The sequence below is a fragment of the Actinomadura verrucosospora genome (genome assembly GCF_039540335.1).
Classification (GTDB): domain Bacteria; phylum Actinomycetota; class Actinomycetes; order Streptosporangiales; family Streptosporangiaceae; genus Spirillospora; species Spirillospora verrucosospora.
The window spans coordinates 170,949-226,700 of the sequence record NZ_BAABEV010000004.1 but is presented as its reverse complement, the minus strand read 5'-3'; the positions used below and the strand labels follow the sequence as shown (position 1 = coordinate 226,700).

General features: G+C 72.5%; 55 protein-coding genes and 2 tRNA genes (2 of these 57 running past the window's edge). 24 read left to right on the top strand and 33 right to left on the bottom strand.

Annotation, left to right across the window (positions count from 1 at the left end; genetic code table 11):
* From ABD944_RS06830 to ABD944_RS06815, 4 genes are all read left to right on the top strand, one after another.
* Nucleotides 1-535, top strand: partial view of a peptide chain release factor 3 gene (locus tag ABD944_RS06830; protein WP_345173426.1) — the final stretch only. It extends 1,073 nt beyond the left edge of the window; the window shows 535 of its 1,608 coding nt (coding positions 1,074-1,608); its start codon lies off the left edge, out of view; the stop codon is at nt 533-535.
* Nucleotides 536-745: 210 nt separating this feature from the next.
* Nucleotides 746-1,405, top strand: coding sequence for a COG4315 family predicted lipoprotein (locus ABD944_RS06825; protein WP_345173425.1), 660 nt, complete (start codon nt 746-748; stop codon nt 1,403-1,405).
* On the top strand, nt 1,395-1,895 hold the full coding sequence (locus tag ABD944_RS06820) for a COG4315 family predicted lipoprotein (RefSeq protein ID WP_345173423.1): 501 nt from the start codon (nt 1,395-1,397) through the stop codon (nt 1,893-1,895). The genes ABD944_RS06825 and ABD944_RS06820 overlap by 11 nt, the downstream gene beginning before the upstream one ends.
* Nucleotides 1,892-2,371: a hypothetical protein gene (locus ABD944_RS06815; RefSeq protein ID WP_345173421.1), complete on the top strand. Its 480-nt coding sequence runs from the start codon at nt 1,892-1,894 to the stop codon at nt 2,369-2,371. Before ABD944_RS06820 ends, ABD944_RS06815 begins: the two co-directional genes overlap by 4 nt.
* A gap of 24 nt (nt 2,372-2,395) precedes the next feature.
* On the opposite strand, the gene ABD944_RS06810 is transcribed toward ABD944_RS06815, so the two are convergent.
* From ABD944_RS06810 to ABD944_RS06785, 6 genes are all read right to left on the bottom strand, one after another.
* Nucleotides 2,396-3,415, bottom strand: a complete 1,020-nt coding sequence (locus tag ABD944_RS06810) for an aminotransferase class V-fold PLP-dependent enzyme (protein ID WP_345173420.1) — start codon at nt 3,413-3,415, stop codon at nt 2,396-2,398.
* Between the two features lie 126 nt (nt 3,416-3,541).
* Complete coding sequence (locus tag ABD944_RS06805) at nt 3,542-4,537, bottom strand: hypothetical protein (RefSeq protein WP_345173418.1); 996 nt, start codon at nt 4,535-4,537, stop codon at nt 3,542-3,544.
* A gap of 339 nt (nt 4,538-4,876) precedes the next feature.
* Entirely contained in the window at nt 4,877-5,626 is a 750-nt protein-coding gene (locus ABD944_RS06800) for an amino acid ABC transporter ATP-binding protein (protein WP_345173417.1), read from the bottom strand.
* On the bottom strand, nt 5,623-6,531 hold the full coding sequence (locus ABD944_RS06795) for an amino acid ABC transporter permease (RefSeq protein ID WP_345173415.1): 909 nt from the start codon (nt 6,529-6,531) through the stop codon (nt 5,623-5,625). The genes ABD944_RS06800 and ABD944_RS06795 overlap by 4 nt, the downstream gene beginning before the upstream one ends.
* Complete coding sequence (locus ABD944_RS06790; protein WP_345173414.1) at nt 6,492-7,364, bottom strand: ABC transporter substrate-binding protein; 873 nt, start codon at nt 7,362-7,364, stop codon at nt 6,492-6,494. Before ABD944_RS06790 ends, ABD944_RS06795 begins: the two co-directional genes overlap by 40 nt.
* Nucleotides 7,365-7,398: 34 nt before the next feature.
* Entirely contained in the window at nt 7,399-8,229 is an 831-nt protein-coding gene (locus tag ABD944_RS06785; protein WP_345173412.1) for an SAM hydrolase/SAM-dependent halogenase family protein, read from the bottom strand.
* 424 nt (nt 8,230-8,653) lie between these two features.
* Here ABD944_RS06785 and ABD944_RS06780 point away from each other — a divergent pair, with 424 nt between their 5' ends.
* The gene (locus ABD944_RS06780; protein ID WP_345173411.1) at nt 8,654-8,800 is read left to right on the top strand and encodes a hypothetical protein; all 147 of its coding nucleotides are present in this window, start codon (nt 8,654-8,656) and stop codon (nt 8,798-8,800) included.
* A gap of 94 nt (nt 8,801-8,894) precedes the next feature.
* On the opposite strand, the gene ABD944_RS06775 is transcribed toward ABD944_RS06780, so the two are convergent.
* Nucleotides 8,895-9,314, bottom strand: coding sequence for a hypothetical protein (locus tag ABD944_RS06775; RefSeq protein WP_345173409.1), 420 nt, complete (start codon nt 9,312-9,314; stop codon nt 8,895-8,897).
* Nucleotides 9,315-9,425: 111 nt separating this feature from the next.
* On the opposite strand from ABD944_RS06775, the gene ABD944_RS06770 reads away from it, so the two are divergent.
* Complete coding sequence (locus ABD944_RS06770; protein ID WP_345173408.1) at nt 9,426-10,583, top strand: hypothetical protein; 1,158 nt, start codon at nt 9,426-9,428, stop codon at nt 10,581-10,583.
* 203 nt (nt 10,584-10,786) lie between these two features.
* On the top strand, nt 10,787-11,536 hold the full coding sequence (folP, locus tag ABD944_RS06765; RefSeq protein ID WP_378188471.1) for a dihydropteroate synthase: 750 nt from the start codon (nt 10,787-10,789) through the stop codon (nt 11,534-11,536).
* Here folP and ABD944_RS06760 read toward each other — a convergent pair.
* Entirely contained in the window at nt 11,533-12,189 is a 657-nt protein-coding gene (locus tag ABD944_RS06760) for a dihydrofolate reductase family protein (protein ID WP_345173406.1), read from the bottom strand. The genes folP and ABD944_RS06760 overlap by 4 nt on opposite strands.
* Before the next feature lie 87 nt (nt 12,190-12,276).
* Here ABD944_RS06760 and ABD944_RS06755 point away from each other — a divergent pair, with 87 nt between their 5' ends.
* Nucleotides 12,277-13,014, top strand: a complete 738-nt coding sequence (locus ABD944_RS06755; protein ID WP_345173405.1) for a glycosyltransferase family 2 protein — start codon at nt 12,277-12,279, stop codon at nt 13,012-13,014.
* A gap of 58 nt (nt 13,015-13,072) precedes the next feature.
* Here the strand turns inward: ABD944_RS06755 and ABD944_RS06750 are convergent, their stop codons facing one another.
* The 5 genes from ABD944_RS06750 to nagA form a co-directional block, all read right to left on the bottom strand.
* A complete protein-coding gene (locus ABD944_RS06750; protein ID WP_345173403.1) occupies nt 13,073-13,459 on the bottom strand; it encodes a VOC family protein in 387 nt (128 codons plus the stop codon).
* A 206-nt stretch (nt 13,460-13,665) separates the two neighbouring features.
* A tRNA-Ala gene (locus ABD944_RS06745) sits at nt 13,666-13,739 on the bottom strand.
* 47 nt (nt 13,740-13,786) lie between these two features.
* Entirely contained in the window at nt 13,787-14,356 is a 570-nt protein-coding gene (sepX, locus tag ABD944_RS06740) for a divisome protein SepX/GlpR (RefSeq protein WP_345173402.1), read from the bottom strand.
* A 215-nt stretch (nt 14,357-14,571) separates the two neighbouring features.
* A complete protein-coding gene (locus tag ABD944_RS06735; RefSeq protein WP_345173614.1) occupies nt 14,572-15,192 on the bottom strand; it encodes a GNAT family N-acetyltransferase in 621 nt (206 codons plus the stop codon).
* Nucleotides 15,193-15,283: 91 nt separating this feature from the next.
* A complete protein-coding gene (nagA, locus tag ABD944_RS06730) occupies nt 15,284-16,414 on the bottom strand; it encodes an N-acetylglucosamine-6-phosphate deacetylase (RefSeq protein WP_345173400.1) in 1,131 nt (376 codons plus the stop codon).
* A 94-nt stretch (nt 16,415-16,508) separates the two neighbouring features.
* Here nagA and ABD944_RS06725 point away from each other — a divergent pair, with 94 nt between their 5' ends.
* Nucleotides 16,509-17,342 carry a DeoR/GlpR family DNA-binding transcription regulator gene (locus ABD944_RS06725; protein WP_345173399.1) on the top strand — a complete coding sequence of 278 codons (834 nt, stop codon included), beginning with the start codon at nt 16,509-16,511 and terminating at the stop codon, nt 17,340-17,342.
* Between the two features lie 33 nt (nt 17,343-17,375).
* Here ABD944_RS06725 and ABD944_RS06720 read toward each other — a convergent pair whose 3' ends face one another.
* The 4 genes from ABD944_RS06720 to galU are packed head-to-tail and all read right to left on the bottom strand — an operon-like array spanning nt 17,376 to nt 20,495.
* The gene (locus ABD944_RS06720; RefSeq protein WP_345173612.1) at nt 17,376-17,849 is read right to left on the bottom strand and encodes a MogA/MoaB family molybdenum cofactor biosynthesis protein; all 474 of its coding nucleotides are present in this window, start codon (nt 17,847-17,849) and stop codon (nt 17,376-17,378) included.
* 8 nt (nt 17,850-17,857) lie between these two features.
* The gene (gene moaC / locus ABD944_RS06715; protein ID WP_345173610.1) at nt 17,858-18,328 is read right to left on the bottom strand and encodes a cyclic pyranopterin monophosphate synthase MoaC; all 471 of its coding nucleotides are present in this window, start codon (nt 18,326-18,328) and stop codon (nt 17,858-17,860) included.
* Between the two features lie 5 nt (nt 18,329-18,333).
* Nucleotides 18,334-19,542, bottom strand: a complete 1,209-nt coding sequence (gene glp, locus ABD944_RS06710) for a molybdotransferase-like divisome protein Glp (protein WP_345173608.1) — start codon at nt 19,540-19,542, stop codon at nt 18,334-18,336.
* Between the two features lie 26 nt (nt 19,543-19,568).
* Nucleotides 19,569-20,495, bottom strand: coding sequence for a UTP--glucose-1-phosphate uridylyltransferase GalU (gene galU, locus ABD944_RS06705; RefSeq protein WP_345173397.1), 927 nt, complete (start codon nt 20,493-20,495; stop codon nt 19,569-19,571).
* A gap of 34 nt (nt 20,496-20,529) precedes the next feature.
* Between galU and ABD944_RS06700 the strand changes: the two genes are divergently transcribed.
* The 8 genes from ABD944_RS06700 (at nt 20,530) to ABD944_RS06665 (ending at nt 28,938) form a co-directional block, all read left to right on the top strand.
* Nucleotides 20,530-21,111, top strand: coding sequence for a 5-formyltetrahydrofolate cyclo-ligase (locus tag ABD944_RS06700; RefSeq protein WP_345173396.1), 582 nt, complete (start codon nt 20,530-20,532; stop codon nt 21,109-21,111).
* A gap of 92 nt (nt 21,112-21,203) precedes the next feature.
* Entirely contained in the window at nt 21,204-22,193 is a 990-nt protein-coding gene (locus tag ABD944_RS06695; protein WP_345173394.1) for an NAD(P)-dependent oxidoreductase, read from the top strand.
* 103 nt (nt 22,194-22,296) lie between these two features.
* Entirely contained in the window at nt 22,297-23,781 is a 1,485-nt protein-coding gene (locus tag ABD944_RS06690) for a potassium/proton antiporter (RefSeq protein ID WP_345173392.1), read from the top strand.
* 166 nt (nt 23,782-23,947) lie between these two features.
* Complete coding sequence (locus tag ABD944_RS06685; protein WP_345173390.1) at nt 23,948-24,310, top strand: FmdB family zinc ribbon protein; 363 nt, start codon at nt 23,948-23,950, stop codon at nt 24,308-24,310.
* A 404-nt stretch (nt 24,311-24,714) separates the two neighbouring features.
* Nucleotides 24,715-26,841 (top strand): MMPL family transporter, encoded by a 2,127-nt coding sequence (locus ABD944_RS06680; RefSeq protein ID WP_345173389.1) that lies wholly within the window; start codon nt 24,715-24,717, stop codon nt 26,839-26,841.
* Between the two features lie 121 nt (nt 26,842-26,962).
* Nucleotides 26,963-27,790 carry an S-methyl-5'-thioadenosine phosphorylase gene (locus tag ABD944_RS06675; RefSeq protein WP_345173388.1) on the top strand — a complete coding sequence of 276 codons (828 nt, stop codon included), beginning with the start codon at nt 26,963-26,965 and terminating at the stop codon, nt 27,788-27,790.
* Nucleotides 27,787-28,401 carry an SAF domain-containing protein gene (locus ABD944_RS06670; protein ID WP_345173386.1) on the top strand — a complete coding sequence of 205 codons (615 nt, stop codon included), beginning with the start codon at nt 27,787-27,789 and terminating at the stop codon, nt 28,399-28,401. The genes ABD944_RS06675 and ABD944_RS06670 overlap by 4 nt, the downstream gene beginning before the upstream one ends.
* A gap of 117 nt (nt 28,402-28,518) precedes the next feature.
* On the top strand, nt 28,519-28,938 hold the full coding sequence (locus tag ABD944_RS06665) for an MscL family protein (RefSeq protein ID WP_345173384.1): 420 nt from the start codon (nt 28,519-28,521) through the stop codon (nt 28,936-28,938).
* 16 nt (nt 28,939-28,954) lie between these two features.
* Here ABD944_RS06665 and ABD944_RS06660 read toward each other — a convergent pair whose 3' ends face one another.
* A complete protein-coding gene (locus ABD944_RS06660; protein WP_345173383.1) occupies nt 28,955-29,992 on the bottom strand; it encodes a D-alanyl-D-alanine carboxypeptidase family protein in 1,038 nt (345 codons plus the stop codon).
* Nucleotides 29,993-30,074: 82 nt separating this feature from the next.
* Nucleotides 30,075-30,515: a hypothetical protein gene (locus tag ABD944_RS06655; RefSeq protein ID WP_345173381.1), complete on the bottom strand. Its 441-nt coding sequence runs from the start codon at nt 30,513-30,515 to the stop codon at nt 30,075-30,077.
* A gap of 127 nt (nt 30,516-30,642) precedes the next feature.
* Here ABD944_RS06655 and ABD944_RS06650 point away from each other — a divergent pair.
* Nucleotides 30,643-30,715 (top strand) — tRNA-Arg (locus ABD944_RS06650).
* A 376-nt stretch (nt 30,716-31,091) separates the two neighbouring features.
* Here the strand turns inward: ABD944_RS06650 and ABD944_RS06645 are convergent.
* The 3 genes from ABD944_RS06645 to ABD944_RS06635 all read right to left on the bottom strand — a co-directional run bounded on the left by ABD944_RS06645 (nt 31,092) and on the right by ABD944_RS06635 (nt 34,091).
* Complete coding sequence (locus tag ABD944_RS06645) at nt 31,092-31,517, bottom strand: hypothetical protein (RefSeq protein WP_345173380.1); 426 nt, start codon at nt 31,515-31,517, stop codon at nt 31,092-31,094.
* A gap of 280 nt (nt 31,518-31,797) precedes the next feature.
* Nucleotides 31,798-33,066, bottom strand: coding sequence for a hypothetical protein (locus tag ABD944_RS06640; RefSeq protein WP_345173378.1), 1,269 nt, complete (start codon nt 33,064-33,066; stop codon nt 31,798-31,800).
* A gap of 359 nt (nt 33,067-33,425) precedes the next feature.
* Nucleotides 33,426-34,091 carry a TetR/AcrR family transcriptional regulator gene (locus tag ABD944_RS06635; RefSeq protein ID WP_378188585.1) on the bottom strand — a complete coding sequence of 222 codons (666 nt, stop codon included), beginning with the start codon at nt 34,089-34,091 and terminating at the stop codon, nt 33,426-33,428.
* Between the two features lie 188 nt (nt 34,092-34,279).
* Here ABD944_RS06635 and ABD944_RS06630 point away from each other — a divergent pair, with 188 nt between their 5' ends.
* Both ABD944_RS06630 and ABD944_RS06625 read left to right on the top strand, forming a co-directional pair.
* On the top strand, nt 34,280-35,521 hold the full coding sequence (locus ABD944_RS06630) for an oxygenase MpaB family protein (protein WP_345173375.1): 1,242 nt from the start codon (nt 34,280-34,282) through the stop codon (nt 35,519-35,521).
* A gap of 299 nt (nt 35,522-35,820) precedes the next feature.
* On the top strand, nt 35,821-36,339 hold the full coding sequence (locus ABD944_RS06625) for a GNAT family N-acetyltransferase (RefSeq protein WP_345173373.1): 519 nt from the start codon (nt 35,821-35,823) through the stop codon (nt 36,337-36,339).
* Nucleotides 36,340-36,410: 71 nt separating this feature from the next.
* On the opposite strand, the gene ABD944_RS06620 is transcribed toward ABD944_RS06625, so the two are convergent.
* Both ABD944_RS06620 and ABD944_RS06615 read right to left on the bottom strand, forming a co-directional pair.
* On the bottom strand, nt 36,411-37,856 hold the full coding sequence (locus tag ABD944_RS06620) for a M1 family metallopeptidase (RefSeq protein WP_345173372.1): 1,446 nt from the start codon (nt 37,854-37,856) through the stop codon (nt 36,411-36,413).
* A 259-nt stretch (nt 37,857-38,115) separates the two neighbouring features.
* Nucleotides 38,116-38,925 (bottom strand): SAM-dependent methyltransferase, encoded by an 810-nt coding sequence (locus tag ABD944_RS06615; protein WP_378188469.1) that lies wholly within the window; start codon nt 38,923-38,925, stop codon nt 38,116-38,118.
* A 41-nt stretch (nt 38,926-38,966) separates the two neighbouring features.
* On the opposite strand from ABD944_RS06615, the gene ABD944_RS06610 reads away from it, so the two are divergent.
* Complete coding sequence (locus ABD944_RS06610) at nt 38,967-39,347, top strand: YchJ family protein (RefSeq protein ID WP_425550302.1); 381 nt, start codon at nt 38,967-38,969, stop codon at nt 39,345-39,347.
* Between the two features lie 112 nt (nt 39,348-39,459).
* Nucleotides 39,460-40,113: a hypothetical protein gene (locus ABD944_RS06605; protein ID WP_345173367.1), complete on the top strand. Its 654-nt coding sequence runs from the start codon at nt 39,460-39,462 to the stop codon at nt 40,111-40,113.
* A gap of 255 nt (nt 40,114-40,368) precedes the next feature.
* On the opposite strand, the gene ABD944_RS06600 is transcribed toward ABD944_RS06605, so the two are convergent.
* Nucleotides 40,369-41,919: an MFS transporter gene (locus tag ABD944_RS06600; RefSeq protein WP_345173366.1), complete on the bottom strand. Its 1,551-nt coding sequence runs from the start codon at nt 41,917-41,919 to the stop codon at nt 40,369-40,371.
* Nucleotides 41,920-41,978: 59 nt separating this feature from the next.
* Here ABD944_RS06600 and ABD944_RS06595 point away from each other — a divergent pair, with 59 nt between their 5' ends.
* On the top strand, nt 41,979-43,148 hold the full coding sequence (locus ABD944_RS06595) for an ROK family protein (protein WP_345173363.1): 1,170 nt from the start codon (nt 41,979-41,981) through the stop codon (nt 43,146-43,148).
* Between the two features lie 399 nt (nt 43,149-43,547).
* Here ABD944_RS06595 and ABD944_RS06590 read toward each other — a convergent pair whose 3' ends face one another.
* Genes ABD944_RS06590 through ABD944_RS06580 form a run of 3 tightly spaced genes read right to left on the bottom strand, consistent with a single transcriptional unit; the run spans nt 43,548 to nt 45,972 of the window.
* Nucleotides 43,548-43,955, bottom strand: a complete 408-nt coding sequence (locus ABD944_RS06590) for a cupin domain-containing protein (protein ID WP_179844124.1) — start codon at nt 43,953-43,955, stop codon at nt 43,548-43,550.
* The gene (locus ABD944_RS06585) at nt 43,955-44,776 is read right to left on the bottom strand and encodes a phosphoenolpyruvate hydrolase family protein (RefSeq protein ID WP_345173361.1); all 822 of its coding nucleotides are present in this window, start codon (nt 44,774-44,776) and stop codon (nt 43,955-43,957) included. Before ABD944_RS06585 ends, ABD944_RS06590 begins: the two co-directional genes overlap by 1 nt.
* Nucleotides 44,773-45,972 carry a Tm-1-like ATP-binding domain-containing protein gene (locus ABD944_RS06580; protein WP_345173360.1) on the bottom strand — a complete coding sequence of 400 codons (1,200 nt, stop codon included), beginning with the start codon at nt 45,970-45,972 and terminating at the stop codon, nt 44,773-44,775. Before ABD944_RS06580 ends, ABD944_RS06585 begins: the two co-directional genes overlap by 4 nt.
* Before the next feature lie 101 nt (nt 45,973-46,073).
* Here ABD944_RS06580 and ABD944_RS06575 point away from each other — a divergent pair, with 101 nt between their 5' ends.
* The gene (locus ABD944_RS06575) at nt 46,074-46,793 is read left to right on the top strand and encodes a hypothetical protein (protein WP_345173358.1); all 720 of its coding nucleotides are present in this window, start codon (nt 46,074-46,076) and stop codon (nt 46,791-46,793) included.
* Nucleotides 46,794-46,796: 3 nt separating this feature from the next.
* Here ABD944_RS06575 and ABD944_RS06570 read toward each other — a convergent pair whose 3' ends face one another.
* The 5 genes from ABD944_RS06570 to ABD944_RS06550 form a co-directional block, all read right to left on the bottom strand.
* Nucleotides 46,797-47,489 (bottom strand): ABC transporter ATP-binding protein, encoded by a 693-nt coding sequence (locus ABD944_RS06570; protein ID WP_345173357.1) that lies wholly within the window; start codon nt 47,487-47,489, stop codon nt 46,797-46,799.
* Complete coding sequence (locus tag ABD944_RS06565) at nt 47,486-48,415, bottom strand: ABC transporter ATP-binding protein (protein WP_345173355.1); 930 nt, start codon at nt 48,413-48,415, stop codon at nt 47,486-47,488. Before ABD944_RS06565 ends, ABD944_RS06570 begins: the two co-directional genes overlap by 4 nt.
* Nucleotides 48,415-50,982 (bottom strand): CRISPR-associated protein Cas5, encoded by a 2,568-nt coding sequence (cas5, locus tag ABD944_RS06560; protein WP_345173354.1) that lies wholly within the window; start codon nt 50,980-50,982, stop codon nt 48,415-48,417. Before cas5 ends, ABD944_RS06565 begins: the two co-directional genes overlap by 1 nt.
* On the bottom strand, nt 50,979-54,323 hold the full coding sequence (locus ABD944_RS06555) for an ABC transporter permease (protein ID WP_345173352.1): 3,345 nt from the start codon (nt 54,321-54,323) through the stop codon (nt 50,979-50,981). The genes cas5 and ABD944_RS06555 overlap by 4 nt, the downstream gene beginning before the upstream one ends.
* Before the next feature lie 150 nt (nt 54,324-54,473).
* On the bottom strand, nt 54,474-55,752 hold the end of the coding sequence (locus tag ABD944_RS06550; RefSeq protein WP_345173350.1) for an AfsR/SARP family transcriptional regulator. 1,934 nt of this gene lie beyond the right edge of the window; the window shows 1,279 of its 3,213 coding nt (coding positions 1,935-3,213); its start codon lies beyond the right edge, outside the window; its stop codon occupies nt 54,474-54,476.

Genomic DNA, 55,752 nt, shown 5'->3' with positions numbered 1-55,752 from the left:
GGACGCCGCCTACCCGGGAGACGTGATCGGTCTGCCCAACGCCTCCGGCCTGACCGTCGGCGACACCCTGTACACCAAGACCCCCGTGACGTTCCCGCCGATCCCGGCGTTCGCGCCCGAGCACTTCATGGTGGCGCGGGTCAAGGACAACAGCCGGGCCAAGCAGTTCCGCCGCGGCATCGACCAGCTCGACGGCGAGGGCGTCGTGCAGGTGCTGCGCAGCGACCTGCGCGGCGACCAGGCCCCCGTCCTGGCCGCGGTCGGCCCCCTCCAGTTCGAGGTGTTCACCGCGCGGATGGCCGACGAGTTCGGCGCCCCGGTCGAGCTGTCCCGCCTCGACTACACGACCGCCCGCATCACCGACAAGGAGTCCGCCGAGACGCTCGACGGGCGCCGCGGCGTCGAGGTGCTCACCCGCAGCCTCGACGGTTCGTACATCGCGGTCTTCGTCGACAAGTGGCGGGTGCGCGCGATCGAACGCGAACACCCCGACCTCACCCTCACCCCCATGCTCGCCGCGGGCGTCCCGGACTGACCCCCGGCGCCGCCTAACGCCCCGGCAGCCGAGTCCCAACTTCCCCGGCCCCGGGCTCCCCCGCCGCCATGGGCACGCCAACGGTCGTTCAGCAGCGGAAAAGACCAGTTCATGGCCGTGATGGGGCAGTTCGCCCCCCTTCCGGGGCGGGTATGCGGCGCGGAGGAAGGTACCGGCCGTCCGGTACCGCGCTCCGAGGGGAGGCCACGCATGTTCGATCACTATCCGGCCGGCGGCCGTTCATCCGATCCGGCCGTCGTCCGGCGCCGCCGCCGGGCACGGATCGCGCCGCTGGCCGTCGGCGCGGCCGCCGTGGTCGCGTCCGCCGTCGCCGGATGCGGCGGCGGGTCGAGCACCTCGTCCCAACCGACGACGTCGCCCCCGACCTCGCCACCGACGACGTCGCCCCCGTCCTCCCCGACGACCGCGCCCCCGACCTCGGCCACCCCCACCGGCGGCGCCGGCGGGGCGCCCGGCGGCACGATCAAGACGGCGACCGTGGGCCAGCTGGGGCAGATCGTGGTCGACGGCCAGTCCCGGACGGTGTACCTGTTCCAGAAGGACACGGGGACCACGTCGTCCTGCTCCGGATCATGCGCCGCGGTGTGGCCGCCCGTCACGACCAGCGGGAAGCCTCAGGCCGGTTCGGGAGCGGACGCGGCGAAGCTGGGCACCACCAAGCGGAGCGACGGCACGACCGAGGTCACCTACAGCGGGCACCCTCTTTACTACTACGCGCCCGACGGCACCGCGAGCGGCAGCGCCAAGGGACAGGGGCTCAACCAGTTCGGCGCCAAGTGGTACGTGCTGTCCCCGTCCGGTTCTGCGGTGACGAAGCAGCCGTCGGGCGGCGGCGGTGGTGGCTACTGAGACGGGCCGTCCCCGGACGGCCCTGTTCGGCGGCAGGCTCGTCGCCGCCTCCCTCGCGGCGTCGGCGCTCGCCGGGTGCGCGACCGCGACCAACTCGCAGAATCCCGGCCGGACGCAGATCAGCACGGCGGAGGCGCCGCACCTCGGGCAGATCCTGGTGAACGAGAAGGGACGAACGCTGTACCTGTTCGTCGCCGACCCGCCGAACCAGTCGACCTGCTCGGGAGCCTGCGCGAGCATCTGGCCTCCGGTGACCACCGAGGGCGCCCCGACCACGGCCGGAAGCGCCCAGCGGTCCCAGATCGCCACGATCAGCCGCTCCGACGGCCCCCCGCAGATCGTCTACGGGGGCCACCCGCTGTACTACTACCAGGCCGACACCGGACGCGGCGACACCCGCGGCGAGGCCCTCACCCAGTTCGGCGCCGAATGGTACGCCGTCTCACCCCAGGGCCAACAGGTCGAGAGCGGAACGAGCGCATCGCCATGAGCAATGTGCTGCGCTATCTGGGCGTCCTGCTGCTGTTCGGCATCGGCGCGGTCCATTTCTACGAGTACCTCGCGGACCACTACCGCGTCATCCCGATCATCGGCGTGCTGTTCCTGCTCAACTTCGTCGGCGCGGTGGTGCTGGCGCTCGCCCTGGCCGCCCCGCTGAGGTCCCTGCCCGGCCTGTCCTCCGTGCCGGTCGTCGGTCGCGCCCCCCACGCGCCCGTGGCGCTCGGAGCGATCGTCTTCTCGCTCGGAACCCTCATCGGTCTTCTGATCAGTGAGCAGAGCGCGCTGTTCGGGTTCCACGAATACGGCTACCGGACGACCGTCATGCTCGCGCTCGGCCTGGAGTCCGGCGGCGTCGTCGTCCTCTCCGCCTTCCTGGCACTCGAAGCGCGCCGGCTGCGTCCGCCCGCCGGAATGGGCAGAAGCCGAGCGTCCGTGCGCGACCAGAACGTCCCGCCCCGCCGATGAGACCGCGCTCGTGCGGGGCCTGGCTCAGGCCAGGGCAGCGATGGCGGCGTCGACGTCGGCCTCGGTCGTGTAGAGGTGGAAGGCCAGGCGCGCCGCGCCCTTGCGGACGGATGCCCGGATACCGGCCGCCGCGAGCCGTTCAGCCGCGCCCGGCCGGGCGACGCTGACGATCGCGCTGTCACCCGCCGGCATGCCGAGGCCGGCCCGGAACCGGTCGGCCATCCGCACGTCATGCTCGTGGATCTGCCCGATGCCGATCTCCAGGAGCAGCTCCAGCGTGGGGGCGGCCGCGACGTAGGAGAACCACGGAGCCGCGATGTCGAACCGGCGGGCGTCCTTCGCCAGCCGCAGCGGCGGGCCGTAGGAGGCGTCGCCGTCACCGGCGTACCAGTTGGCGGCGAGCGGCCGTATGCGGTCGCGCACGGCCGGGCTCACGTAGCAGAAGGCGGTGCCGCGCGGGCACATCAGCCACTTGTACGCCGAGACGGCGAGGACGTCGAAGGGCGTCGCGTCGACCGGGAGCCAGCCGACCGCCTGGGTGGCGTCGCCGACGACCAGCGCGCCGTGCGCCCGCGCCGCCGCGACGACCTCGTCGACGGCGGCGACCTCGCCCGTCGCGGACTGGACCAGGCTGAAGGCGACCGCGTCCGTGCGCTCGTCGATCGCGCCGGGCAGCTCGGCGGGCGGCACCGTCCGCACGTCGAGATCCTGCACGAGCCAGGGGAACAGGTTCGACGTCTGCTCGATGTCGGGGACGAGGACGCGCGAGCCCGGCGGAAGCGAGGCGGCGACCGGGGCCAGCACCTGCGAGGCGGAGGCGCCCACGGCCACGTCCTCGGCCGCGACGCCGACCAGGCGCGCGAACGCGCCGCGCGCGCGACCGGTGGACCGGTCCCACCTGTCCCAGCCGTTGGCCCCGCGGCGCCACTCGGCCAGCGCGCCCTGCAGCGCCTCGAACGCCGGCTCCGGCGGTATGCCGTAGCTCGCGGTGTTCAGCCAGCCCGGCTCCGGGTCCCACATTCGTACCGCTTCGTCCAGTTTCACGCTGGTGAGCCTAGAGCGTGCCGCGCGCGGACGAGTGTAGGGAGGGGCGGCCGCCCCTCCCCACTCGTGGTGACTGCTCCGGACAGGCCGCGGCACATGCCGCGGCCCGCCCGGCCGATGCGACCGTCAGGCGGGAGCGCCCTTCGGCGAGATGAAGCAGTGCTCGTCCTTCGACCACTGCACCTTCGGGATCGGGCGCCTGGCGGCGGCGAGCGCAGCGAGGAAGACCACGCCCATCCCGACCCAGACCAGAGGTCCGGGGGCCTGCACCGCGCCCAGGACCCCGAGAGCGGCACCGATGAAGCCGATCAAGCACCCCATCGGACTGTCGAGCAGGTAGAGCAGGCTCGACACGTGCAGCGAGACCTTGCCGCTCACCCAGGCACCGATGAACGTCGGCACCGCGAAGGACAGGATGCCGGCGCCGGTGCCCAGCAGGAGCACCTTCCCCGACGACAGCTCCGAGAACCCTCCGCCGAGGCCGAGGCTCGCCCCCCACACCGCGAGGGCGGTGAGGGGAATCGCGACGAGATCCGCCACCGCCAGGATCCTCAGCCGGTCCACGGCCTTCGGATAGTGCTCCTCGTCGTACAGGCAGTGGAGGTAGTTCCAGAAACTCCAGGCACCGAGAAGTCCGCAGACGATCCCGATCCCCGTCTCCCAGGGAGAGTGCTCGAACCCGTTCCAGGGCTCGTTGACCACCACGACTCCCGCGAACGCGGCCACGCGGAACACGACGCTCCAGACGGCGCCCCGAAGAACGCCGGCCGGCGCCTCCGCCGGATGCCGGAAGATCGTCCACAGTACGCGGCCGTTGGAGCAGAGCGGCCCCAGAGCGGACATCGTGATGATCGCCCCCATGCCCACCAGCTGGGAGCCGTAGGGGTAGCCCACGTTGATCACTGCGAGGCCGAACGCGAGGCGACCGACGACCACTCGGTCGTACGGCGTGAGCGACCGGAACGGAAGGGCCTTCCTGGTGAGCCAGACCGTGCCGCCCCAGATCACGAGGGCACCGGTCACACCCGTGACCAGCCCGCTCGCCAATGGGTCGGCCAGGGTGTTGAAGGCCCAGCCGATTTGTTGGATCAGCAATTCGATGAGTACGACAACGCCGTACACGGGTCTCTCCTTTGAGACTGCCTCCGCCCCTAGGGCGGAGTTGGCTGTGATCCCGTGGATCACGGCGTGTTCTGGCCGTTCGAGCCAGGACACGCCGGGATTCCGCAGAATCCGGACATGTCCCGGCGGATGGCCGGAACAGTGAAGACAGTGTGGGCAAGAGCGGCGGGCGCAGTGCGGTCGGCGAAGAAAAGACGCAGATCACACGGTCGGTCGCGGGCTTGGCGAGGGCGTGAACGCGAACGGCGGCACCCTCGTTCACACGAGGGTGCCGCCGTTCAGACGAACACTTCTCCGCGGCCGGTCGCCCGGATCCGCCGCCCGTCCCGGGCGCCCGGTTCAGAGGCGGCGGGACTCCAGGACGCGGCTCAGGAACTCGCGGGTGCGCGGTTCGGTGGGCTCTTCGAAGATCTGCTCGGCCGGGCCGCGTTCCAGCAGGACGCCGTCATGGAGGAAGCAGACGGTGTCGGCGATGTCGCGGGCGAACCCCATCTCGTGCGTCGCCAGGATCATCGTCATGCCGGAGTCCTTGAGCTCCCGGATGATGCCCATGACCTCGGTGACCAGTTCGGGGTCGAGCGCGGAGGTCACCTCGTCCAGCAGGAGCAGGCTCGGCCGGGTGGCCATGGCCCGGATGATCGCGACGCGCTGCTGCTGGCCGCCCGACAGCCGGTCGGGGTACTCCCCGGCCTTGTCGGCCAGGCCGAACCGTTCGAGCAGCTCGTGCGCCTGTTCCGCGGCCTCCGCCTTCGAGCGCTTGTGGACGCGGAGAGGGGCGAGGGTGATGTTGTCCAGCACCGACATGTGCGGGAACAGGTTGTAGGACTGGAACACCATCCCGATCCGCTTGCGGACCTTGTCGGGGTCCGCGCGGGGGTCGGTGATGTCGTCGTCCTCCAGGAAGATCGCGCCGTCGTCGACGGTCTCCAGGACGTTCACGCAGCGCAGCAGCGTCGACTTGCCCGATCCGGAGGCCCCGATGAGGCAGACGACCTCGTGCGGCGCGACGTCCAGGTCGACGCCGCGCAGCACCGGGTGGGCGTGGTAGGTCTTCCAGACGCCCTCGATGCGCAGCAGCGGGGTGCTCATCGGCCGCCTCCGGGGGCGCGGCGGCGTTCGGCGCGCGCCGCGAGATGGTCGGTGAACCGGGCCATCGGCACCGTCAGCGCGATGAACAGCACCGCCGTGGCCAGGTAGGGGGTGTAGTTGAACGTGTCGGCCGAGTGGATCTGCGCCTGCCGCAGCGCCTCCAGCGGACCGAGCACCGCGACGAGCGCGGTGTCCTTCTGCAGCGAGGCGAAGTCGTTGAGCAGCGGCGGGACGACCCGGCGCACCGCCTGCGGCAGCACCACGTACCGCAGGCTCTGGGCCTTGCTGAGGCCCAGCGACCGGGCCGCGGCGCGCTGGCTCGGGTGGATGGAGTCGATGCCGGCCCGGAACACCTCCGCGACGTACGCCCCGTAGGACAGGACGAGCGCGAACCCGCCCAGCACCGCCGGGCTCTCGGGCACGCCCTGCAACCGCAGCGCGGGAAGCCCGAATCCGACCAGGTACACCAGCAGGATCGTCGGGATGCCGCGGAACACGTCGGTGTAGGCGACGGCCAGCGCCCGCACCGGGAACAGCAGCGGAGTCCGCATCCCCCGCGCGAGCGCGACCAGCAGCCCCAGCACCAGGATCGCCACCTCGGCGATCAGGAAGATCCGTACGTTCAGCCAGAAGCCGCGCAGCACGTCGGGGAACGCGCCGGTGAACTCGCCCCAGTTGAAGAACGTCTCGTGCACGCGGGGCCAGCCCGGCGACCCCACCACGACGACCACCACGACCGCGGCGCACAGCACCGTCGAGGCCGCGGCCACCGATCCGGACCGGACGTCGGCGCGGCGGCGCCGGCGCTCGCGTTCGCGCTGCCGCTCGCTCTTGACCCAGGCGGTCTGCCCGCCCGCCTGCGCGGTCACTTCAGGACGGGTGCGCCGGCCGACGCGGTCAGCCACTGCTGCTGGATCTTCGCCAGCTCACCGGACGACTTCAGCTGCCCGATCGCCTGGTCGAGGCAGCCGGCGAGCCCGCTGCCCCGCTCCATCAGCAGCCCGAAGTGCTCGGTGGCGCCGCCCTGCGACTGCGGCAGCTGACCGACGATCTTCGAGTCGTCGATCTGCGCGGCGGTGACGTAGAAGGCGGTCGGCAGGTCCACCACCAGCACGTCCACCTGCTTGTTCTTCAGCGCGTTCACCGCGTCGATCTGCGTGTTGAAGATCTTCGGCTCGTCGGCGGGCTTGAGCTGGTTCTTCACCGCCTGCAGCGACGTCGTCCCGACCTGGACCGCGATGCGCGCCTTGCTCAGCTCCGCGACGGTCTTGGCGTTCTCGAACTTGCCGCCCTTGAGCGTCACGACGCCCTGCTGCACGTCGTAGTAGCCGTCGCTGAACGCGACCGCCTTCTCGCGCGCGGGGGTGACCGAGATCTGGTTGATGTCGAAGTCGAAGGTCTTGGGCCCCGGCGCGTACGACGACTCGAACGACTGGGTCTTCCAGACCACCTGGTCCTTGGTGAAGCCGAGCCGGCCGGCGACCGCGTAGGCGACGGCGCCCTCGTAGCCCTGCCCGTTGGACGGGTCGTCGTCCTTGAACCACGGCTCGAACGCCGGCTTGTCGGTCGCGATGGTGAGCTTGCCGGGCGACTTCAGCGGCAGCTTGTCCTTGGCGCAGGAGGCGGGGCTCTTGCTCGCCGAGGCACCGGAGTCCTCGTCCTGCGGGGCGCAGGCGCTGACGGCGAGGGCGAGCGCGGCGGCGCCGGCGAGCGTTGCCACGAGGGGACGGCGGATCACAGGAGATTCCTCCGGCGGTGAGAGGGGGTAAGGGTCATGGACGCGGCACCGCGCGCAGAGTGAGGGTCTGCGCGCCGGCCAGGCCGAGGGCGTCGGCGGCACGTCCCTGGTTGACGCCCAGGGCGAGCCATCCGGACGAATCGGTCCACAGCAGCGGCTCCCCGACCGCGACGCTGCCGAAGGTGAGCTGGAACGGGACGCGGACCGTCCGGGACGGACCGCCTGCAACGTTCCACTCCACGTCAAGGGGGGTGCCCGGCTCCAGCGTGCCGAACGCCTCCGCCAGATCGCCGGGCTCGGCGCCCAGCACCTGGCTGCCGAACCGGTCGGTGTACAGCACGGGAACGGTCAGCTCCCCTGGCCGGACCACCGGGGGCGGGACGTCCAGCGGCAGCGGGTCGACGGCCGCACCGAGATCCGCCGCGTCCACCCCTGCCGCGACGTGGGCGGCGGCGGGAGAGAAGACGTCACGTCCGTGGAACGAGGTCGAGACCTGGGGCAGCCGGTAGGCCGGGTTCTCCAGCGCGTGCGCCCGGACGATCCCGCCCAGCGCCTCCGCCGCCGGCACCAGCAGCCCGTTGTCCGGCCCGACCAGCACATCGCCGCGCCCGGTCGCGATCGCCAGCGGCCGGCGCGAGGTGCCCACGCCCGGATCCACGATCCCGACGTGCACGCCCACCGGCAGGTACGGCAGCGCCTGCCGCAGCAGCATCGCCCCCTCCCGCACGTCGAACGGCGTGATCTCGTCGCTGAGCACCAGCACGTTCGCGTCCGGGGCGATCCCGTACACCACCCCGGCGCAGATCGCCGTGTACGCCGCGCCGAAGTCGGTCGCCAGGCTGACGAACGGACGACTTTGCGGCATGGGCGACCTCATGAAACGGAAGGGATGGGTGGTACGAGAGTGGAAATCCTACCAAGTCGATAGATTAGCCAACTCCGCCGCCTCCCCGTGCGCCAACGGCCCGACCGCGATCCCGCGCCGCCACCCTCACTCGCCCCGCCTTCCGCGGCACCGAAGGCTTGCTGGTCCCGGACCGCTGGGGACGGTCGTCCACACAGGAGGACTGGTGCCAAGGTGAGCCCCGCGGGGGCGGGGCCGGCTGCCAGTCGGAACAATGCAGAACAAGACAACCGGGTGGGTCGCGGGAGCGATCCTCCTTCTGATCGTCGGCGGAACGGGGACGACCGGACTCCCCGGGTCCGGTTCCTCCTCGGGTGGCTCCGGCGGCCCTGCCGCCCCGGCCGCTCCGGCCGCTCCGGCCGCTCCCCACAGCGGGGAGACGCAGGTGACCTCCCGCCTCTGGCAGATGCAGACCGGAGACTGGAAGGTCTTCCTGAAGGACGGCGGAACGGTCAACCTGCCCAAGGCCGTGGGCGACAAGTGCGACCACGGCAGCACCTACTCCTACGCGCAGAAGGCGTGCAAGGGATAGGCGCCGATTGACCGGAGTTCCTGGAGCGCACCGGCGCTCCAGGAACTCCGAACCTCGGCGCCCCGCGTTCCACGGCGTTCCTCCGCACCGGCCGCTACGGATCGCCTGGCGCGGCCGTGTGGTGGGGGTGCCCGTGGGTGCGCCGCTCCTCCTTGAGCCGTGCCTCGTAGAGGTGCCGTCGACCAGCGGTCAACGACTCCCGTACGCGCGCCTCATAACGTCGGAGCGGTTCGTAGTAGGTGTCTTCGTACTCCTCGACCGCCTGGAAGCTCCAACGGTCCGGGAGGACGTTGCGGCCCACGAGTTCGCGCGACAGCTCGTCCGCGAGTTCCTGGTGCCCGGCCTTGGCGAGCAGCTCGGCCGCGTCGCCCAACTCGAAGTCGGCCTTGCCGGTGAGCTGGTGCCACGAGTAGAGATGGCCCCGGGCGCGCTCGACGCTCTCCAGGGCCTCGCTCAGCTTGCCCACGGCTTTCACGGTCGCCTCGTCGGGCTCGGGACTGCTGCCAGCGATCATGCGGGCTTACCTTCCCCTCTGACCTCCGATGATGCGCTCCCCCGCGCCTCCGCACCGACCGGCGGCCTAGACTGCTGGGCCGGATCAGGTCGCTTCACGGCAAGGGGTCTCATGGGCAACGGCGTCCCGCCTCAACGGCAGAGTCCGGAGAGCGACCGGCTCGCGGAGCGCATGGAGGCGGCGTCGGACGCGGAGAAGGCGTCCATCCTCGTCGACCACTACGCGGCGGCCACCGCCGGACCTCCCTCGGCGTGGACGGACGAGTTCGTCGCCCGGGTCGAAGAGTTCGGGCTCTCCGTACTGCAGATCCGGCGAGCGGCCACAGACCTCGCCTGGCTGGCTCGCAAGAACGGTCAGGGCTACCTGGACGAGACCGACCGGGCGCGCATCCTGGCGGCGAACAACACCCGTACCGCGCGGCTCTGCCTCGTCTACATCCATGGCCAGCGGCTGCGCTTCGACTTCAAGTTCGCGCAGCTCCACCGGCTCTGTATCGGCTGGCTGGCCGAGTTCGACGACGACGCCCTCGTCCTGAGCTTCGCGGCCTTCTCCGCACTCGGCACCCGCGCTTCGAACGCGCCCGGCCTGTTCCGGCGGGCGGTCGACGCTCCCGACGCGGACGACAAGAGCAACCAGGTGCTCCTGACGGGCATCAATTTCGCCGACCACTTGCCGGAACAGCCGCAGATGATGCTGGACCTCTCCGACGAGATGATGGCGCGCGGCCAGGAGAACGCCATTGTCTACTACCGGCGCGCGTCGGCATATCGGAAACTGGGCCGGTTCGCTGACGGGCTCCACGAGATAGACCGGGCGATAGACGCCCTCGGCCCCGGCGACGTTCTGGTGCACGAACAGTTCACGCAGGAGCGGCGCTCGATCATCCTGGCCCAGGATCTGCAGAACCAGATGGAGCGCAACACCCAGGCCATCGCGGACTCCATCGCCGCCCAGGTGGACGAGAGAATCGCCGCGGCGTCGGCCGAGCTCGAACAACGACTCGACGAAGCGTCGCTGAGGCTCGCCCAGCGCGTCGACGCGGCGCAGGAGATGGTCTCGTCCGGCCTGCTCAAGATGGTGGAGATCCTCGGGCTCTTCGTCGCCCTCGTCGGTTTCATCGCCGGGTCCGGAGCAGTGGTGATCAAATCGCAGGGCCTCCAGGAGCGGGCGCTCTCCATGCTCCTGGTGGTCGGCGGGGCTTTGGTCTTCTTCACTCTCCTGCGGCTCGTCACCACCGTGGGACGGCGGCGGGTGCGACCGGAGAGGTAGCCTCCGGCCCCCTTGCTATGCTGGCGCCAAGTTCAACTTAGGCGGCTATTGTGAGCGAAAAGAACGCTTTCTACCACCCCGAGATTATTTGCCCCGAACGGACGATCGGGCGGCGCACGTTCGATTTCTCGCGGCAGGTCGCCGTGATGGCGATAATCAACCGCACTCCCGATTCATTCCACGACCGGGGCCGCACTTTCGCCTTGGACAAGGCATTGGTCGCAGTAGAGAACGCGCTCGTCCACGAAGCCGACTGGCTGGACATCGGCGGCGTCCCTTTCGCTCCCGGGCCTCCGGTGAGCGTCGAAGAGGAGATCGACCGCGTGGTCCCGGTCATCGAGGGCGCCCGATCCCGCACCGACGCGGTGATCTCCGTCGAGACGTACCGGCCCGAGGTCGCCCGCGCCGCCTTCGCCGCCGGCGCCGACGTCCTGAACAACACGAGCGGCCTGCACGACCCCGCCCTCGCCGACGTGGTCGCGGAGGCCGGCGCGACCCTCATCGTCACGCACAGCCTCGCCGACCCCCGGACGCCCTACCCTCGCCCGCAGTACGACGACGTGGTCACCGAGGTCGCCGAGTTCCTCCGCCTGCGGGCGGCCCTGGCCGAGAAGCACGGCGTGCCGGCGGACCGGATCATCATCGACCCCGGCCACGACCTGAACAAGAACACCCACCACTCGCTCGAACTGACCCGCCGCCTCCCGGAGATCGCACAGCTCGGCTACCCGCTGCTCGTCGCCGTCTCGAACAAGGACTTCATCGGCGAGACCCTGGAGCGGGACCAGCACGACCGCGTCGAGGGCACCATCGCCACCCTCGTCGTCTCCATCCTGAGCGGCGCGCGCATCGTCCGGGTCCACGACGTCGCGGAGGCGAGGCAGGCGGTGAACATGGTCGAGAGCATCCTCGGCTGGCGCCCGCCCGCCTACGTCCGCCACAACGTCGTCTAGCCCTGGGCCCTGCGGTACCGCAGGTAGAGGTAGTTCTCGTCCGGGATCGCGTGGCACAGTTCCATGCGCTGCATGTCGATGGCCGGGCCGTCGAGGACGCGCGCGGCGTCGCCGGCGGTGACGACCGGACTCAACGTCAGGCACAGCTCGTGCAGCCAACCCGCGGCGGCGATCTGGGCGAGCAGGACCGGCCCTCCCTCGCAGAGCTGGCGCTCGTACCCCTTGTCGGCCAACCGCCGCAACGCCATGCCCATGTCCGTGGAGTCGGTCCCGCACACCAGGACCTCGGCGTGCTTCTCGGCCTCGCGAAGCCGGTCGGCCGGGGCCGCCCCGCACGTGATGACGATCGGCGGCGCGGGCGCCTCCGCGAACAGCGGCCCGTCGAAGTCGAACCGCAGGCTCCGCGACACGATCGCCAGCTTCCGCGCCTCCTTCGGATACGCCCCGTACTCCCGGACGGTCGTGGCCCCCATGATCACGACGTCGGCCAGCGTCCTGAGCCGCTGCATGAGGGCCCAGTCCCCCGCGTACCCGAGTGCGCTGGTGCTCCCCTGGTACTGGATCCCCCCATCGAGCGACGCGATCATGTTCGCCCGCAGCCACGGCGTCGTCTCCGGATAGGCGTACTGCTCCAGCATCGCGCTCACGTCCATCTGAGCACTGTAAAGGCTGCCGCCGTCCCGCCCCCGCCCCGGACCATGTGATCATCAAGGCCGTGCGCCCGGACGAGGAGGAGTGCCATGCCCCTGATCTCGATCATCACCGCCGTACGGAGGCCGATCCCCGGCTACCTGCGGCAGGCCGCCGCCGGCGTCGCGGCGCAACGCCTCCCCCCTGGCTGGGACCTCGAATGGCTCGTCCAGGAGGACGGGGACGCCCCGACCGCCCGCGACCTTTGCCCGGGCGCGCTCTACGAGGCGAACAGCGCCCAGCTCGGCACCGGTACGACGAGGAACTTCGCCCTGAGCCGGGCACGCGGCGAACTGGTCGCGGTGCTCGACTATGACGACGTCCTTCTCCCCGACGGCCTCGCGACGCTCATCCCCGCCTTCGAGGAGCATCCCGGCATCGGCTGGACGATCGGCCAGGCCGACGATCTGATCGACGGACGCCGCGTCCCCTACCCCCTGGCCTACCCCTGCGGCCTGGTGCCCGCCGGAACGATCGGCCGCCTGTACGAAGAGACGGGCCTCTGCCAGGCGGCCTGCGCCGGCCTGGTCGCCCCCGCCGACCTGATCCGCGCCTTCGGCGGCTGGGGCGCCCTCCCCCGCGCGCAGGACGTGGCCCTGTTCATCGCCCTCAGCGAAGTCTTCGACGGCTACCAGGAACCCTCGGTGACCTGGCTCTACCGAAAGCACCCCGACCAGAGCACCCACCCCACAAAGCCCGACACATGGGGCGAGCACCAGGACCGCTTCATCCGTCACCGCCTGAACGCCGTCCGCGCCGGAAAGCTGCTCCCGGAGACCGTCCCCTGACCCGATCCAAGGGTCGCCGTCTGCCGGGCCGGGTCCGGGGTGCTCGTCCCGCCGGAGGTCAGGACGAACCGGACGGGGCCCGGCTCAGATCCACGACGCAGAAGATGTTGCCGTCCGGGTCGGCGAGGACCACGAAGTCAGCGTCTGGGGGATACCGGTCCCAGTCGACTCTGGTGGCTCCCAACTCGACCAGACGCGCGACCTCGGCCTCCTGCTCGTCTGTGGTGTCCGTCAACAGGTCGAGGTGGATGCGCGGGTGCGCTTCGGCGGGCGAACTGCTGTGCATCAGAGCGAGCGCCCGGCCCGACCCATCCGCGTATTCCAGTGTCCGCCAACGTGGGCTCTCCCACTCGGACACGGGCACCAGGTCCAGCGCGGACGTCCAGAAGGCCACGGCCCGGGGAATGTCGTTCACGCCGATCACAGGAAAGCCGAGTCTGAGCATGACCCCGAGTCTAGGCAGCACCCAACCTGATCGGTCAGCAGTGAAGTCGGCCGGCCACAGCGCCCCCGCGACCTCTAAACGGGTGGCGCGCGCCCGCCTGTGCCAACTCGTCGGACGCGAAGCGTGAGGCGACGTAGCTGTACTTCACTGCCGTACGGGCACCAAAAAGGCCGGTGTCTCTTCGGAGAACCGGCCTTTGACCTGGGTGGAGCTGAGGGGATTTGAACCCCTGACCCCCTCGATGCGAACGAGGTGCGCTACCGGACTGCGCCACAGCCCCGAGGACTCCGTAAGGTTAGCAAACATCGGGGACTGCTCGCGCACCGGTTATTCGCCGACGGCGCGGCGGTCGTCGGCGTACTGGTCGAAGACCTCGTCGGGGGTGACGAGCTCGATGACCTCGGCGGTCTCGGCGGCCTCGGCGGCCTCGGCGGCTCTGCGGGCCTGCAGGGCGCGGGCGCGGGCCGCGGCGCGGGCCTGGGCGGCGGCGCGGCGGCGGGCGGTGTCCATGCCCACGGCGACGCGCAGGAGCGCCAGGTGGCCGGCGAGCAGCAGGACCGGGGGCGCGACGATCCACCAGGGCGTGAGGCCGGAGGCGGAGATCGCCACGGAGGTGAGGAGCAGCGCGGCGAGGCCGCTGGTGCGGCGGCGGCGCCGGGCGATGACGGCGGCGCGGCCGCCCGGGCGGCGCGGCGCGGGGAGGCCCTCCTCGCGGAGGGTCTCCTCCTCGTGGAGCGTCTCCTGGTCGTCGGCGTCGTCCTCGGCGGCGGGCTCGTCCGGACGCTTGTGCAGGAGGCGGGAGATTCCCGTGGTCTCGGTGTCGCGGCGCAGCCACATGGGTACCAGGACGACGGCCCAGACGGCGACGATCGCGAGGTAAAGGACGGCGCTGCTCATCGGCCCCACCGTTCCAGGGCACGCTCGCGAGGCGGGCCGACTTTCGGCGCGCGAACGTGCAATGGGAGCAGGGTCACGCCCCGCACGGTACGAGGGGCTGTCAGAGGTTGACGAGCATAAGGGGCGGTGTGTCGCGAGATCGATCTCGCCGTTACTCTCCGTTTGCCGGGACTTCTCGATCGCAGGATTCTTACGGCGGGAAAGTCATGGGCCGCTCAGGAGCGCCGGGGAAATGCCTGTTTCCGGTCTGCCAGCCAGCGGGCGCGCAGGCCACCGGGCACGTCCTCGACGGTGAGGGCGTAGCAGATGTGGTCGCGCCAGGCGCCGTCGATGTGGAGATGGCGGCGGCGAATTCCCTCTTCGCGGAATCCGAGTTTTTCGACGACGCGGCGGCTCGCGGTGTTCTCCGGACGGATATTGGCTTCGAGCCGGTGCAGGCCGACGGTGAAGAAACAGTGGTCGACGGCGAGGGCGACGGCGGTGGGAATGACGCCGCGGCCGGCGACGCGCCGGTCGACCCAGTAGCCGATCTGCGCGGACCTCGCCGAACCCCAGACGATCGCGCCGATGGTGAGCTGCCCGGCGAAATCGTCCTCATGGGTGACGACCCAGGGAAGGGCGAGGCCGTGGCGGGCTTCGCGGCGCATGGTGTGGACCATGCTGATGTAGGGGCCGAGGCCGCTGCGGAACAACGGCGTCTCGGGATTGGTCGGCTCCCAGGGGCGGAGCCAGTCGGCGTTGCGGACCCGCAGCTCGCGCCAGACGGCGGCGTCGCGGTGCCGCAGCGGGCGCAGCCCTACAGGGCCCTCGGTCAGGGTGACCGGCCATCCCCGCAAACGTTCCACGGTTCCATGATTCCCTGGTCGGATGTCTGAACGCCATATTGTCCCCGAGAAATCGGGCACGCGGGACGTTCGGCCACCGTCGTCACACCCGTCGGCCCCGTTTCATGACCCAGTCGACGCGCAGGTCGTCGTCCAGGACGACCAGGTCGGCGTCCTTGCCGGGCTCCAGTGACCCGACGCGCGCGTCGATGCCGAGGGCGCGCGCCGGGGTGAGGGACGCGGCCTCGGCGGCGCGCTCGATCGGCTGGCCGGCGTCGGTGACGGCGCGGCGGAACGCGTCCGCCATGGTGATCGTGCTGCCCGCGATGGACGTCCCGCCCGCGAGGGTGGCGCGGCCGCCGCGGACCTCGACGTCCATCACGCCGAGACGGTAGTCGCCGTCGCCCATGCCGGCGGCGGCCATCGCGTCGGTGATGAGCGCGACGCGGGGCGTGGCGGCGAACACGAGGCGGGCCACGGCGGGCTCCACGTGGATGCCGTCATTGATCAGTTCCACGGTGACCCGGGGGTCGTTCAGAGCGGCGGCGACCGGCCCGCCCTCGCGGTGGTGCAGGGGGCGCATCGCGTTGAACAGGTGCGTCGCCACGCGCGCTCCCGCGTCGAACGCCGCCCGGGCCGCCTCGCCGGTGCCGTCGGTGTGGCCGACCGCCGCGATCACGCCCGCGTCCACCGCCTCCCGGACGAGGTCGAGGGCGCCCGGCAGCTCGGGCGCGAGAGTGATCATGCGGAGGTGCCCGCGGCCGAGGCGGACGAGGCGGCGGAACTCGGCGGGGTCCGGGTCGCGCAGGAGCGCCGGGTCGTGCGCGCCGCAGCGCGAGCGGGCCAGGTAGGGGCCCTCCAGGTGGACGCCCGCGATCACGCCGTCGGCGGCGAGTCCGGCCAGGCCCTCGACGGCGGCGGCCAGTTCGTCCGGGTCGCCGGTGACGAGGCTCGCGATCGTGGTGGTGGTGCCGTGGGCGAGGTGGAAGGAGGCGGCCCGCTGGGCCTCGTCCGGGTTCCCGAGCTGGTAGGAGGCTCCCGCGCCGCCGTGGACGTGCATGTCGACGAAGCCGGGCACCACGTGCCGGCCGGCGAGGTCGATCACTTCGCCGGGGGCGGGGCCGTCCGCGATCGTGCCGCCGGCGATGTGGAGGGCGCCGTCGCGGACACCGTCCGGAAGGACGATCCGCGCGTTGGTCAAGGAAACGGCGCCGTCGCCGACCGGCCTCGCCATGGAACCCCCCAATGCACGCATTTGATCGTTGTTGATTGTTCCACGGCCCATGCGCTCAGGTAAGACCAGGGGCGCGCAGGGCTAGAATCCGCGGGTGACCACCTTTCCGGACTCCCGTCCACCCGCGGGAAAGGCGACCGGCGTGACCCGGCACGAGCGCTGGAACGCGCTGCTCGAACTGCTCGCGGACGCCGGACGGCTGACCGTCGAGGAGGCGTCCGTGCGCATGGGGGTGTCGGCCGCGACGATCCGCCGCGACTTCGACCAGCTCGCGCAGCAGCAGATGCTGACCCGCACCCGCGGCGGCGCCGTCGCGGAGAGCGTCAGCTACGACCTGCCGCTGCGGTACAAGGCGGCGCGGCACGCGTCGGAGAAGCAGCGGATCGCGGCGGCGACCGCGGAGCTGGCCGAGCCCGGGTCGATCATCGGGCTGAACGGCGGCACGACGACCTCGGAGGTCGCCCGGGTGCTCGCCACCCGCGCCGACCTGCACGCCGAGGGGCCCACCCCGGCGATCACGATCGTGACGAACGCGCTGAACATCGGCAACGAGCTGGCCGTCCGCCCGCATGTGAAGATCGTCCTGACGGGCGGGGTGCCGCGGCCGCAGTCCTACGAGCTGACCGGGCCGCTCGCCACCGGCATCTTCGACCACGTGACGCTGGACGTGGCGGTCATCGGGGTGAACGGCGTGACCGCGAGGCACGGCGCGACCTGCCACAACGAGGGCGAGGCCGTGGTGAACCGGCTGATGGCCGAGCGCGCCGACCGGGTGGTCGTGGTCGCGGACGGCTCCAAGATCGGCCACCGCGCGTTCGCCCGCATCTGCGGCACCGACGAGATCGACGTCCTGGTGACGGACGCGGCGGCGCCCGAGTCCGAACTCGCCGCGTTCACCGACGCCGGCGTCCGCGTCATCCAGGCCTAGCTCCCGACGGCGCGTGGCGGGGGCGGAGGCGGGCTAGCCCTGCGGGCGGGGGTGGTCGCCGCCGTTGATCTGGTCCACCGCGTGGGGCAGGACGCGGGCCAGGACGGTCATGCCGTCGCGGACGCCGCCGGTCGAGCCGGGCAGGTTGACGATGAGGGTGCGGCCCGCGACGCCGGCGAGGCCGCGCGACAGGATCGCGGCGGGGACCTTCTCGCGTCCCTCCAGCCGGATGGCCTCGGCGATCCCCGGGACCTCCCATTCGATGACCGGCCGGGTCATCTCGGGGGTCTGGTCGGTGGGGGTGAGGCCGGTCCCGCCGGAGGTGACGACGACGTCGTACCCGGCGGCGACCGCGTCGCGCAGGACGCCGGTGACGGGTTCGCCGTCCGGGACGACGACGGGGCCGTCCACCTGGCAGCCGAGGTCCTCCAGCATCTCGACCAGCACCGGGCCGGACCTGTCCTCGTAGAGGCCCGCCGCGGCGCGGTTGGAGACGGTGACCGCCATCGCCCGGATCACCGGCGCCACACCCCGGTCTTGCCGCCGGTCTTCTCCTCGACCCGGACCTCGGTGATCACGGCGGCGGGGTCGACGGCCTTCACCATGTCGACCAGCGCGAGCGCGGCGACGGTGACGGAGGTGAGCGCCTCCATCTCCACGCCGGTGCGGTCGGCGGTGCGGGTGACGGCCGTGATCGCGACGCCGTCGTCGTCGACGGCGAGGTCGACGGTGACGCCATGCAGCGCGATCGGGTGGCACAGCGGGACGAGGTCGGGCACGCGCTTGGCCCCCATGATCCCCGCGATCCGGGCGACGGACAGGGCGTCGCCCTTGGGGATGTCACCGGCGCGCAGGAGGGCGACGCATTCGGGCGACAGTCGGACGAACCCCGTGGCCGTGGCCGTCCGGGACGAGACGTCCTTCGACGACACGTCGACCATGCGGGCCGATCCCTGGTCGTCCAGATGGGTGAACTCGGACCCCATGGCGCTCATGACGGCAACCTCATGACCTCGACGTGCGAACCGGCCGGCATGGCTTCGACGTCCTCCGGGATCTCGATGAGCGCGTTCGCTGACGACAGGGACCCGAGCTGGTGCGAGCCCTGCACGCCCGCCGCTGTGACGGTGTAGAAGCCCCGAGTGAACGAGAGTCTGCCTCGCAGGAAGTGGCGCAGCCCCGCGGGGGACTTGATGTCCTCGGCGACGACGGCGCTCACTGTGGGAAGCGGTTCTGGGGGCAGACCTTGCATGACGCGTAGGGCGGGACGGACGAACACCTGGAACGACACGTACGCGCTCACGGGGTTGCCAGGAAGCGTGAAGACCGGAGTGCCTTCCAGGAGGCCGAACCCCTGCGGCTTGCCCGGACGCATCCGCACCTTGTGGAAGTTCACAGTTCCGGTACCGGCGAGGACTTCCTTGACGACGTCCCTGGTGCCCATGGAGACGCCCCCGGTGGTGACGATGGCGTCGGCCCGGACGAGCTGGTCGTGAAGCATCTCCAGGACCTTGGCGGGCTCGTCCTGCACCGTGGCCTGCCGGTAGCCCGTTCCGCCCGCCTCGACCACGGCGGCGGTGAGCATGAAGCTGTTGGACTCCCAGATCTGGCCGGGCGCCAGCGGGCTGCCCGGCTCGCGCAGTTCGTCACCCGTGGAGACGACCACGATGCGCGGCCTCGGCCGGACGGTCACCCGGGACCGCCCGACCGCCGCGAGCATGCCGATCTGCGGGGCGGCGAGCCGGGTGCCGGCCTCGGCGACGACCTGCCCGGCGAGGACGTCCTCCCCCGCCCGGCGGATGTAGTTGCCCGGCGGCGCGGCGCGCGAGATCCGGACGGTGGCGTTGCCGCCGTCCGTCCACTCGACGGGGATGACGGCGTCGGCGCCGGCCGGCAGCGGGGCGCCCGTCATGATCCGGGCGGTCAGCCCGGGCCGGATCGCCGACAGGCCGGAGTCGCCCGCGACGATGTCGCCGACGACGGGCAGCGCGACGGGGCTCGCCTCGGTGGCCGCCGCGATGTCGGCCGCGACCACGGCGTAGCCGTCCATCGCGGAGTTGTCGAACGGCGGCAGCGGCACCGGCGCGGCGACGGCCTCGGCGAGCACCGTGCCCTGCGCCTCCAGCAGTGCCAGGTCAAGCGGCGGCAGCGGCGCCACGCTGCCGAGGATCTCCGTCAGATGCTCGTCGACCGTTCTCATAGCCACGGCCCCAGTCTGACGCCTCGTCACGAATCCGAGGTGTCGCCCACGCCGTCCTGCGTCCGGACGAATTCCCGCAGCCACGGCAGGAACTCCGGCGCCAGATCCGGACGGTCCGCCGCGAACTGGACGACCGTCCTCAGGTACTCCAGCTTGTTGCCGGTGTCGTAGCGGCGGCCGCGGAACTTGACGCCGTAGACGCCGCCGCCCTGGTCGGCGGGCATGTCGGCGAGGGTGCGCAGCGCGTCGGTCAGCTGGATCTCGCCGCCGCGGCCGGGCGGGGTCTTCTCCAGGACGTCGAACACCGCGGGGTCGCAGACGTAGCGGCCGATGATGATCCAGTTGCTGGGGGCCTCCTCGGCGGCGGGCTTCTCCACGAGGTCGGAGATGCGGACGACGTCGTCCTCGTCCGTCGCCTCGATGGCCGCGCACCCGTACGCCGACACCTGGTCGGGCTCGACCTCCATCAGCGCGATGACGCTGCCGCCGTACTGGCCGCGCACCTCGATCATCCGCTGCAGCAGCTTGTCGCGGGCGTCGATCATGTCGTCGCCGAGCAGCACCGCGAACGGCTCGCGGCCGACGTGCTGGCGGGCGCAGTGCACCGCGTGCCCGAGGCCGCGCGGCTCGCCCTGCCGGACGTAGTGCATGATCGCCAGGTCGCTGGACTCGTGCACGGCCTCCAGGCGCTCGTCGTCGCCCTTGGCGCGCAGCGCCTCCTCCAGCTCGTAGGCTCGGTCGAAGTGGTCCTCGATGGACCGTTTGCTGCGCCCGGTGATCATGAGGACGTCGGACAGCCCGGCGTCGACCGCCTCCTCGACGACGTACTGGATCGCCGGTTTGTCGACGATGGGCAGCATTTCCTTGGGAGTCGCCTTGGTCGCGGGCAAGAATCGGGTACCGAGGCCGGCCGCCGGGACGACCGCTTTGAGCACTGGTGCAATGTCGGCCATATACACGACCCTAGCCATCCGCGAGGACCACAGCGTGCACCCCACCGCCACGAAGACCGGCCTCCGGGCCGAACTACTCGCACGACGTGCGGCGATGCCGCCCGAGACGCGCTCCGGCGCGGCGCGCCCGATCCGGGACGCGCTGCTGTCGGTCCCGGAGGTGGAGATGGCCGGGACGATCGCGGCCTACGTCTCCATAGGCGACGAGCCGGACACGCGGAGCCTGCTGTTCGCGCTGTGGAAGCGCGGGACGTACGTGCTCGTCCCCCGGCTGCTCCCGGACGGCGACCTCGACTGGGCGTCCTACGAGGGGCCCGACTCGCTCGTCCCGGGGGCCCGCGGGTGCCTGGAGTCGTCCGAGCCGCCGCGCGGCCCCGGCGCCGTGGCCAGCGCGGACGTCGTGCTGGTGCCCGCGGTGGCGGTCGACCGGTCGGGCGTGCGCCTCGGCCGCGGCGGCGGCTCCTACGACCGGGCGCTCGCGCGCGTGGGCCCGGCGATCCTCACCGCCGCGCTGCTGTACGACGGCGAGCTGGTGGAAAGCGTGCCCGCCGAGCCGCACGACCAGCGCGTCCGGGCCGTGGTGACCCCGGCGCGGGGGCTGGTCCGCCTGGGCTGACCTGCTCGGCGGCGGCGCCCTGCTCGTAGAGTGAGAGGGCCGAGATCGCGGACGGGGGCCGCGGTCGGGCACGGCCTGACGGGAGGTAAGAGATGACGGCGCCGTGGCGGATCCTTTCCCTGCCCCCGATCGCGGACGAGATCGTCCGAGGGTTGTTCGCGCCGCTGGGAGACGCCGCCGAGGTGACGTTCCCGCAGGCCAGAGACCGGGCGGGCCTGCTCGCCGCGCTCGCCGGCGCCGACGTGGTGATCGGCGACTTCACCGGCCGGCTGGCGCTGGACGCCGAGGCCGCGGCGGCGGCGCCGCGGGTGTCGTTCGTGCAGATGCCCGCGGTCGGGACCGACAGCATCGACGTCGCGGCGTGGGCGGCCGCGGGCGTGCCGGTGGCGAACGCGGCGGGCTTCAACGCGCGCGGGGTCGCCGAGTGGGCGGTCGGCGCGGCGTTCGCGCTGTGCCGCAACCTCGCGCGGGGCGACCGGGCCGTCCGCGCGGGCGGATGGCCGCAGATGGAGATGGCGGCGCTCGGCCCGCGCGAGATCCACACGCAGCGGGTCGGCATCGTCGGGTTCGGCGCGATCGGCGCCGAGGCCGCGCGGCTGTTCGCGGCCCTGGGTTGCACGGTGTCGTACTGGACGAGGCGGCGGCGTCCCCAGGCCGCGGCGACGTACCGGGAGCTGGACGAGCTCATGGCGATGTCCGACGTCCTCGTCATCGCCCTGCCGCTGACCGAGGAGACCAAGGGGCTGATCGGCCCGGAGCGTCTCGCCCTGCTCCCGGACAAGGCGCTGCTGGTGAACGTGGCGCGCGGGGGCATCGCGCCGGACGACGCCGTCCTCGCCGCGCTGGAGTCGGGACGTCTGGCCGGGGCGGCCCTGGACGTGTTCGAGCAGGAGCCGCTTCCGCAGGGGCATCCGCTGCGTTCCCGTGAGGACGTCCTGCTCTCGCCGCACGCGGCGGGGGCGTCCGTCCAGTCGCAGCTGAACCTGCTGGGCATGGTGCGCGACAACGTCACCGCGGCCGTTCAGGGACGAGACGTACTGAACGTGGTGAACGGGATCAAACCACAGGTCAACCGGCGATAGCGGCCACGCCGGACACGCCATCCCTCAATCGTAAATATGCGATTCGTCCGCGAATCTGTAGGATTCCTAAACGATCAACTTTGACGACCCCGAAGGGTGGGATGTGCACCTCGACATCTGGCTACTCCTCGGGGCCACGCTCGTACTCAGCGCCATCATCGCGGTCCGGCTGTCGCACCAGGCGGGCCTTCCCACGCTGCTGGCGTACATGGGCCTCGGCCTTCTCATCGGCGAGTCCGGCCCCCTCCACATCCGGTTCGACAACGCGGAACTGGCCGAGACGCTCGGCCTCGCCGCCCTCGTGCTCATCCTCGCCGAGGGCGGAATCACCACCAGCTGGCGGCGCGTGCGGCCCTCGGTGCCGGCCGCGCTCAGCGTCTCCACCCTCGGCACCCTGATCAGCATCGTCGTCGTCGCGCTCGCCGCCATGTGGCTCGTCGGCCTGGAGTGGCGCCCGGCGTTCCTGCTGGCCGCCGTGCTCGCCCCCACCGACGCGGCCGCGGTGTTCTCGGTGCTGCGGCGGCTGCCCCTGCCGTCCCGGCTGACCGGCCTGCTGGAGGCCGAGTCCGGCTTCAACGACGCCCCGGTCGTGATCATCGTGGTCACGCTGAGCGCCCACACCGCCGTCCCCAACATGGCCGAACTGCTCGGCGTCATGGTCTACGAGCTGGTCGCGGGCGGCATCGTCGGCGTCGCCATCGGCTGGCTGGGCGCCCAGGCGCTGCGCCGCGTCGCGCTGCCCGCGTCCGGCCTCTACCCCATCGCCGTGCTGTCGCTTTCCATCGGCTCCTACGGGGCCGCCTCACTGATGCACGCCAGCGGGTTCCTCGCCGTCTACGTCAGCGCCCTCGTCCTCGGGAACGCGCGGCTGCCGCACCGGCCCGCCACGCGGGGCTTCGCCGAGGGCGTCGGCTGGCTCGCCCAGATCGGGCTGTTCGTGATGCTCGGCCTGCTGGCCGATCCCGGCGACCTCCCCGGCCAGATCCTGCCGGCGCTCGTCATCGGCTTCGTCCTGCTGCTGGTGGCCCGTCCCCTGTCGGTCGTGCTCTCCACGATCGGGTTCCGGCTGTCGTGGGGCGAGAAGGTGTTCGCGTCCTGGGCGGGACTGCGGGGCGCCGTCCCGATCGTCCTGGCCACCATCCCGATGGTCGCGGAGGTGGAGCACGCCGACCGGCTCTTCGCGATCGTGTTCAACATCGTCGTCCTGTTCACCCTGCTCCAGGGGCCGACGCTGCCGCTGGCCTCGCGGCTGTGCCGCCTCAGGAGCGACGAGCAGACCCGCGAGCTGGACGTCGAGGCCGCGCCCCTGGAGGAACTGCACGCCGACCTGCTGGAGGTGCGGATCCCCGGCGACTCGCTGATGAGCGGCGTGGAGATCTTCGAGCTGCGGCTGCCGCCCGGCGCGTCCATCACCCTCGTCGTGCGGGACGGCGCGAGCTTCGTGCCCGAGCCCACCACGCCCCTCCAGGCGGGCGACACCCTGCTGGTCGTGACCACCGCCGAGGTGCGCGAGGCCACCGAGCGCAGGCTCCGCGCGGTCAGCCGCAAGGGCAGGCTGGCGGGCTGGTTCGGCGAGAAGGGCCAGTGACCTGGGGCCCCGCGGCGGCGGGGCTCCACGGCGCTCCCTTGGCGCGCGACGCGCCGCCGGGGAACATCCCGGGGGCGAATCCTGTTCCACGCATGGGTACCATTAGCAGTCGTCTAGAGTGAGTGCCAGTCCGGCCAGCGCCGGTCTGAGTCAGCGAGGAGGAACCGTGCCGACGTATCAGTACGTTTGCACCGAGTGCGGCGAGCCTCTAGAGGTCGTGCAGAAGTTCAGCGACGACGCGCTGACCGAGTGCCCGGCGTGCACCGGCAGGCTCCGCAAGGTCTTCTCCGCCGCGGGGATCATCTTCAAGGGCTCGGGCTTCTACCGCACCGACAGCCGCGGCTCCGGCAAGTCGCCCTCCACCGCGGGGGCCTCGTCGAACGGCTCGTCCAGCGGGTCGTCCAACGGCTCCTCCGGCGACTCGGGCGGCTCCTCGGGCGACTCCGCCAAGACGAGCTCGTCCACGTCGTCCTCCGACTCGTCGTCGTCCTCGTCGACCGGCAAGTCGTCGTCCGAAAAGGTCGCCTGACCTCCTAAGCATCTCCGCTCGCACCGGGGGATCCGGCCGGATCCCCCGGTCTTCGCCGTGTCCGGAAGCCGCCGCCTACACCTTCAGAGGTAGGCGGCGGCTTTCCTTTGCGCCGGGCGACGTACCTCAAGTCGGTACTGACGCCGGAGGCGCATCCCCCCGCCCTTCGCGACCATGGAGAAGACAGGGAGCACCCCCGCGACCCCGCGATTCCGGCCCTGCGAGGCCTCCCCGTCGCACGGTTTGACTTAGCTCTATTTTAGAGAGACTCTTGGGTCGAGAGGCTAGCGGTTCCGCGACGCCTCCGATTTTCGAGTTATTACTTGACTTCTCTCGCTCAACGAGAGACTCTTGCCGCTAACGCGACATATCTTGATTCGCCCGGTGCACACAGGAGAGGAACCATGAGCGCACCTAGCCCGGCACCCCCGAGGCCGCGGACCCACCGCCTGGCCGGACTGATCGCCGGAAGGCGCACCAAATGGGCCGTCCTGGCCCTGTGGGTCGTCCTGCTGGCCGCTCTCGGCCCCCTCGCCGGCAAGCTCGGCGACGTCGAGAAGAACGACGCCGCGTCCTGGCTGCCCGCCGGGGCCGAGTCCACCCGGGTCGTGGAGCTGGAGGACCGGTTCCGCAAGGACGAGACGATGCTCGCCGTCATCGTCTACGAGCGGTCCGGCGGAATCACCGCGGCCGACAAGGCCAAGGCCGAGTCCGACGTCGCCGCGTTCCAGAAGCTGCCCGGAGCGCAGAAGGCGCAGGGGCCGTTCCCGTCCAAGGACGGCAAGGCCCTGCAGACCCTCGTGCCCCTCACGGACGAGGACCTCACCGCCGCCGTCGACCAGGCGCGCGAACTCGCCGAGCGCGGGCCGCCCGGACTGGCCTCGCACGTCACCGGCCCCGCCGGCGGCGGCGCCGACCAGTTCGAGGTCTTCCAGAGCCTGGACGGCTTCCTGCTCATGGCCGCCGGTCTCGTCGTCATCGTCCTGCTGCTGTTCATCTACCGCAGCCCCGTCCTGTGGTTCGTCCCCGTGCTGAGCGCCGTCTTCGCCCTGGGGCTCGCCCAGTCGACCGTCTACCTGCTCGCCAAGTACGCGGACCTCACCGTCAACGGCCAGAGCGCCGGCATCCTCACCGTCCTCGTCTTCGGCGTCGCCACCGACTACGCCTTGCTGCTCGTCGCCCGCTACAGGGAGGAACTGCACCGGCACGAGGACCGGCACGAGGCCATGGCGTACGCCCTGCACCGCGCCGCACCCGCCGTCATCGCCTCCGCCGCCACCGTGGCCGTCGGCCTGCTGTGCCTGCTGCTCGCCGACATGAACTCCACCGCCGGCATGGGCCCCGTGGCCGCCGCGGGCGTCCTCACCGCGCTCGCCGCCATGACGACCCTCCTGCCCGCCCTCCTGGTGATCTGCGGCCGCTGGCTGTTCTGGCCGCTGATCCCCCGCTACGACGCCAAGTACCTCAAGCCCGAGGCGTACAAGGCCGAGCACGGCGTCTGGAGCCGCGTCGCGGGGATCGTGGGCAAGCGCCCGCGCGCGCTCTGGGCCGTGACCATGCTCGGCCTCATCGTCCTCACGCTCGGGCTGGGCTCGCTCAAGGCGGACGGCCTGTCGGACGCCGGCCAGTTCACCGGCAAGCCCGACTCGGTGAAGGGCTCGGAGGCCGTCGCGCGGCACTACGCCGCCGGGTCGGGCTCCCCCGCCCTCGTGATCGGCAAGGCCCCGGCCTCCGACCGGATCGCCGAGGCCGTGCGCGGGACGCCGGGCGTCGCCGAAGTCGGCGCCCCCGTCACCACGGGCGGCCTGGTCAGGTACGAGGCGACGCTGAAGGACGCCGCCGACAGCCCGGCCGCCCGCGCGACCATCGACCGGCTGCGGACCGCGGTGCACGCCGTCCCGTCCGCGGACGCCAAGGTCGGCGGGACGACCGCGACGTACCTGGACATCAAGCGCGCCTCCACCCGCGACGACAAGGTCATCATCCCGATCGTGCTGGCCGTGGTGCTGCTCATCCTCATCGCATTGCTGCGCGCCGTCGTCGCGCCGCTGCTGATGATGGGCACCGTGGTGCTGTCGTTCCTCGCCTCGCTCGGCGCCTGCGCGGTCGTCTTCGAGCACGTCTTCGGGTTCGAGGGGACCGACTCCGGCTTCCCGCTGCTGGCCTTCATCTTCCTGGTCGCGCTGGGGGTCGACTACAACATCTTCCTGATGCACCGCGTCCGGGAGGAGTCGCAGGCCCTCGGCACGCGGCGCGGCATCCAGCGGGGCCTCACCGTCACCGGCGGTGTGATCACCTCGGCCGGGCTCGTCCTCGCGGCCACGTTCGCGTCCATGGTCACGCTGCCGCTGGTGTTCATGGTCGAGATGGGCTTCGCGGTGGCGTTCGGCGTCCTGCTCGACACCCTCGTCGTCCGGTCGCTGCTGCTGCCCGCCCTGTCCTACGACATCGGGCGCCGGATCTGGACGCCGGGACGGCTCGCCAAGGAGGCGCCCGCCCCCGAGAGCAAGGTCCTGGACCCGGTCGGCTGACGTCCCGGGGAACGCGCAAGGGCCCGGCTTCGGCCGGGCCCTTCGTCGCGCGGCGGCTGAGTTATCCACAATCGGCGGACGGCCTGCCGGGGACGGCGGCCGGGTGGCTAGGGTCGGCGGCATGTCCACTCAGGCTTCCGCGTCCCAGCCCGTCGCCGAGATCGGGGTCATCGGCGGCTCCGGCTTCTACTCGTTCCTCGACGACATCGAGGAGGTGCGGGTCGACACCCCCTACGGCCCGCCCAGCGACCCCATCGCGATCGGCGAGCTGGCGGGCCGCCGCGTCGCCTTCGTCCCCCGGCACGGCCGCGACCACCGCTTCCCCCCGCACAAGATCCCCTACCGGGCCAACCTGTGGGCGCTGCGGTCCCTCGGCGTCCGCCAGGTGCTGGCGCCGTGCGCGGTCGGCTCCCTCACCCCCGACCTCGGGCCCGGCACCCTGGCCGTCCCCGACCAGCTCGCCGACCGGACGTCGGGGCGCGACCAGACCTACTACGAGCACGGCGCCGCCGTCCACGTCTCGTTCTCCGACCCGTACTGCCCGACCGGCCGCCGCGCCGCCGTCGAGTCCGCGCGGGCCTCGGGATGGCCCCCGGTCGACCGCGGCACGCTCGTCGTCATCGAGGGCCCCCGCTTCTCGACCCGGGCCGAGTCCCGGTGGTTCGCCTCGCAGGGGTGGACGCTGATCGGGATGACCGGCCACCCGGAGGCCGTCCTCGCCCGCGAGCTGGCGCTCTGCTACACCTCGCTCTGCCTGGTGACCGACCTCGACGCGGGCATCGAGGAGGGCGAGGGCGTCACGATGGACGAGGTCCTGCGTGTCTTCGGCGAGAACATCGACCGGCTCCGCGGCGTCGTCGCCGACGTCGTCAAGGCGCTGCCCGCCGAGCGCACCTGCGCCTGCGCCACCGCCCTCGACGGCATCAAGCTCCCCCTGGAACTGCCGTGAGCCCCCGCTTATCCCGCCTGCGGCGGCCGCTGGCGGCGCTGTTCGCCGCGGCCGCCGCGGGCCTGGCGCTGCCGGCGCTGCGCCCCGGCCCGCCGGCGTCCGTCCGCGTCCTCGGCGCCGCCCGCGATCTGCCCGGCGGAACGCCCCTCGCCCCGGCCGACCTCCGCCCCCTCGACCTGCCGCCGTCCGCCGTCCCGGCGGGCGCGCTCCGCGCGGGCGGCGCCGGCCGCGTCCTCGCCGGCCCCATGCGCCGCGGCGAACCCCTCACCGACGCCCGCGTCGTCGGCGCCGGGCTCCTGCGCGGCTACGGCCCCGGCACGGTCGCCGCACCGGTCCGCCTGGCCGACGCGGGCGCCGCCCGCCTCGTCCGCCCCGGCGACCGCGTGGTCATCCTGACCGTCCCGTCCGAGGGCGCCCCCGCGAACGGCCCGCGCCCCCGCTGGCCCGCCGCCCGCGTGGTGGTGTCAGAAGTGCCGGTCATAGCGATCCCGCCCCCGGACGAGAACGGCCCCGAGGAGGGCGCCCTGGTCGTCCTGGCGACCGACCGCCCCCAGGCCGTCGCCCTGGCCGGCGCCGCCGGCCCCCTCGCCCTGACGATCACCGCCCCCTGACCCCGCGCAGGTGAGAGGGGTCGACTTGGCGAATCAGGCATGACTTCATTACGATCCGTAGCCGTTTCACGCGCCCCGCCAGCCGGGGGCGCGACCCCCACAACCCCTGGAGCCGACATGAGCGGATTCAAGAAGTTCCTCTTCCGCGGGAACCTTGTCGAACTCGCGGTGGCGTTCGTCGTCGGAGCGGCGTTCGCCGGGCTCGTGAAGGACTTCGCGAACTCCTTCATCACCCCGCTGATCGCCCTTCTCGGCGGCAAGCCCGACTACACGCGCCTGGCCGTCAGCATCGACGGCACCACGTTCCCCTACGGGGTCTTCGTGACATCGGCGATCGCGTTCTTCATCACGGCCCTGATCGTCTACTTCCTGGTCGTGCTCCCGACGACCAAGCTGATCGAGCGGATGGACCGCGGCAAGGAGGCCACCGAGCGCGAGTGCCCGCAGTGCCTCAGCGACATCCCGGTGAAGGCGCGCCGCTGCCGCTACTGCACGGCGGAGGTCGTCCCCGCCGACGAGGTGCCGTCCCCCCGCTGACGCCGGGCGGCCCGGCTCATCCGTTCTCCGTCCCGAACTCCCAGTGCCAGGGCTCGAACGGGTTGCTGTAGGCCCAGGCCGGGTGGATCCATCCGTACTTCCCGGCGTGGGCCTCCATCCAGTTGAACTGGACGGAACCCGAGCTCTGCACACCACCGCACAGGTCGAGCGCCTGCCCCTTGCCGTGGTTGCTCGTCCCGGGAACGGCCGCGAAGCCGGGCCGCTGCGCGTAGACACGGTGCTGGTCCGCCAGGCTGCGGTAGGCGTCCGTCACGCACATGTCGCGCCCGAAACTGCGCTTGTACGCCTCGTTCAGCTTGTAGAAGGCGAGCGCCGCGTCCGCCCGCAGCATGTGCCCGTTCTTCTGCGGCAGAGGGCACAGGTACTTCGACGGGATGAGCCCGTTGGGGAACTTCCTCGCATCCCTCGCCAGGGACTTGTCGCACCCGAGTTCGAGCCGCTTCTGCCGCGTCACCGCCAGCTTGTCGAGCATCGCGTTGAGCTGCTTGGTCAACTGCGCCGACCGGTTCTTCAACCCCTCCACCTCCTGCTGGAGGCGGGTCTGCTCGACCGCGTTGCGCGACTGCAGCTCCTGCGCCGTGGAGGCGAGCCGCTGCCGCCGGTCCTGCAGCTCGTCGGCACGGTCCACGAGCGCCTGCTGCGACCTCGCCATGAGCGTCACGTCCGCCGTCGAGCGCAGCGCCGTGCTCGGATCACCGCCCCCGAAGATCGCCATGGAACCGGCCGCGCCGCTCTGCTGGTAGGAGGTGTTCGCGAGCCGGGCCAGCGGCTCGCGTATCCGGTTCAGCTCGGCCTCGGCCCCGGCGAGGTCCTTCAGCGTGGCGCGCAGCTTCACCTGGGACCCGGCAAGGTCCTTCTTCCGGGTCTCCATCTGCTTCGTGGCCTTCTCTAGCTCGGTGCGCGCCTTCGTCGCCTCGCGGCGCAGCGACTCGAGCGAGTCGGCCCCCGCGGCCGCGTTCGCGGCGCCGTGCGGTGAGAGCGTCGCCATCACCAGGAAGACCGCGGTCAGCGCCGCCGACCGGGGGTTCGGCACGGTGGTTTTCCTCCTGATGCCCAAAAGCGGAACAGCGCCAGAACGCTACTACAGGATCTACGATGACCTGTCCGTAATCGGTTCAGCGACTTCGGTGATGTTCGCACCACCGGCGCATCCACCAGACGTCCTCCCAGCCGGCAGGGCACGGCCGCCGCCCACGCGCGGACGGGGAGGGGGTGGGCGCGGGCGCGGGGCTCGCCCTCCGCGGCGTCACCGCCGGCCTGGGCGCCCGCCTCGGCGGCTTGGTCGCCACCTGCGGCTCCGTCTCCGGCGGCACGTACGTCCCGAACGTCGGCTCGCCCTCAGGCGCCGGCGCCACGCTCCGCGCGGGCCCGCCCGCCGACTCCGGCCTCTCCCGCGCGGGCTCGTCCCGCAGTCCGAACGCGATCGCCGACGCCACCAGCACGGGCACCGCGAATGCCGCGGCGACGACCGTGATCCGCCTACCGCGCGGCGACTCCTCGCCCGCCGATTCCCGGGCGTCCAGGTCCTTCGGCTGCCCTCGATGCCGTCCCGTCACGGAACGGAAGCGTACCCACACCGCCCCCGCGCGGCCTAGGGTCCGGCGCATAACAGGGAGCGCCCACCACTCCTCTTCCCCTACCCTGTAGGTGCCGTCCGCTACGCTCTACCGCGAGCGACGACACGCCTCCGTAGCTCAGGGGATAGAGCACCGCTCTCCTAAAGCGGGTGCCGCAGGTTCGAATCCTGCCGGAGGCGCTTTCATGACCACCGCGAAAGGTCCTTGGCCGGCATGAGCGCCGCGCAGGGCTTTCGCTTCCTCGGAACGGGCGCGGTTTCCGTGCGGGGCGCCGTCCCCAAGGCATGTTGCTCACGTTTCCCGGTGCGGGCTCGGCGGGCGTGCGGGCGTCTTTCAACGAAAGTGGCCCTCCTCCCGGGGGAGAAGGGCCACTTCGGTGAGAAGCGCGCCATGCGGGACGGCACGCTCAAGTGAGAATCGGCTCGGCTGAGCCGAAGGTTTCGCGATCGGCGTCCGGCGTCACGCCGGGGCCGTAAAAGGGGGCCGCACCAGCCCCCTCATCTCGGTCATCTTGACGATGGAGCCGCGCAGGCCGGGGGGCCTAGGGCGCGGTTCTCACACTCGCCAGTCCGCAGCGGAGACCAGCGCGGTGTACTCCACCCAGTCGTACCCGTCCCGGGTGTACTCCTCCCGGAGGTACTTGAGCAGGCCGTACTCCCGCACGTAGCAGCCCACCGGCGTGTACTCCACGACGGTGATCCACAGGATGGCGATCCGCCGCACGGTGACCCGCACCACGAGGAACTCCACCACGGTGACGCGCATCGTGGCGAGGTCGAGCACGGGGATCCACACCCGGTCGTACTCCACCACGACCAGCTCCACCAGGACGAAGTCGATCTCGGTGAAGCCGCCCCCGGGGAAGCTCACCCCGGTGAAGACGGGCCAGGTGAAGTCGGGCCCGGCGTAGCGGGTGAGGGGGAAACCGTTCCCGCGACGGGAGATCTCGGGACGGTCGTTGGTCGGGATCATGATGATCACGCAGCCTTCCGGGCTTTAGTCACGAACTGCACGAGGCAGAAGCCCTGCCGAGCAGGACCTGATCAAGACCGTACGGCGCCGAGGCCGGAAGGCAACCGGGCCGAAAGCGCGACCCGGGTCATATTCCGAAAGGCCTTCGGCTCGCCCGGCGGCGCGGCATGGGAAAGGCCGGGCGGCGCGTGAGTGCGCCGCCCGGCCTTCGGGTGGACGGGTCGAGTGCCCGGACCGGCCCTAAGGCGGGCCGGGCCTGATCATTACCGGCCGTGAGACCGCCGCACGATCAGCTTTCTCGCGGCGAACCGGCCAGCCTCTCGATGAACGCCTCCCTGGCCGTGTCATCCCGCAGTTCGTCGAACTCCGTCCAGACGGTCCGCGCGGTTTCGGCGGACAGGCCGGCGGCTTCGACGGCGTCGGCGAGTTTGACGTTCATGCTCCACAGGGCCGTCCGCCAGCAGTACGTGCTGACGAGTTCGCGGAGCCCCGGATGCATGGCGTCCAGGTTTCCGGCGATCCAGTCCCGGGTGTTCCGCACCATTCGCTCGTGGCCGGGGCGCAGCAGTTCCTGGACGTCCGCGCCGCGCCGCTCGCGAAGGGCCACGGACCGCGCGTGATTCCCGATGGCCTCGCGGACGGCGCGCAGCACCCCCTCCTGGACCCGAGGATCCGTGTAGCGGGCGGACCGGTGCACCGGATTGACCCCCTTCGTCAGCGGGTGGTCTCGGAACCATCCCTGCACGGGGTGGCCCTGGGCGTCGATCCGGTCGGGTGTCAGTTTCGGCCCGCTGGTCAGAACCTCGATCACCACGAGCGCGTCGTTCGCCCGGAAGGTCAGACCTTCCAGATCCGGGTCGTCCGGCAGCACGAGCAGGTTCTTGCCGCCGTCGCTGCCGGCCGCGTCGAGGTCGAACAGGTACCCCCGGTCCGCGTGCGGGTGCGGGTCGAAGTACGCCGCCGTCCGGAACAGGTACAGCCCGCGCACCAGGGTTCCCCTGGCGGTCGGCCAGTACATCTGCTTCAGGGCCGCACGGGCCGTGCCGCGCATTCCGTTGTCGAGCAGGATGACGTCCTGCCGCGGTTCGGGCTCGTCCACGGGCAGGCCCCGCCGACGCAGGAGTGTCGTCAGGTTCCGAGCGGCGTCGGCGATCTCCTCGTCGGAGGGGGCCTTCCACGCCATCGTCCCGAGCATGGCGTCCAGCTCGGGGAAGGTCCTGCCATGGTGGCGCTTCAGATCCGCCAGTGCGCTCCTGACGACGCTCCGGTTGATGGGGATCTCGATGATGTCCAGCCCCGGCTCGAAGGCGAGGACGATCATGCGGCAGTTCTCGCCGTCGCGGCCGACCGACGCGAGGGTCGCGCCGTTCGCGGCCGCCGCTCGGATGTCTCCGAGCATGCGGTGGACGGCCCGGACGTAGAACGGCGCGATGGTCTCCCATGCGGCGTCGTACGCGTCGCGGAGGGCGGACGCCACGGCCTCCCGGTCGGTTTCCGACGCGAACCGGAAGAGCCCTTCGGTGTCGAGGATCGACCTCAGCGAGGCCTCTCGTTCCATTTTATCTTGTTTGTTCAAGCTAGTCGCCATTGCGACACACTTCCCTTTTCTTTGAGTTCCTTTTGCGGCCTTTGCCGCAAAGGACATAGTACTTACTTAATGCCCGACGTCAAGCTTCCAGCGCCACGCATCCGTCCATGTGGACGCAGGTCAGCCCCATATCACAAAGGGCCCTCTCCCGTCACGCAGAGCCGCACATCGACGCCATTTCATTCACCATGGCGCTCCGCCCGGCGGAGAATGGAACGGTTCGCCATGGCGGCGCCGCGAAGGCTCTTCCATGGCGGCGGGAAAGGGTCACAAGGGTCGCCCGCGGCGACATTTCGCCGCGCGAGGGCGCCGACCGCGGCCTCGACAGGTCAGGGACGGTCGAGACGGGGCTCTCTCGGTTCCAGCATCGGGACGAGGAAGCGGTGGGCCAGGGCGGCCAGTCGAGCGTCGTCGTCGAGGTCGATGATGTGGCTGGGAACCGCCAGGAGCGAGCCGGATATCCGGACCATCATCTCGGCCACGAAATCGATGTCCAGGTCGCTCGACACGTTGCCGGCGCGCTGCTCGCGGCGGAGCTGGTCGGCGACGAACCGCCGCACGGTGGCGAGGGTCCGGCCCCCGTCACCGGTCAGGGAGGGCAGGAGCAGGTCCGGTTCCGTGGCGATCAGGCCGCCGATCAGAGGGTTGCCCCGGATGGCGCGCAGCGAGCTCACGAAGCCGAGGACGACCCGGTCGGCGGCCGTCTCGGCCTCCCGGATGTCGATGAGGAACCGGTCGAAATAGCGGCGGAACTCCCGCCGCACCACCTGCTCCACCAGGGCGTCCTTCGTGGCGAACCGCCGGTAGACGGTGATCCGCGAGACGCCGGCCCGCCGGGCCACGTCGTCCATCGTGGAGCGCTGGATGCCCATCCGGCAGAACTGCGCGTAGGCCGCGTCGAGGACGCGCGACCGGGTCTCGTCCACGTCGTCGACCTGTTCGACGGCCTCGACGTACACGCTCTCCAGCAGCGACCCCGAGTCCGACGACCCCATGAGGAACGACAGCACAGGTTCCACGATCCCCTCCCGAGACACCGATTCTGCCCGAATCGTCCATGTGCGTCACGAAGGGTCTTGTGACCGAAGCCACCGTGTGCTCTCATGATGCCAGACCCTGATACACGGAAGCACGTTGTGTTTCATCGTATCAGCAGTCGTCGTCGGCCCGAGGAGGGAAAGGCATGGAACAACCCAGCAGGCGCAACGTGCTGATGACGGGCGGGGTGCTCGGGGCGCTCGGTGCGCTCAGCGTCGCGACGCCCGCCCAGGCCAGGCCGCTGTGGACGTGGTCGCCCAAGGGATCGGTCGTGGGCGCCGGCAAGGGCGTCGACCCGCGGTGGGTCTGGGACGAGGAGGCCGACCCGCTGGTCGCCTCGCTGATCGACCGGGGCGACGTCCCCAAGGTCAACATGCTGCTGAAGACCTGGACCAAGAACGGCCAGGCGCTGCCGTCCGGGCTGCCGGCGGACCTGAGGGCGTTCATCGAGAAGGCCCGGCAGCTGCCGTCGTGGGCCGACCAGACGAAGCTCGCCACCGCGTTCAGGTTCAACCAGAAGCGGGGCACCTACCTCGGCGTCAGCTACGGCTTCGCCAGCGGGATGATGAGCACGGTCATCCCCCACGAGGCGCGCGCGGTGTACTACTCCAAGGGCGGCGCGGACATGAGGGACCGCATCACCAAGACCGCCAAGCTCGGCTACGACATCGGCACCAGGAACGCGTTCCTGCCCGACGGCGAGATGATCGTGACCTGCGTCAAGACGCGGCTGGCCCACGCGGGCGTGCGCCACCTGCTGCCGCAGTCCCCGTACTGGACCAAGGTCGCCGACGAGCAGATCCCGATCAGCCAGGCGGACATGATGGTCACCTGGCACAGCCTGCCCACCACGGTCATGAAGCAGCTGAACCGGTGGAAGGTGCCGATCCCCGCCGACGAGTCCGCGGCGTTCCTGCACTCCTGGCAGCTGACCGCGCACATGCTGGGCATCCTGGACGAGTACATCCCCAACTCGTGGGACGAGGCCGACGCCCAGGCCGCGCAGGTCCTCGACCCGGTCCTCGCCCCGACCCCCGAGGGCGTCAAGCTGGCCGACATCCTGCTCCACCTCGGCGTCACCATCGACGGCGGCATCCTCACCACGCACATCCTCGGCGCGCTCACCCGCTACATGCTCGGCGACCAGATCTGCGGCTGGCTGCAGATCCCGCGCGAGCCGGTGTGGGACCCGGCCTTCGAGGCCTTCTGGCCGACCTTCGTCGCCATCAAGGAGGGCCTGCTCAAGATCACGGACGCGCCCCCCGGCCTGCTGCAGATCTACTGGGCGTTCGACGAGATCATCCGCCTGGGGACCCTGCTCTTCCTGTCGGGGGGCAACCTCCCGATCAGCATCCAGATCCCCACCACGAACAACCCGAACTACTGATCGCTTCGGTCCCACCCCACGGACTCCCGAAAGGACACGCGCGCCACGCTCCCAGCGCCGGAGGCGCCAGGCAGAACCGGGCTCGGAATCCACGGATTCCGAGCCCGCGGCGGTTCCGCCCCCGGTCGACGGCGGCGGACGGCCGGCGTCTCGCCGCCGCGGAGGCGCCCGCTCGGCGGGAAAGGTAATGAGCGTGGGCGATGTCGTTACCGGTAGAGGGCACTTTTCTTGCAGGTCTGGGGAGTGGTTGTGGCGTTTAGTTTGAAATGGCGGGTATTTCCATCTGGCACACTGGGGGCGTGACGGCCACTGATCCGCTGATCCGGCTCGGGCGTCCAGGAGACGCGTCCGCTTTGGCGGAATTGCAGCACCTTCTGGACGGCGAGACGGAATTCATGCTTCTGGAACCCGGCGAGCGGGAGCCGGACCTCGAACCGCTGAAGCTGCGCCTCGCCGCCCGCGCCGAGGGCCGCGACCCGTCGTACCTGGTCGTGGCGCTGGAGGGGCCCGCGGCGGTGGGCTACGTCGACGTGTCGGTGCTCCCCTTCGCCAGGGCCCGCCGCACCGGCTACGTGGTCGCCGGCGTGCGCTCCGGCCACGGCGGACGGGGGCTGGGCAAGGCCCTGATGGGGGCGGCACTGCGGGAGGCGCGGACGCGCGGGATGCGACGCCTGGAACTCACCGTGATGGAGCACAATCGCCGCGCTCTTTCGCTTTATCTGAATTGCGGTTTCCAGGTGGAGGGGCTCCGGCGGGCGGCGCTGGAGGCCCAGGGGCACCGGATCAACGAGTACTACATGGGCCTGCTGCTGGACTGAGCCAGGCAGGGCCGCCCCCCTGCCTCACCCACCGCGCCGGGGGCCGGCGGTGCGCCGGCCCCCGGGGCGGGTCACCAGGTGGTGGGCTTGGTCGGGCTGTGGAGCCAGGCCTTGAAGAAGGCGTCCAGGTCCTGGCCGGAGACCTTCTCCGCCAGAGCCTCGAACTCCCCGGTACCGGCGTTGCCGTACCGCTTGCCGTCCACCCAGGTGCGGACGAGGCGCAGGAACGGCCCGTCACCGATCTTGTGGCGGAGGGCCTGCAGCGTCATCGCGCCGCGGAAGTAGATCGCGCGGTGGAACAGCTGGTCGCGGGTCGGGTCGGCGATCACGAGGTCCCAGAACGGGGGCCGGTCCGGCTGGATCGGCGGCGGGTTGTCGTAGGACTGCTGGAACGACAGCTGCGCGGGCTGGCCTCCGTGCTTCTCCGCCCAGTACCACTCGACCCACTTGGCGAAGCCCTCGTTCAGCCAGATGTCCCTCCAGTCGCGCACCGAGACGCTGTCGCCGAACCACTGGTGGCCGATCTCGTGCGCCACGCCCCGCTCGACGGGCGGGCTCTGGTAGGTGGGGCGCGTCTGGGTCTCCAGCGCGTTCTCCAGGTTGAGCGGCGGGACGTTGTCGTTCTCGACGATGGAGCCGGTGCTGGTGAAGGGGTAGTCGCCGAAGTAGCCGGCGAGCTCGTCCGTCACCCGCGTGGTGTGGCGCGGCGTGCTGAGCGCGTCGGGGTCGGAGGCGATCTCCGGGTCGACCGCGTCGAGCTGCGGGACGCCCTTGGGGGTGGTCGTCGTGGAGACGTCGAACCGTCCGATCGAGTTGGTCACCAGGTATGTCGCCGTCGGCCGGTCCTCCCGCCACAGGAAGGTGTCCTCGCCGTGGGCGCTCCACTGCCGGACGAGCCGTCCGTTGCCGATCGCCTTGAGGCCGTGGGGGACGGTCGTCTCCAGCGTGACCAGCGCCTTGTCGCGCGGGTGGTCGTTGGACGGGAACCAGGTGGACGCGCCGTCGGGCTCGCTCATGACCGTCGCGCCGTCCCTGGTCGGCAGGAAACCGTACGGGAGGTCGAAGACGACCGGGCCGCTGAGGACCTGCGGCACGCCGTCGTAGCGGACGGTCACGGTGAACGCGCTGTGCTTCCGCAGGCCGCGGGGCGGGGTGATCTCCAGCTCCCGCTCGCCGGTGCGGTCGAACGACGCCGCGCGGCCGTTCACCCGTACCGACCGCACGTTCATCTTGTGGAAGTCGAGGTTGAACCGGGACAGGTTCTGGGTGGTGGTCGCCTTGACGGTGGTCGTGCCGGTGAGCTCGTCGGTGCCCGGGTCGTAGGCGGTCTTGATGTAGTAGTGCGTGACGTCGTATCCGCCGTTGCCGAGATCGGGGAAGTAGGGGTCGCCCATGCCGGGGGCTCCGGGCTCGTACCGGACGTCGGCGGCCGCGGCGGGCGCGAGAAGCGCGAGCGTCGCGGCGCCTGCCGCCGTGACCGCCAGCGGGAGGCGGCCGGCGGATCTGAGAGTCGCCATCGAGTCCCTCTCCGTCGAAGTCGGACGATCGCCTCAGCGGCGACCGAGACATGATCGATAACGTGCCCGCCGGAGAAGTCGATCAAGCCTGACAAAACGATCTTGTCGCGCGAAGCGGGCTCCCGACCTCACGTCCACCTGCGCCGCCACGGCCAGCGCGGGGTGGCAGCAGGTGAAGATCCTTCGAGTCGTACGGGGTCTTCCACCTCCTGGACGATCGGCGGGCGGCCGGATGCGACGCCTCGCGGCGACCCCCGGGTCAGGGCTTGCGGGCCAGGCCGCAGGCGGCGTCCACCGGCTCCGGCATGCCGAACGGCGTCGCCTCGGGCCGCCAGCGGGACGTGGAGACGACGCCCGGCTCCAGCAGTTCGAGGCCGGTGAAGAACTCGGCGATCTGCTCGGGCCTGCGGACGACATAGGGCGTCGAGCCCTGCTCGACGGCGATCCGCACGGCCTCTTCGCGGCCCTTCCGGTCGACGACGCCGGTGCCGTCGTTGAACGCCGCGAAACTTCCCGGGACGAGCGCGTGCAGGAGCCGCCGCACGATGGCGTGCGCCTCGCCGTCGTCGACGACGTTGCCCATGATCCCGAACATGATGAGGCCGACCGGACGGCCGAAGTCGAGGGTGCGGGCGGCCTCGTCCAGGATCCGGCCGGGGTCGCGGACGTCGCACTGGACGTAGTCCGTCCTGCCTTCGGGGCGCCCGGTCAGCAGCGCCCGCGCGTGGAGCAGGACCAGCGGGTCGTTGTCGACGTACACGACGCGCGACTCGGGCGCGACGCGCTGGGCGACCTCGTGGGTGTTGTCGTGCGTGGGAAGCCCCGTCCCGATGTCGAGGAACTGCCGGACGCCCTCCCGCTCGGCGAGGTGGCGGACCATGCGGCCGAGCGTCGCGCGGGAGTGGCGGGCGACGTCGCCGACGCTGGGGAACGCCGCCGCGACCTGCTCGCCGACCTGCCGGTCGATCTCGTAGAAGTCCTTGCCGCCGATCCAGTAGTTCCACATGCGCGCGGGATGGGGGCGGGAGGTGTCGATCTCGGGCGGTAACCGTGCGGACATGGCGCTCATCGTCGCCGCGCGGGTACCGCCCCGCAAGGCAGAATCGGAAGGTGGCGAAAAGATGTCCGTGCGGGGTCGGCTCCCGGTATCGGGACTGTTGCGGGCCCTTGCACCGGGGTGAGGAAACGGCTGAGACGGCCGTCCGGTTGATGCGGTCGCGGTTCAGCGCGTTCGCGGTGGAGGACGAGGCGTACCTGCTCGCGACCTGGCATCCGGCGACACGTCCGGAGCGGATCGGCTTCGAGGACGGCACGCGCTGGACGCGGCTGGAGGTCGTCCGCACCGAGGGCGGCGGGCCGGACGACGACAAGGGCCTCGTGGAGTTCCGCGCCCATTACCTGACGGGAACGGAGCCCGGTGAAATGCACGAGGTCAGCCGGTTCGTGCGACACGACGGCAGATGGGTCTACGTCCGGGGCAAAGTGAGCTGACATTCCATCCCACGGGCGAGCGGTATCGCCCGTACGGGGGAAGGACGACCTGGGCGGGCGCTGAGAACGTGTGGATGCGGGCGATGGACGCCCACGGAAAAGGGGAATCCACATGTCACGGAAAAGGCGTGCCGCGGTCGCCGGAATGGCCGTTCTCTGCGCGGCCGGCGCGGTCGGCACCGGCAGCGCGATGGCGCAGGACAAGGGGCCGGTCCCGAAGGAGGCCCACGTCACCGGGGACGCGTGGCTGAACTACCCGGGCGACTCCGAGTACCCGTACCGGCGGTTCATCGTCGACGCGCACGGCGGCCCGTGGAAGTTCGTCAACGGGAAGATGATCATGGGTGCGGCGCGCGGCACGGTGAAGTTCGACCACTACGCGCCGGACGTGCCCGGTGGACCGTCGAAGCACCACTGGGGCTGGATCAAGGTCGACTACGTGATGGCGACCGGGCCGGTCGCGGTCGTGTCCGGAATCCGGCAGGACGACGAGCACGGCATTCCACCGAACCAGAAGCGCGCGAACCTGACGTTCTACCAGTCGCCGCGCGGCCACAAGTTCGACCGGATGGGCTTCTCGTGGGGCGTCGTCTATCCGCAGTGCCAGCAGATGGGTGTCGGGCCGGCGCCGTTCAGCACCAACAGTTCCGGTCCTTTCGGGAAATGGCTGAAGGGGTACACGGTGAAGGACGCGCCCCTGAAGCTCCCGACCGGCGACTTCCAGCCGCCGGACAACCCCGCCGACTGCTCGTTCGCCGACAGCTAGCCCACCCGCCGACGCGACGGAAGCCGTTTACTCCGCGCCTCGACGACGACCAGTCGGGGGCCGAGGCGCGGAGGGCGAACGGCCTGGACAACCTCCACCCGTCCGGCGTCCGGCGCCACTCGGCTCCGCGCCCACGCGATCGTGGTCGAGACGCCAGAAAACACCGTTTCGCAAGCCGACCGCCACCGACCGCCACCAGCCGCCGCCGGGCGTGGCTGGGCCCCGCTGGGCGCCGCCGGGCGCGGCGGGGCGCGGCTATCCGGTCCTGAGCCGCCGTCCGCAGCGGGCCAGCAGCACCAGCAGCAGGACGGGCGCGACGAGCGCGGCGGCGCGCAGGGTGGCGAGGTCGGCGAGCGCCCCGAGCACGAGCGGGGCGACGCCGATCGCCACCCCGGACGCGAGCGCGCACCGCGCCGCGGCCCGCGCCGGCTCGGACGGCCGCGCGGCGAGGGCCTGGCCGAGGATCACCGGATACAGCAACGCCACCCCGAGCCCGGTCACCACGAGCCCGGCGACGGCGACCGGCGCGGGCGACGCCCACAGCACCGCGAACCCGCCGAGGCCGACGGCCGCCGCGAGGGCGAGCAGCCGGTCCGGCCGTCCTCCGCGCCGCACGACCGGCCCCGCGGCGGCCCGCCCGGCGGCCATCCCGAGGACGAACCCCGCCGACAACGTGGCCGCGCTCCCCGCCCCCAGCCCCTTGACGCTCCCGAGGAAGTCCGCCGCCCAGAAGACCATGCAGAACTCCACCCCCACCGCGAGCACAAGATCGACCCACCGTCCCCAGAACCCAACCCCGCCCCGTCCCCGGCGAACGGACCGACCCCCTTCTCCGCCAGAACCCATCCCACCAGAAGCCGCAGCGCCTACACCAAGGCAGGAAACCCGCCCACCACCCACACCACCCGCCGCCGACTCCTCCCCCAACGACTCCCGCTCGACAGAAGCGCCCAAAGGCTCAGCACCTGCCACGCCAACGCAGGAAGCCCGGCCACCGGCCGCATCACCCGCCGCTGACTCCTCGTCGAACGACCCGCGATCGACAGAAGCGCCAGAAGGCTCAGTACCTGCCGCGCCGAGACGGGTAGGCCGGACTTCGGTTGCGGTGCCTGCCGTTGGCTCGTTCCCGGGCGACTCGTAGTCCGCTGGCGCAGCGTTGGGGGGCTTGGTGCTGGGCGGGTCGGTGGGCGCGGGGGTGGCGTGGGCCGGTGCGGGCTCGGTGGGGGCGTTGATCGGGGGGCGGGGTGGACGGGTGAGGAGAAGGAGGATGGCGGCGGCCAGGAGGGGCGGGGCGGCGAAGGCGGGGCGCCAGCCGAGGCCGTGGGCCAGGGCGGCGCCGATGAGGATCGGGGACAGGACGGACGCGGCGCTGGAGACGGCGTTGGCCTCGCCGATTTGGATCGTTCCATCACCGTGCTGGGCGGCACGCAGGGCCGCCGGGACGAGTTGGACGAGGCCCGCTCCGCCGAGGCCGAGGACCAGGGCGCCGGAGGCCGTTCCGAGTCGTTCGCCGGACGCGGCCAGGAGGGCGGCGCCGCCGACGAGGGCGGTCAGGGCCGCCGGGATCGCGTACCGCCCGAGCCGTGCGGCCAGGCGATGCCCGACCAGCCCGACGATCACCAGACCGAGGGCGAAGGCGGACGGGTAGAGGGCGGCCTCGGCGCGGGGCAGGCCGCGCTCCTCCCGCAACTGGGGCAGGATCGCACCGAGCCCGGTGAGCAGGTAGCCGAGGCACCCGAAGGCGGCGTACAGCCCGAGTGTCTCCGCTGTCCGCCCGGTGGCCGGGCCCGTGTCGGCGGGCTTCATCGCGCCTCCCTATTAAACTCGTAGGACGAGGATAAGTCGAGCACGCCAGGATGTCACCCATGGAGCCGATGACCGCGCACTCCGCGCGCGCCCTGCGCAGCCAGGGAGCGCTGGCGATGCTCCGCCACGCCCACGCTCACCCGTCGGTCAAGCGCGCGGACGCGGCGCGGGCGCTGGGGCTGAGCAGCGGCTCCGCGACCGAGATCACGAGCCGGTTGAAGGCGGCCCGGCTGCTCGACGAGGAGGCCTCCGCCCTGACCGGCGGGCGCGGCCGCCCCTCCCCCGCGCTCGTGCCCCACCGCGACGGCCCCCTGGTGTGCGTCGTGGACATCAGCCACGAGCGGTGGCAGGCGGCCTGCGTCGAACTGGGCGGCCGCGTCGTCGCGCAGGAGGCCGGCGGTCACTCCGGCACCCCGGACGTCCTCGGGACGCTCGGCCACCACGTGGCGGCCATGCACGCCCGCTACGGCCAGCGCCTCCGCGCGGTGTCCGCCTGCGTCGCGGGCACGGTCAGCGCGACCACGGTCGTCCAGGCGTCGGGCATGGGCTGGCGCGGCGTGGACCTCGAACCGCTCCGGCCGCCCGGAATTCCCCTGCTCGTCGGCAACGACGCCTCGCTCGCCGGGCTGGCGGAGGCCAGACGCGGCGCGGGCGCGGGGGCGCGGGTGGTCCTGCACCTCACGGTCGAGGTAGGGATCGGCGGCATCCTCGTCGTGGACGGACGGCCGGTGGACGGCGCCACCGGCGCGGGCGGCGAGTTCGGCCACATGCCGTTCGGGGACCCCTCGCTCCAATGCCCCTGCGGCGCCCGCGGCTGCTGGGACCTGGAGGTCGACGGCCGCGCCATGGCCCGCGCCCTCGGCCGCCCCGCCCCCCGCGACCCGCGCACGGCTGCCGGGCACGTGATCGCCGCCGCGTCGTCCGACCCCGCGGCCCGCTCGGCCGTCGGCGCCGCCGCGCACGCGCTGGGACGGGGCATCGGCGCCCTCGCCAACGCCCTCGATCCCGGCGTGGTCACGCTCTCCGGCCTGGCCACCGATCTGGCCGCGACGGCGCCCGCGGCCCTGGAGACCGGCTACACCGCGGCCCTGATGCGCTACCGCCGCACGGCGCCGCCGCCCATCCTGCCCTCGACGCTCGGCCCGCAGGGCCCCCTCACCGGAGCCGCGGACGCCGCCTTCGACCTCCTCCTCACCGAGGAAGGCCTGGCCGCCTGGTCCCGAACGTGAGTCCGAGCGCCAGGCCAGGCCCCCAGCGCGGCACCCCGTCACCAGGGACGCTGCGGGATCGCGGATGCCACGTTCGGCCCCTCCTCGCGCAGAAGCATGAGGTCGCCTGGTCCCGCACCTGAGCCGAGCGCGCGGTGCGTGGCCACGCAACGCCGCGCGGCGCTTGGCTGCCCGCGCGGCGCTCGAGCAGCCAACGCCGCTAGGAGGCGCGCGACGGGCTGCGCTCGGGAACCTCACGCAAAGAAGCACCAAGGCGCACGCTCCCCGTACCTGCGGCCGGGCGGCCAGGAACTAGCCGCGCAGCGGCGCTCGGGGGGCCACGGGCTTGGGGGGTGCGGCGGTTGCGTTCGGGCCAGCGCGTATGGGGTCCGCATCTGGGGGCGGGAACGGGGGTGGTGGTTAGGCGGGGCGCCATTCGGGGATGGCGCCTGGTTCGTGGAGGCAGTGGTCGGGGGCGGCTTCCAGGGCCTTCTCCTCGCCGCCGGGGGTGTAGGTGACGATCAGGCGCAGGGGGCGCCAGGTCATGTTGTAGGTGGAGTGCCAGACGCCCTTGGGGATGTGGACGGCGTCGCCTTCGCGGATCAGGAAGGGCTCGCCGTCGTCGACCATCTGCGCGGCCTCGCCGGAGATGACGTAGATGACCTCCTCGGCGTTCGGATGGTGGTGGCGGGCGTGGCCCTTGCCGGGGTTGACGATCACCTCGCCCAGGGTGCTGCCCGCCCCGGGCACCGCGGACGGGGTGACGAACCACTTGATCGACCCCCAGTCGAAGGTCGCGGTCGCCACGTCACCGGGGTTCCTCAGCATCAGATCTCCAGGTTCTTGAAGGCCGCGACCTGCGCGGTGACGGCCTTCTCGGTCGGGAGCCGCTCGACGGAGGAGGCGCCGAAGAAGCCGACGACGCCCTCCGTCCGGGACAGGACGTAGGCGGCGTCGTCCGGTTCGGCGATGGGGCCGCCGTGGCACAGCACGAGGACGTCGGGACGGACGGCGGCCGCGGCGTCCCGCATGCCCTGGACGCGTTCGACCGCCTCGTCCAGGGTCAGGGACGTCCCGGCGCCGATGCTGCCCTTGGTGGTGAGGCCGACGTGGGGGACGAGCACGTCGGCGCCGGCCTCGGTCATCGCCCGCGCCTGGTCCTCGTCGAAGACGTACGGGGCGGTGACCAGGCCGCGCTCGTGGGCGAGCCGCACCATCTCGATCTCCAGGTCGTAGCCCATGCCGGTCTCTTCGAGGTTCTGCCGGAAGACGCCGTCGTAGAGCCCGACCGTCGGGAAGTTCTGCACGCCCGCGAAGCCCATCGCCTTGAGCTGGTCGAGGAAGACGGGCATCACCCGGAACGGGTCGGTGCCGCACACTCCGGCCAGGACGGGCGTGTCCCGGACGACGGGCAGCACCTCCGACGCCATCTCCACCACGATCTGGTTGGCGTCCCCGTACGGGAGCAGGCCGGCCAGCGACCCGCGTCCGGCCATCCGGTAGCGGCCCGAGTTGTAGATGATGATCAGGTCGACGCCGCCCGCCTCGGCGCACTTGGCGGACAGCCCGGTGCCCGCGCCCGCGCCGATGACGGGCCTGCCCTCCTCGACGGTGTTCCGCAGCCGGAACAGGACGGTCTCGCGGTTCACTGCGCGCCCTCCGAGATCAGCCGGTGCAGCCGGTCGGCCATCGCCCGGCCGAACTCCGGGTCGTTGATGTGCATGTCGAGCATCTCCGCATCCGCGACGTCCTCCAGCGCCATGAAGCAGGCCACGTCGGCCACCGGATCGTGGAACGGCATGCCGGGCGCGTCGAGCGCCGACACGCCCTTGAGCGGGACGAACAGCGCGGTCGGCCCGGTGGCGGCGGCCAGCTTGGCCGCCATCCTGCGGCCCAGCTCGCCCATCTCCTCGGCCGTCGTCCGCATGAGCGTCACGGTGGGGTTGTGGACGTACAGCATCCGCTGCCCGAACCGCTCGGGGACGGTGCCGCGCGGCCCGAAGTTGACCATGTCGAGGGCGCCGGGCGCCACGACCTGCGGGACGCCGTGCCGTCCCGCGGCGGTGAGGCGGTCGGGTCCCGCCGACAGGACGCCGCCCACGAGGTCGTCCGCCAGCTCGGTGGTGGTCAGGTCGAGCACCCCGGCCAGCAGGCCGCTCTCCACGAGCCCTTCGAGCGCCCGTCCTCCGGCGCCCGTCGCGTGGAAGACGAGCACCTCGTAGCCGAGTTCGTCCAGGCGCTCCCGGGCGGCGTCCACCGCCGGGGTCGTGACCCCGAACATGGACGCCGCGACGAGGGGCCGCTCGTCCGGGGCGGGCTCCGGGACGGCGTGCGCCTTCGCCATCCCGGCCGCCGCCGCGGCGGCGTTCCCGAGGATCAGGCGCGACAGCCGGTTCAGGCCCGCGATGTCGACGACGCTGTAGGTGAGCGTGACGTCCTTGGCGCCCACGTAGGGCGAGACGTCCCCCGACGCCATCGTCGACACGATCAGCTTGGGCAGTCCGATGGGCAGGTCCCGGACGGCCCGCGCGGCGATCGACGATCCGCCGCTCCCGCCGACGGCGAGCACGGCGTCCACCCGGTCCAGCGCGGCGAGGACGACCGCCGCGCCCTCCCCCATCGCCGTGACGGCCGCGCCCCGGTCGCCGGCGTCCCGCAGGGCCTGGAGCGAGGCGCCCCCGGCCTCCGCGACCTCCTCGGCGGTGACGTCGGCCGTCACCTCCGACGGCCCGACCCCCGCGTCCACGAGGACGGTGTCGCAGCCCAGCTCACGCACCCGCTCGCGGAGCCACGCGTACTCCGCGCCCTTGGTGTCGAGCGTCCCCACCAGTACCACGGTCGCCATCGCGTCCCCTCCGTTCCCCCGATACCGATTCCCCCGACGATCACTTCGCAAGCCTGTCCCCCTGGTGAGCGCCACCCTTCTTGGAACGGGACAATCTGGGCATGTCCCAGCCCTCTCTCGCCGGAGTCCTGCGCAGCACCGTCGCGACCGTGCTCACGCTCCTGGCGGCCGTCGTCTTCGTGGCGCTCGCCGTGGTCCTGATGGTCACGCAGGTGCCGGACGGCACCCGGGACCTGGACGCCTACCGGGCCGCGCCGCGCTGCCCGTCCGCGCCGGCCCGGCCCGCCGAGTGCCGCTGGACGCGGGAGTTCACCGTGGCCGGCGTCCGGCTGACGTCCAGGCGGGGCAGGCTCGACACCGTCACCCTGACCGGCGCGGACGGCCACCGGTGGGAGACGGCCTACACCGACCGGGGCCCGGTCATCGGCGATCTCGGCAGGGGCGACCGGGTCACCGGCACCGTCTGGCGCGGGCGGCTGACCGAGATCGCGGCGCGCGGCGAGTCGCAGGACACCGACGCCGCCCCGGCCGACCTGCGCGCCCGGTCCCTCATCGCCGGGCTGATCATGATTCCGCCCGGCCTCCTCGTCACGGCGGCGTGCGTCTGGAGGCTGGGACGGCGCGCCGGCCCGAGCCGGGGCATGGTCGCCACCCTCGGCCTGGCCGTCGGCGTGTTCTTCGCCGGCCTGTTCTCCCCGCTCGTCGCGAACGCCGTCGGCGAGGACTTCTGGGCCACGGCGGCCGTCTGGCTGCCCGCGGCCGTCCTCCTGGCCGTCGGGGCCCGCGTCTACACGACCCGGGGGAACGGCCTCGCCAGGTGACGGTCAGGCGGGGACGGACGCCTCGGTGACGGAGCCGTCCTCCAGGGTCAGGACGCGGTCGGCCTCGGCGAGGAGGGTCTCGTCGTGGGTCGCCACCAGGACGGTCACGCCCTCGCTGGAGACGACCGCGCGGAACAGCGGCATGATGGCGGCGGCGGTCTCGGAGTCGAGCTGGCCCGTGGGCTCGTCGGCCAGGAGCAGGCGGGGCCGGTTGGCGAGGGCGCGGGCGATCGCCACGCGCTGGCGCTGGCCGCCGGACAGCTCGTAGGGGCGCTGCAGCGCGTGGTCGGCCAGGCCGACGAGGCCCAGCAGGACGCGGACCCGCTCGTCGCGCTCGGCGGGCGGCGTGCGGACGAGGCGCAGCGGGACCTCGACGTTCTCGGCGGCCGACAGGACGGGGATGAGTCCGTGCGACTGGAACACGTAGCCGATGTCGTCGCGGCGCAGGGCGAGCAGCTCGTCCTCGGAGAGCGCGCCGACGTCGCGGCCGTCGACGCGGACGGTGCCGCCGTCCGGGCTGTCCAGGCCGCCGATCAGGTTGAGGAGGGTCGTCTTGCCGGAGCCCGAGCGGCCCCGGACGGCGACGATCTCGCCGGGCGCGATGGTGAAGGACGCCCCGCGCAGGGCCGGGACCTCGATCCTGCCCGTCCGGAAGGTGCGGACCAGCCCCTCCACGGCCACCATCGGCGCGGTCATCGGTTCTCCTCCCGGTCGGGCCACACGCCGACATGGTCGCTCTCCAGCGCGAGGCGGACGCGGTCGCGCAGGTCCAGGGCCTCGGTGAAGCCCTTGGGCAGCTGGACGCGGCCGACGCGGTCGAGGAGGGCGTACTCCTCGACGACGCGGGTCCCGTCGTCCTCGGAGCGGCGGCGGACCTCGACGCTGGTGCGGCCGTCGCGGATGCCGACGGTCCGGTCGACGCGCTCGGACACCTGCGTGTCGTGGGTGACGACGACGGTGGTGGTGCCGAGCTCCTCGTTGACGCGGCGCAGGGCGGCGAACACCCCGGCGGCGGTGGCGGTGTCGAGCTCGCCGGTCGGCTCGTCGGCCAGCACGACCTGGGGTTCGTTGGCGACGGCCACGGCGATCGCGATGCGCTGCTGCTGGCCGCCGGACAGCTCCGCCGGGCGGCGGCCCGCGCAGTCGCCGACGTCCAGCATGCCGAGCAGCTCGGCGGCGCGGGTGGCGCGCTCGCGGCGCGACCGCCCGGCGAACCTCATGGGCAGCTCGACGTTCTGCGCGGCGGTCAGGTACGGCAGGAGGTTGCGGGACGTCTGCTGCCAGACGAACCCGACCTTCTCTCGCCGGAACTCCAGCCGCTCCTTGGACGCCATGGTGAGCAGGTCCGACCCGGCGACGCGGGCGACGCCGGCGGTCGGCACGTCCAGGCCGGACAGGATGTTCAGCAGCGTCGACTTCCCCGACCCGGAGGCGCCGACGATGGCGACGAGCTCGCCGGGGTCGATCAGCAGGTCGAGGCCCTGGAGGGCGACGACCTCGACGCCGTCGGTCTTGTAGATGCGCACCAGGTTGTCGCAGACGATGTGGGCGCCCTCGCCGTAGACGGGGCCGCGTTCGGCGGCCCGTCGCTCCAGTTCGGCGAGATCGGTCGTGTCGGTCATCACTCCCCCGTTCTCAGAGCGTCGGCGGGGTCGGCGTCGAAGGCGCGGTCGACCGCGACGGCGGCGGCGGCCGCCAGCAGCAGCGCGGCGAGCAGGCCGAGCAGCGCCGGAAGCCCCGGGACGTGCGCGGTGACGGCGAAGCCGCCGGTGTAGGGGCGCAGGTCCACGGCCGGTCCGGTGATCTCCGGCAGCAGGAGGCCGAGGACCCACCCGGCGCCCACCGCGCACAGCAGGACCGGCGCGACCTCCACGAGCGCGAGGCGGCGGCTCTGCCGGCGGCTCAGCCCGAGGGCGCGCAGGTGGGCGATCGTCCGGCCGCGGGCGCGGGCCCCCACGACGAGCATGAGCAGGACGGCGAGCAGCCCGTACGCGCCGCCCGCGAGGGCGCCGTTCCGGAAGGTCTCGTGGACGACCGACACCAGCGGCAGCCCCGTCATCTCCCGCAGCACCCGCTGCCGCAGCACGATGTCGTCCCCCGGGGCCGCGGCGCGCAGCGCCTTGACGTCGATGTGGCCGCCCGCGAGGAAGACGTGGGACGGGAAACCCGTCGCACCGGCGACCGTCCGGTAAGGGACGATCACGAAGGCGCTGTTCTTCTCCTGACCGGGGAAGCGCGCGATCTGGCCGGACGGCTTGACGGTCACCGGGTCCATGCCCGCGCGGCCGAGCGTCACGGTGCCGGAGCCCAGGGTGCGGGCGGCCAGGGGCGACACCAGCGCGCCCGAGGTGTCCGTGATGCCGGGCACTTCGGGCGCGAGCCTCCGGTAGGCGTCGAGGTCCACGCCGACCACGGTCACCGGCGCCGGGTCGGTGGCGGACGAGGCCCGCGCGATGACCCGGACCCGGACGGCGCCGGTGACGCCGGGCACCGCGCGGATGCGGCGGAGCCCGGCCTCGTCCAGCGCCCCCGCCTCGACCCGCGCCTCGGCGCCGGTCTCGGCCCAGGAGGCGCGCTCCTGCCCGATCCGCAGCGCGGTGTCCACGGTGGAGGTGAAGCCGGCGATGGTCGCGGCGAGCAGCAGGACGGCCAGCGGCAGCGCGCCGACGAGGTTCTGCCGGGACGCGCGGGCGAGGCCGATGAACGCGACGGCCCCGGTCCGCCGCCGCAGCAGCGGCCCGGCCGCGCGCAGCAGGTACGGGTAGGCGCGCAGGACGAGCACCCCGAGCGCCGCGCCGAGCAGGGCGGGGACGGCGGCGACGAGCGGGTCGGTGCCGGCGGACGGGCCGCGCTCGCGCAGCAGCACGACGCCGATCACCGCGAGCACCACCAGCAGGCCGTCCATGACGAGCCGCCGCCGGGAGGGCCGCGCCGCGACGAGGTCGTCGCGGCGTTCGGCGACCGAGCCGAGCCCGCCGCCGCGCTCCCGCAGGACCATGGTCGCCGAGACGCCGAGCACGGCCAGGACGAGCAGCCCGATCGCGTACAGCGAGGCGGCCTGCGGCGGACCGGCGTCCAGCAGCCGTCCCGCCGCGTAGCCGAGCAGGGCGGACGGGACGGCGGCGAGCGCGGTCAGCCCGCAGGCGGGCGCGGCGAGCTGGCGCAGCGACGCGCCGCGGGCCCGCATCACGCCGAGGAGCGGGCGGAGCCGCTCGCCGAACAGCCCGGCGGCGAGCAGCAGCAGCCCGGCGGCCACGGCGACGAGGCCGCCGAAGGCGAGGCCGAGGACGGACTGGGCGGTGTGGAGCCGTTCGATGAACTCCTTCAGCCGGTTGTCCAGGGCGGTGGAGACCTCGCAGGGGAAGAGGTCGGCGCGCCCTTCGACGGCGGAGCGGAAGGCGTCGAGGTCGCGGACCATGACGCGGGTCTGCTCGGCGCTGACGGCGCCGGTGCGGACCGGGAACCGCCAGTCGTAGAGCAGCTTCAGATGCGGGTCGCGCGTGAGGCGCGAGTACGCGGTGGCATCGATCAGCGCCGTGCCCGCGTCGGCCTCGATGGTGCTGTTGGGGAGGTACTCGACGGTCGGGTGCAGGATCCGGGCGCGCGGCCGCCAGAACTGGTCGGCGGCGTTCAACGGTGCGTACAGGCCGCTGATGCGGACGCCCCTGCCGCCGAGGTCGATCCGGTCGCCGGCCTTGTAACCGAGCTGGTCGGCGTACCTCTTGGCGACCAGCACGTCGATGTCGCCGCTCGTCTGCCCCGGCTTGTTGAAGGGGTAGCGGCCGGAGACGAGGCGGACGCGCCGCCAGGCGCCCGGCTCCCAGCCGAGGTAGAGGATCCTCGGGCGGCGGAAGTCCCCCTCGACGCGGTCGCCCGGGGAGGTGACCGACGACTCGGGCTCGCCGACGACCCCGGCCAGGGAGCTGGGCAGCCGGTCCCGCCAGGCGAGGGCGTGGGAGTTCAGGGCCGCGTCGCCGGGGACGGCCGCGAAGGCGGCGGAGCCTCCGGCCTCCCCCTTCACGTGGATGTCGGCGTCGGCGCCGACGGCGGCGGCCGCGGCGCGGTCGTACCCGGCGGTCGTCCGGGACGGGACGGCGACGGCGAGCAGCGCCGACACCAGCATCAGCACGGCCAGCGCGGTGAGCGGCGCCCACTGCGCGCGGGCGAGCCGCGTCCCGGCACTCCTCATCGGTCCTCCCCCACGCGCAGGCCGGCGCCGAGGTTCCGGCGCCGCAGCGTCCGGATGACCGGCGCGAGCACGAGCCCGAGCACCGCCGCCACCCCGCCGAGGACGGCCAGCACCACGGGCCACTGGACGACCAGGTGCGCGGGCGGGTACGGCTCGGCGGCCTGCACGCTCAGCACGACGTGCGGGACGACGAGCCGCGCCACGACCAGGCCGAGGACCGTCCCGCCGAGCAGGCCGAGCCCGACCAGGTAGGCCTGCTCGGTCGCGAGCATCCCGGCGACCTGGCGGGGCGGGACGCCGAGCGCCCGCAGCACCGCGAACTCCCGGTACCGCTCGCCCGCGGTCACCGCCGCGTTCACCACGAACGCGATGACGGCGAACGCCAGCGCCGCGGCGAAGCCGAGCACGAGGGCGCCCTGGAGCGCCGCGCCCAGCGGGGCGTCGCGGAGCCGGGCGCGGGTCTCGACGCGGTCGGCCGCGACCTCGCCCCAGGCGGGATGGCGGGCCAGTTCCCGGACGGCGGGGGCGGTGCGGCCGCCGCGCGCCGACGCCCACCATTCCCGCGGCGTGATGGTCTCGCCGCCCGAACCGTCCACGGCGAGCCGCGACTGGGTGAGGGTGGGCAGGTCGACCAGGACGCCAGGCCTGCCGGGCGCCACGCTCGGCAGCGCGGGCGCGATGCCGGCGACCTTGACGGGCTGGTCGCCGTCGATGGTGTTCACGGTGACGGTGCCGCCGACGCCGACCTTGGCGCGGCTCGCCATCTCCTTGGTGATGACGCCCGGCACGACCGGCAGCAGGTCGGTGTTCTTGGTGTCGTGCGAGGGCGGGGTGGACGTGCCGAGCATCGCGTGGACGGCGGTACCGGTCGCGTAGCCGTAGAAGCCCTGGCGGTCGAGGGTGGGCGACGAGGGGATCGTGAGGGTCGCCAGCGCGTCCTCGCCCTCCTCGGCGGTCGTCCTGATCGGATGCTCCAGGTCCTGCGGTCCGGCGAACGCGTCCCAGCGGGCCCCCGCGGGCCGCGTGGCCTGGCCGGTGCCCTCGCCGGCGATGCTCCGCAGCTCCAGGTCGAGCCTGCCCGAGATCTTGTTGTCGTCGTAGTTGAAGTGGACGCCGCGGACCGCCAGCGGGAAGGAGGGCACGCCGTCCTTCCCCGCGAGCCGGGCGGTGTCGAGGGCGATGGTGTGCTCGTCGCCGTCCGCGTCGATGCCGGGCAGGGTCACCTGCCGGGTGAGCCCGTCGGCGTCGACGATGCTCACCACGAACTTGTAGCCCTCGCCGAGCGGCGGCACGTAGTCGGGGGGCACTTCGGGCTCCGGACCGGAGCGGCTGAGGCGCAGGTCGAACAGCAGCCGCTTCGGCGTGCCGGGCACGGTCAGCGCCGGGGCGGCGGGACGCGCCCGCGCCAGCTCGTCCAACCGCAGGTCGTTCCGCAGGCCGGGGCCGACGCGCAGGAGCGGGCCGAGTCTCCTCGCGTCGACGCCGAGCAGGGTCGCGGGTTCGGTGCCGAGGTCGGCGTCCATGCGCAGGACCCCGCTCGCGGCCGAGACGCCCGGCAGCGCCGCGAACCGCCCGGCCTGCCCGAGCGCCTCCGGGCCGCCCTCCCGGGCCGAGGCGGCCAGCCGCAGGTCGGCGCCGCTCTGGAAGTCGGCCTGGTCGGTCTGCGACCGCCGCCAGGTCGCCATCGTCGTGACCGACAGGATCCCGACGGCCATCGCCATCACCAGCAGCAGGACGGGCCCGGTGTAGCGGAGCTGGCGCCGCCCGACCTGCCGGGTGCCGAGGACGGCCACGAGGCCGCGCCCGCGGGTCGCGATCCGCTCGGCCACGCGGGTGACGGCGGGCACGAGGCGGAGCAGGAGGACCCCGCCGGCGAGCAGGGCCAGGGCCGGGCCGGACACGATGAACGGGTCGATGCCGCCCGTGCCGCCGCCGGGGGCGCCGCCGCCCGCGCCGTCCGCCCCGTACCGGGTGAGCTGCCAGATCGCGAGCCCGGCGACGAGCAGCAGCGCGAGGTCGGTGCCCGAGCCGCGCAGGCCGCCGCGGCCCTGCCGCCCGATGCCGGCCTGGGCCTCCACGAAGGTCCGGTTCGCGCCCCGCAGCGTCGGGACCGTCAGGACGACGGCGCAGGCCAGCGCCGTCAGCACCGAGACGGTCCACAGCGGCAGGAGCGGCCCGGCGTCCAGCCGCAGCCCCGAGTCCCGGACCGCGGGCGCGTGCCCGGCCAGGCGCAGCAGCGGGCCGGCCAGCAGCGGGCCGAGCACCGCGGCGGGCAGCACGATCAGCAGGCCCTCGGCGAGGCCGAGCCGGGCGAGCTGGCGCATGCCGAGGCCGCGGGTGCGCAGCAGCGCGACCTCGCCGCGCCGGTGGTCGGCGAGCAGCCGCGCGACCAGCAGCCACGCGCAGCCCGCCAGCAGGACGAGCTGGATCACCGGGATGAGCATCGTGGACCGCGCGACCTGGAGCGCGGTGCGCAGCTGCGCGGTCAGGTCGGGCAGGTCGGTCGCGACGCTGAACTGCGCACCGTCGCCGGCCTTCTCGAAGGTGTCGCCGCCGGCGGCCACCCGGTCGCCGAGGGCGCCGAGCTCGCCCGGCTCGACGCCGCGCAGGTCCGGCATGACGGTGAAGCGCGCCTCGGATCCCGTGCCGGTGAACCGGGCGGCGAAGACCTCGGGCCGCACCACGAAGGGCCCGTGGCTCGTGTAGGTGAGCCTTTCGACGCCGGTCGTGATGAGCTTGTCGTCCTGCCAGAAGTAGTCCTGCGGGTCGGGGACGTCGAACAGCCCGACGACGCGGACCTTCACGACCGACTTCTTGTCGACGCGGCCGTGCAGCGTGAGGACGTCGTCCACACCGGCGCGCATGGCGCGGGCGGCGGCGCCGGGCAGGGCCGCCTCGACCTCCCTGGAGCCCGTGCCCGAGGCCGCGCCGGGCCAGCGTCCCTCGGTGAGCCGCGCGTGCTTCTCGATGCCGGTGTAGGTCTCGAACGCCGTCAGGTCGGGGTGTTCGCTCTTCTCCTGGCCGGGCAGCGTGAAGGAGTCGCTGCGGACGCTCATCGAGACCGCCAGCGGGACGTCCCGGTAGATCTGCTTCAGCGCCCGGTCGACCTGGCCCTGCACCGTGGGGAGGCCGTTCGCCGGGACGTGGGTGCCGAGCGTCGTCCCGACCGACTCGAACGTCGCGTCCGCCAGGGTGCGGCGCAGGCCCTCGCGGGTCACCGAGCCGGTGTAGCCGACCAGGGCCGCGAGGACGGTCGTGGCGAAGAGGGCGGTCGCGCAGGCGGCCAGCACCAGCGTCCGATCGCCGATGATCCGGCTGAGCACCAACCCCCGTCGTCCCACGAAGGGTGATGATCAACCCCTGTGAGAGGGGCCACAAGGGGTCGTGATGAATCCGCGACTATTCGCAACCTTCTTGCAATAGGGCGAATCACCCAGGCAAGCGCGTCCCCAGGCAGCCCTGCCGCCTCGCCCTGCCGGTCCGCCCGCGCCCTACCGGCCGGCCCATACGGACGCGCCCTCCGGAGGGACGGTCTCCGCACGGCGCAGGATCTCCGCCGGATCGAGGCCCGCCCCCGCGGCGAGCGCGTCCGGGCCGGCCGCGTCCCCGAGCCGCGCGGCGGCCCGGTCGATGTCGTCCTGCTCGACGGGGGCGGGCGGCACGCCGGCGGCCTCCCGGATCGCCGCCGCCTTCCCGAGGGCCTGCGCCGCGTCCCGGTGCCGCCCCGCCATGGCCAGCGCGCCGGCCAGCCCCTCCAGGGCGCCCGCCAGGTCGCGTGGCGCCTCCAACCTGATCGCGACGGCCAGCGCGTCCCGCTGGTACCGGACGGCGGACGCCGCGTCGCCCCGCGCCTCCGCCACGCGGCCCAGCCCGGTCTGGATCATCGGCAGGTACAGGGGCGGGAACTCCTCCGGCGACGCCGCCGCCAGCAGGGGCCGCATCCGGTCCTCGGCGTCCTCCAGCCGCTCCTCGCGTTCCGCCGCCAGCCCGAGGCCGATGTCGGCGAACATGGCCGCGGGCGCGAACCCCTGCTCCGCCGCGACCCGCCGCGCCCGCCCGAACAGCCGCCGCGCGGACGCCTGGTCGCGGCGCAGGTAGGCGATCCAGCCGCGCCACGCCATCCGCATGGCGACGTCCGGCCACAACCGCAGCTCCTCGGCGATGCGCTGCGCGTCGTGATGGAGCCGCTCGGCCCGGTCGTAGTCGCCGGTCAGCTCCGCCAGCCCGCCGAGCCACTCCACCGCCTGGAGCCGTCCCCAGCGGTCGCCGACCTCGTCGAACAGCACGGCGGCCCGTTCGGCGTCGCGCTCCAGCGCGGCGGGCTCGCCGCGCGCGTGGGCGTGCATGGCGCGCTGGACGAGCGCCGCCGCCTCGCCCCACCGGTCGCCGCACGCGCGGAACCCCGTGAGCGCCTCCTCCAGCCGCGCGGCGCCCTCGCCGGTGTCGTCCAGCTCGGCCCGGGCGAACGTCAGGAACCAGCGCGCCCACGCCTTCAGGCGGTCGTCGCCGGTGGCGTCCACGAGCGCGAGGGCCTCGTCGCGGCGGGCCTTCCAGTCGCCGGGGGCGCCCTTGAGCACGGCCAGCCCCGCCCGCCACACCAGCGCGCGGGCCCGGACGTCCGGCGATCCGCCGTCCCGGGCGAGGGCCGCCTCCAGCGACCGCAGCGCCTCGGTCAGCCGCCCGCGCAGGAACCAGTACCAGGCGAGCGCGTTGACCAGCCGCAACGCCTCGTCCGCCGACCCGGCGGCGTCGAGCGCGGCCCGCAGGTTC

Excerpts from the sequence above, each read along its gene's own strand:
- ABD944_RS06825 (WP_345173425.1), top strand. The coding sequence starts at position 746 with ATGTTCGATCACTATCCGGCCGGCGGCCGTTCATCCGATCCGGCCGTC.
- ABD944_RS06815 (WP_345173421.1), top strand. The coding sequence starts at position 1,892 with ATGAGCAATGTGCTGCGCTATCTGGGCGTCCTGCTGCTGTTCGGCATC.
- ABD944_RS06800 (WP_345173417.1), bottom strand. The coding sequence starts at position 5,626 with ATGAGCACCCCGCTGCTGCGCATCGAGGGCGTCTGGAAGACCTACCAC.
- ABD944_RS06785 (WP_345173412.1), bottom strand. The coding sequence starts at position 8,229 with ATGCCGCAAAGTCGTCCGTTCGTCAGCCTGGCGACCGACTTCGGCGCG.
- ABD944_RS06775 (WP_345173409.1), bottom strand. The coding sequence starts at position 9,314 with ATGATCGCTGGCAGCAGTCCCGAGCCCGACGAGGCGACCGTGAAAGCC.
- ABD944_RS06770 (WP_345173408.1), top strand. The coding sequence starts at position 9,426 with ATGGGCAACGGCGTCCCGCCTCAACGGCAGAGTCCGGAGAGCGACCGG.
- ABD944_RS06760 (WP_345173406.1), bottom strand. The coding sequence starts at position 12,189 with ATGGACGTGAGCGCGATGCTGGAGCAGTACGCCTATCCGGAGACGACG.
- ABD944_RS06755 (WP_345173405.1), top strand. The coding sequence starts at position 12,277 with ATGCCCCTGATCTCGATCATCACCGCCGTACGGAGGCCGATCCCCGGC.
- ABD944_RS06750 (WP_345173403.1), bottom strand. The coding sequence starts at position 13,459 with ATGCTCAGACTCGGCTTTCCTGTGATCGGCGTGAACGACATTCCCCGG.
- sepX (WP_345173402.1), bottom strand. The coding sequence starts at position 14,356 with ATGAGCAGCGCCGTCCTTTACCTCGCGATCGTCGCCGTCTGGGCCGTC.
- nagA (WP_345173400.1), bottom strand. The coding sequence starts at position 16,414 with ATGGCGAGGCCGGTCGGCGACGGCGCCGTTTCCTTGACCAACGCGCGG.
- ABD944_RS06720 (WP_345173612.1), bottom strand. The coding sequence starts at position 17,849 with ATGGCGGTCACCGTCTCCAACCGCGCCGCGGCGGGCCTCTACGAGGAC.
- moaC (WP_345173610.1), bottom strand. The coding sequence starts at position 18,328 with ATGGGGTCCGAGTTCACCCATCTGGACGACCAGGGATCGGCCCGCATG.
- glp (WP_345173608.1), bottom strand. The coding sequence starts at position 19,542 with ATGAGAACGGTCGACGAGCATCTGACGGAGATCCTCGGCAGCGTGGCG.
- galU (WP_345173397.1), bottom strand. The coding sequence starts at position 20,495 with ATGGCCGACATTGCACCAGTGCTCAAAGCGGTCGTCCCGGCGGCCGGC.
- ABD944_RS06695 (WP_345173394.1), top strand. The coding sequence starts at position 21,204 with ATGACGGCGCCGTGGCGGATCCTTTCCCTGCCCCCGATCGCGGACGAG.
- ABD944_RS06680 (WP_345173389.1), top strand. The coding sequence starts at position 24,715 with ATGAGCGCACCTAGCCCGGCACCCCCGAGGCCGCGGACCCACCGCCTG.
- ABD944_RS06675 (WP_345173388.1), top strand. The coding sequence starts at position 26,963 with ATGTCCACTCAGGCTTCCGCGTCCCAGCCCGTCGCCGAGATCGGGGTC.
- ABD944_RS06665 (WP_345173384.1), top strand. The coding sequence starts at position 28,519 with ATGAGCGGATTCAAGAAGTTCCTCTTCCGCGGGAACCTTGTCGAACTC.
- ABD944_RS06640 (WP_345173378.1), bottom strand. The coding sequence starts at position 33,066 with ATGGAACGAGAGGCCTCGCTGAGGTCGATCCTCGACACCGAAGGGCTC.
- ABD944_RS06635 (WP_378188585.1), bottom strand. The coding sequence starts at position 34,091 with ATGGGGTCGTCGGACTCGGGGTCGCTGCTGGAGAGCGTGTACGTCGAG.
- ABD944_RS06630 (WP_345173375.1), top strand. The coding sequence starts at position 34,280 with ATGGAACAACCCAGCAGGCGCAACGTGCTGATGACGGGCGGGGTGCTC.
- ABD944_RS06620 (WP_345173372.1), bottom strand. The coding sequence starts at position 37,856 with ATGGCGACTCTCAGATCCGCCGGCCGCCTCCCGCTGGCGGTCACGGCG.
- ABD944_RS06615 (WP_378188469.1), bottom strand. The coding sequence starts at position 38,925 with ATGAGCGCCATGTCCGCACGGTTACCGCCCGAGATCGACACCTCCCGC.
- ABD944_RS06605 (WP_345173367.1), top strand. The coding sequence starts at position 39,460 with ATGTCACGGAAAAGGCGTGCCGCGGTCGCCGGAATGGCCGTTCTCTGC.
- ABD944_RS06600 (WP_345173366.1), bottom strand. The coding sequence starts at position 41,919 with ATGAAGCCCGCCGACACGGGCCCGGCCACCGGGCGGACAGCGGAGACA.
- ABD944_RS06595 (WP_345173363.1), top strand. The coding sequence starts at position 41,979 with ATGGAGCCGATGACCGCGCACTCCGCGCGCGCCCTGCGCAGCCAGGGA.
- ABD944_RS06590 (WP_179844124.1), bottom strand. The coding sequence starts at position 43,955 with ATGCTGAGGAACCCCGGTGACGTGGCGACCGCGACCTTCGACTGGGGG.
- ABD944_RS06580 (WP_345173360.1), bottom strand. The coding sequence starts at position 45,972 with ATGGCGACCGTGGTACTGGTGGGGACGCTCGACACCAAGGGCGCGGAG.
- ABD944_RS06575 (WP_345173358.1), top strand. The coding sequence starts at position 46,074 with ATGTCCCAGCCCTCTCTCGCCGGAGTCCTGCGCAGCACCGTCGCGACC.
- ABD944_RS06570 (WP_345173357.1), bottom strand. The coding sequence starts at position 47,489 with ATGACCGCGCCGATGGTGGCCGTGGAGGGGCTGGTCCGCACCTTCCGG.
- ABD944_RS06565 (WP_345173355.1), bottom strand. The coding sequence starts at position 48,415 with ATGACCGACACGACCGATCTCGCCGAACTGGAGCGACGGGCCGCCGAA.
- cas5 (WP_345173354.1), bottom strand. The coding sequence starts at position 50,982 with ATGAGGAGTGCCGGGACGCGGCTCGCCCGCGCGCAGTGGGCGCCGCTC.